Source organism: Mycobacterium sp. E787 (assembly GCF_001668725.1).
Lineage (GTDB): Bacteria > Actinomycetota > Actinomycetes > Mycobacteriales > Mycobacteriaceae > Mycobacterium.
In genome coordinates, this window is sequence record NZ_LZKL01000064.1 from 1 (window position 1) to 57,671 (window position 57,671).

At 69.3% G+C, this 57,671-nt stretch carries 38 protein-coding genes and 2 pseudogenes (1 of these 40 running past the window's edge); 14 read left to right on the forward strand and 26 right to left on the reverse strand.

What is annotated here, in order from left to right; all coding sequences use genetic code 11:
* Positions 1-154: 154 nt before the first annotated feature.
* Positions 155-433, forward strand: a pseudogene (locus tag A5705_RS28140) (RNA polymerase subunit sigma-70); the annotation flags it as partial.
* Here A5705_RS28140 and A5705_RS13465 read toward each other — a convergent pair.
* From A5705_RS13465 to A5705_RS13505, 9 genes are all read right to left on the reverse strand, one after another.
* The gene (locus A5705_RS13465; protein ID WP_067876567.1) at positions 427-930 is read right to left on the reverse strand and encodes a hypothetical protein; all 504 of its coding nucleotides are present in this window, start codon (positions 928-930) and stop codon (positions 427-429) included. The pseudogene A5705_RS28140 and the gene A5705_RS13465 overlap by 7 nt on opposite strands.
* Positions 931-1,070: 140 nt before the next feature.
* A complete protein-coding gene (locus tag A5705_RS13470) occupies positions 1,071-1,544 on the reverse strand; it encodes a hypothetical protein (protein ID WP_067876564.1) in 474 nt (157 codons plus the stop codon).
* A gap of 106 nt (positions 1,545-1,650) precedes the next feature.
* Positions 1,651-1,866: an MbtH family protein gene (locus A5705_RS13475; protein WP_068278092.1), complete on the reverse strand. Its 216-nt coding sequence runs from the start codon at positions 1,864-1,866 to the stop codon at positions 1,651-1,653.
* Positions 1,844-3,142, reverse strand: a complete 1,299-nt coding sequence (gene mbtG / locus A5705_RS13480; protein WP_068278094.1) for an NADPH-dependent L-lysine N(6)-monooxygenase MbtG — start codon at positions 3,140-3,142, stop codon at positions 1,844-1,846. The genes A5705_RS13475 and mbtG overlap by 23 nt, the downstream gene beginning before the upstream one ends.
* Positions 3,139-7,497, reverse strand: a complete 4,359-nt coding sequence (locus A5705_RS13485; RefSeq protein ID WP_197521269.1) for a non-ribosomal peptide synthetase — start codon at positions 7,495-7,497, stop codon at positions 3,139-3,141. The genes mbtG and A5705_RS13485 overlap by 4 nt, the downstream gene beginning before the upstream one ends.
* Positions 7,494-12,668: a non-ribosomal peptide synthetase gene (locus A5705_RS13490; protein ID WP_068278096.1), complete on the reverse strand. Its 5,175-nt coding sequence runs from the start codon at positions 12,666-12,668 to the stop codon at positions 7,494-7,496. Before A5705_RS13490 ends, A5705_RS13485 begins: the two co-directional genes overlap by 4 nt.
* Positions 12,661-15,672, reverse strand: a complete 3,012-nt coding sequence (gene mbtD / locus A5705_RS13495; protein WP_068278097.1) for a mycobactin polyketide synthase MbtD — start codon at positions 15,670-15,672, stop codon at positions 12,661-12,663. Before mbtD ends, A5705_RS13490 begins: the two co-directional genes overlap by 8 nt.
* Positions 15,672-16,991: a polyketide synthase gene (locus A5705_RS13500; RefSeq protein WP_068278103.1), complete on the reverse strand. Its 1,320-nt coding sequence runs from the start codon at positions 16,989-16,991 to the stop codon at positions 15,672-15,674. The genes mbtD and A5705_RS13500 overlap by 1 nt, the downstream gene beginning before the upstream one ends.
* A complete protein-coding gene (locus tag A5705_RS13505) occupies positions 16,981-21,228 on the reverse strand; it encodes a non-ribosomal peptide synthetase (RefSeq protein ID WP_068278105.1) in 4,248 nt (1,415 codons plus the stop codon). Before A5705_RS13505 ends, A5705_RS13500 begins: the two co-directional genes overlap by 11 nt.
* 96 nt (positions 21,229-21,324) lie before the next feature.
* Here A5705_RS13505 and A5705_RS13510 point away from each other — a divergent pair, with 96 nt between their 5' ends.
* Positions 21,325-22,965 carry a (2,3-dihydroxybenzoyl)adenylate synthase gene (locus A5705_RS13510; RefSeq protein WP_068278107.1) on the forward strand — a complete coding sequence of 547 codons (1,641 nt, stop codon included), beginning with the start codon at positions 21,325-21,327 and terminating at the stop codon, positions 22,963-22,965.
* A gap of 10 nt (positions 22,966-22,975) precedes the next feature.
* Here A5705_RS13510 and A5705_RS13515 read toward each other — a convergent pair whose 3' ends face one another.
* The 4 genes from A5705_RS13515 to A5705_RS13530 form a co-directional block, all read right to left on the reverse strand.
* Positions 22,976-24,583: an MFS transporter gene (locus A5705_RS13515; RefSeq protein WP_068278110.1), complete on the reverse strand. Its 1,608-nt coding sequence runs from the start codon at positions 24,581-24,583 to the stop codon at positions 22,976-22,978.
* Positions 24,584-24,691: 108 nt separating this feature from the next.
* Positions 24,692-26,140: an FAD-binding oxidoreductase gene (locus A5705_RS13520; protein ID WP_067876537.1), complete on the reverse strand. Its 1,449-nt coding sequence runs from the start codon at positions 26,138-26,140 to the stop codon at positions 24,692-24,694.
* 120 nt (positions 26,141-26,260) lie between these two features.
* The gene (locus tag A5705_RS13525) at positions 26,261-27,277 is read right to left on the reverse strand and encodes an acyl-ACP desaturase (RefSeq protein ID WP_068278113.1); all 1,017 of its coding nucleotides are present in this window, start codon (positions 27,275-27,277) and stop codon (positions 26,261-26,263) included.
* 165 nt (positions 27,278-27,442) lie between these two features.
* On the reverse strand, positions 27,443-28,795 hold the full coding sequence (locus A5705_RS13530; protein WP_068278115.1) for a salicylate synthase: 1,353 nt from the start codon (positions 28,793-28,795) through the stop codon (positions 27,443-27,445).
* A 360-nt stretch (positions 28,796-29,155) separates the two neighbouring features.
* Between A5705_RS13530 and A5705_RS13535 the strand changes: the two genes are divergently transcribed.
* The 3 genes from A5705_RS13535 (at position 29,156) to A5705_RS13545 (ending at position 34,055) form a co-directional block, all read left to right on the forward strand.
* Positions 29,156-30,391, forward strand: coding sequence for a sodium-dependent bicarbonate transport family permease (locus tag A5705_RS13535; RefSeq protein ID WP_068278117.1), 1,236 nt, complete (start codon positions 29,156-29,158; stop codon positions 30,389-30,391).
* 208 nt (positions 30,392-30,599) lie between these two features.
* On the forward strand, positions 30,600-31,844 hold the full coding sequence (locus A5705_RS13540) for a sodium-dependent bicarbonate transport family permease (RefSeq protein WP_067876521.1): 1,245 nt from the start codon (positions 30,600-30,602) through the stop codon (positions 31,842-31,844).
* 381 nt (positions 31,845-32,225) lie between these two features.
* Complete coding sequence (locus A5705_RS13545; RefSeq protein WP_231982434.1) at positions 32,226-34,055, forward strand: SulP family inorganic anion transporter; 1,830 nt, start codon at positions 32,226-32,228, stop codon at positions 34,053-34,055.
* A gap of 10 nt (positions 34,056-34,065) precedes the next feature.
* Here the strand turns inward: A5705_RS13545 and hemW are convergent, their stop codons facing one another.
* The gene (hemW, locus tag A5705_RS13550; protein ID WP_067876666.1) at positions 34,066-35,238 is read right to left on the reverse strand and encodes a radical SAM family heme chaperone HemW; all 1,173 of its coding nucleotides are present in this window, start codon (positions 35,236-35,238) and stop codon (positions 34,066-34,068) included.
* Between the two features lie 411 nt (positions 35,239-35,649).
* On the opposite strand from hemW, the gene A5705_RS13555 reads away from it, so the two are divergent.
* The 3 genes from A5705_RS13555 to A5705_RS13565 are packed head-to-tail and all read left to right on the forward strand — an operon-like array spanning position 35,650 to position 38,817.
* The gene (locus A5705_RS13555; RefSeq protein ID WP_067876514.1) at positions 35,650-37,317 is read left to right on the forward strand and encodes a nitrite/sulfite reductase; all 1,668 of its coding nucleotides are present in this window, start codon (positions 35,650-35,652) and stop codon (positions 37,315-37,317) included.
* Positions 37,314-38,057: a phosphoadenylyl-sulfate reductase gene (locus A5705_RS13560; protein ID WP_067876510.1), complete on the forward strand. Its 744-nt coding sequence runs from the start codon at positions 37,314-37,316 to the stop codon at positions 38,055-38,057. Before A5705_RS13555 ends, A5705_RS13560 begins: the two co-directional genes overlap by 4 nt.
* A gap of 19 nt (positions 38,058-38,076) precedes the next feature.
* Entirely contained in the window at positions 38,077-38,817 is a 741-nt protein-coding gene (locus A5705_RS13565; RefSeq protein WP_082956465.1) for a sirohydrochlorin chelatase, read from the forward strand.
* 168 nt (positions 38,818-38,985) lie between these two features.
* Here A5705_RS13565 and A5705_RS13570 read toward each other — a convergent pair whose 3' ends face one another.
* Positions 38,986-40,044 carry an alpha/beta fold hydrolase gene (locus A5705_RS13570; protein WP_197521270.1) on the reverse strand — a complete coding sequence of 353 codons (1,059 nt, stop codon included), beginning with the start codon at positions 40,042-40,044 and terminating at the stop codon, positions 38,986-38,988.
* Positions 40,045-40,514: 470 nt separating this feature from the next.
* Between A5705_RS13570 and A5705_RS13575 the strand changes: the two genes are divergently transcribed.
* Positions 40,515-42,449 (forward strand): gamma-glutamyltransferase family protein, encoded by a 1,935-nt coding sequence (locus A5705_RS13575; protein ID WP_231982435.1) that lies wholly within the window; start codon positions 40,515-40,517, stop codon positions 42,447-42,449.
* Position 42,450: 1 nt separating this feature from the next.
* Here the strand turns inward: A5705_RS13575 and A5705_RS13580 are convergent, their stop codons facing one another.
* From A5705_RS13580 to A5705_RS13600, 5 genes are all read right to left on the reverse strand, one after another.
* Positions 42,451-43,539, reverse strand: coding sequence for a sulfate/molybdate ABC transporter ATP-binding protein (locus tag A5705_RS13580; RefSeq protein ID WP_067876498.1), 1,089 nt, complete (start codon positions 43,537-43,539; stop codon positions 42,451-42,453).
* Between the two features lie 20 nt (positions 43,540-43,559).
* Complete coding sequence (cysW, locus tag A5705_RS13585) at positions 43,560-44,372, reverse strand: sulfate ABC transporter permease subunit CysW (RefSeq protein WP_067876496.1); 813 nt, start codon at positions 44,370-44,372, stop codon at positions 43,560-43,562.
* Positions 44,369-45,223 carry a sulfate ABC transporter permease subunit CysT gene (cysT, locus tag A5705_RS13590; RefSeq protein WP_068278123.1) on the reverse strand — a complete coding sequence of 285 codons (855 nt, stop codon included), beginning with the start codon at positions 45,221-45,223 and terminating at the stop codon, positions 44,369-44,371. Before cysT ends, cysW begins: the two co-directional genes overlap by 4 nt.
* Positions 45,220-46,266: an extracellular solute-binding protein gene (locus A5705_RS13595; protein ID WP_082956468.1), complete on the reverse strand. Its 1,047-nt coding sequence runs from the start codon at positions 46,264-46,266 to the stop codon at positions 45,220-45,222. Before A5705_RS13595 ends, cysT begins: the two co-directional genes overlap by 4 nt.
* Positions 46,267-46,555: 289 nt before the next feature.
* Positions 46,556-46,750, reverse strand: a complete 195-nt coding sequence (locus A5705_RS13600) for a hypothetical protein (RefSeq protein ID WP_068278126.1) — start codon at positions 46,748-46,750, stop codon at positions 46,556-46,558.
* A 54-nt stretch (positions 46,751-46,804) separates the two neighbouring features.
* On the opposite strand from A5705_RS13600, the gene A5705_RS13605 reads away from it, so the two are divergent.
* Together A5705_RS13605 and A5705_RS13610 are read left to right on the forward strand one after the other, a co-directional pair.
* Positions 46,805-48,058 (forward strand): FAD-dependent oxidoreductase, encoded by a 1,254-nt coding sequence (locus tag A5705_RS13605; RefSeq protein WP_255381174.1) that lies wholly within the window; start codon positions 46,805-46,807, stop codon positions 48,056-48,058.
* Between the two features lie 59 nt (positions 48,059-48,117).
* Positions 48,118-50,169, forward strand: coding sequence for a glycoside hydrolase family 15 protein (locus tag A5705_RS13610; protein ID WP_067876485.1), 2,052 nt, complete (start codon positions 48,118-48,120; stop codon positions 50,167-50,169).
* Between the two features lie 22 nt (positions 50,170-50,191).
* On the opposite strand, the gene A5705_RS13615 is transcribed toward A5705_RS13610, so the two are convergent.
* The 3 genes and pseudogenes from A5705_RS13615 to lepA all read right to left on the reverse strand — a co-directional run bounded on the left by A5705_RS13615 (position 50,192) and on the right by lepA (position 53,829).
* On the reverse strand, positions 50,192-50,959 hold the full coding sequence (locus A5705_RS13615) for a sensor domain-containing protein (RefSeq protein WP_068278128.1): 768 nt from the start codon (positions 50,957-50,959) through the stop codon (positions 50,192-50,194).
* 144 nt (positions 50,960-51,103) lie between these two features.
* A complete protein-coding gene (locus tag A5705_RS13620) occupies positions 51,104-51,862 on the reverse strand; it encodes a sensor domain-containing protein (RefSeq protein ID WP_068278130.1) in 759 nt (252 codons plus the stop codon).
* Positions 51,862-53,829: pseudogene (lepA, locus tag A5705_RS13625) on the reverse strand (translation elongation factor 4). The gene A5705_RS13620 and the pseudogene lepA overlap by 1 nt, the downstream one beginning before the upstream one ends.
* Positions 53,830-53,864: 35 nt before the next feature.
* Here lepA and A5705_RS13630 point away from each other — a divergent pair.
* A complete protein-coding gene (locus tag A5705_RS13630) occupies positions 53,865-54,467 on the forward strand; it encodes a type II toxin-antitoxin system PemK/MazF family toxin (RefSeq protein WP_067876473.1) in 603 nt (200 codons plus the stop codon).
* Between the two features lie 101 nt (positions 54,468-54,568).
* Here A5705_RS13630 and A5705_RS13635 read toward each other — a convergent pair whose 3' ends face one another.
* Positions 54,569-54,997: a CBS domain-containing protein gene (locus A5705_RS13635; protein WP_068278335.1), complete on the reverse strand. Its 429-nt coding sequence runs from the start codon at positions 54,995-54,997 to the stop codon at positions 54,569-54,571.
* Between the two features lie 172 nt (positions 54,998-55,169).
* Between A5705_RS13635 and A5705_RS13640 the strand changes: the two genes are divergently transcribed.
* The gene (locus A5705_RS13640) at positions 55,170-56,012 is read left to right on the forward strand and encodes a ribonuclease Z (protein WP_068278337.1); all 843 of its coding nucleotides are present in this window, start codon (positions 55,170-55,172) and stop codon (positions 56,010-56,012) included.
* On the opposite strand, the gene A5705_RS13645 is transcribed toward A5705_RS13640, so the two are convergent.
* Positions 55,996-56,721 (reverse strand): hypothetical protein, encoded by a 726-nt coding sequence (locus A5705_RS13645; protein WP_231982437.1) that lies wholly within the window; start codon positions 56,719-56,721, stop codon positions 55,996-55,998. The two genes, A5705_RS13640 and A5705_RS13645, sit on opposite strands and share 17 nt — an antisense overlap.
* Before the next feature lie 86 nt (positions 56,722-56,807).
* On the opposite strand from A5705_RS13645, the gene A5705_RS13650 reads away from it, so the two are divergent.
* Positions 56,808-57,299, forward strand: coding sequence for a MarR family winged helix-turn-helix transcriptional regulator (locus A5705_RS13650; RefSeq protein ID WP_068278341.1), 492 nt, complete (start codon positions 56,808-56,810; stop codon positions 57,297-57,299).
* Here A5705_RS13650 and A5705_RS13655 read toward each other — a convergent pair.
* Positions 57,283-57,671, reverse strand: partial view of a transglutaminase family protein gene (locus A5705_RS13655; protein WP_067876470.1) — the 3' portion only. It continues 451 nt past the right edge of the window; 389 of the gene's 840 nt are visible here — the last part of the coding sequence; its start codon lies beyond the right edge, outside the window — the gene reads right to left on this strand; the stop codon is at positions 57,283-57,285. The two genes, A5705_RS13650 and A5705_RS13655, sit on opposite strands and share 17 nt — an antisense overlap.

Consider the following 57,671-nt stretch of genomic DNA (forward strand, 5'->3'; position numbering starts at 1 on the left):
CGCGGGCGAGCTTGGCCACCGCGGCCGCGCCCTCGGCACGGAACCCGGGGGCGCCCCGGCCGAAGTCGCCGCGCAGCACCACGTCGGGATGCAGCACGGACAGCAGCCGGTCGAAGTCGCCGGCGCGCCCCGCCGCGAAGAAGGCGTCGACGGCCTCGCGCTGCGCGGCGACTTCGGCCGGGGCGCCCCCGGGTTCCGTGCCGAGGGCGCGGCCGCGGTGGCCAAGCTCGCCCGCGGCTACGCGGCGCCCGAACGCGAGGTGCGCGCGGCCACCGTCAACGGCGCCGCCGGGGCGGTCGTGTACGTCGACGGCCGGCCGACGGCCGTCATGGCGTTTCTGGTGCGCGATGGGCGGGTCGCGGCGATCGACGTGCTGGCCGACCCGGAACGGATCGCAAGATTAGACCTGCGCGGGCCGCGGCCCGCTCACTGACCGGCGGCCTGCAGCAACGTCATCGCCGAGGCGCGCGACAGCACCCAGCCGCCCTGGTTGACGAACGTGACGTTCTGGGTGACCGGCGACGTGAGCTTGGGACCCGAGACCGCGACGTCGGCGGTGGCGGACCCGGGCGCGGCCGGCTGGATGTTGGTCACCCCGAACGACAGCGGCAGGTCGCCGTTCTTGGCCGCCTTCTGCAGCTTCTTGTCGGCGACGTGCGCCTCCATCCCGCTGATTCCGCCTTCGACCAGGTTGCTCTTGCTGGCGAAGGAAACGCTGGGGTCGGCCAGGCTGTTCAGCAGGCCGGTCAACTGGTCGGCGCTCGGCATGCTCGCGGCCGGCGCCGGGTCCTGCGGCAACGGAGCGCCGACCGCGATCAGGCGCACCGAGGCTTGCGGGCCCGGCGCCGCCAGCGACGTGATACCTGCGGCCGCTCCCCCGGCGACGGCCAGGGCCGCAGCCCCGGCGGCAAGGATTTTGACGGTTTTCATGGTTCCCCCTTCAACGGGCACGGATCGTGTCAGCGTGCCGCTTGCGATTGTTGTTTCGCGCCACGGCACGGTGACGTTACGGCCACGTTGTGTGGGCACCCTGTGCGCCCCCTTTGTGGGCGCACAGGTTCGCGGCGTCGCTAGTTCGTCGCCGACGCCGCCTGTATCAGGGCGATCGCGGCGTCGTGCTGCAGCATCCAGTTGCCACCCTGGTTGACGAACGCGAGGTGCTTTTCGACCGGCCCGGCGAACTTCGGGCCCGAGATGGCGACGTCGGCCTGGGCCATATTGGGTCCGGCCGGCGCAATGTTCGTCACGGCGAACGTCTCGGGGAAGTTTCCGTTGCGGTACGCCTTTCGCAGGTCGTGGTCGGCCACGTGGCCCTCGTCCGGGGCGATCCCGTTTTGCACCAGGTTGGTTTTGGTCGTGTACGACACGCCGGGGTCGGTGGCCTGATTGCACAGGTTCGACAGCTGCTCAGGGGTCGGCAGGCCGGGCGCGGGCGGCGGATCCTGCGGTAGCGGCGCGGCCGCGGCGGGAGTCACAGGCAGCGCGCCGAAGGCCGCCGCGCTCAGGGCTATCGCGCCGGTGGTCAAGGATTTCAAGCGGTTCATTTCCATGGTCAGGTCCTCCCCCTGGGTCAACTCAGAGTTGCGATTCTGCCCGCGGTGACTGCAGTTCTCGGTCTCGGGCGGGTCACGGTACGGGCACACTAGCTGTTCAGTCGGCCGCCATGGCGTCGCGCAGGCTCTTCGGCCGCATGTCGGCCCAGTGCTCGTCGACGTAGTCCAGGCATGCCGACCGGCTCGCCTCGCCGTACACGACGCGCCAACCGGCCGGGACCTCGGCGAACGCAGGCCACAGGCTGTGCTGCTCCTCGGCATTGACCAGCACGTAGAACGCGCCGGCGTCGTCATCGAAGGGGTTGGTGCTCATCGCTTCTCCTCATCGTTCGATTCTTGCCGGAGCCTGCTGAGAGCCCCGTGGCGCCCAGCACCCGGTCCGACAGCAGGCCGAGGCAGCTCAGGTTGGGGAAACCGGGGCCCTGGGTGAGTCCGGACAGATTGGGCAGGAACAGCTTTGGGGCGACGTCGGTGACGGCCAGGTCGTAGCCGATCGACTCCTGCACGGCGTCGGCGGTGAGCGGCCCGCCCAGTCCGAGCTCGAGCAGGTCGAGGGCGTCTTGGCTGAACAACGACGTGAACCACAGCGGATCGGCGCCGGAGCCGTCGATGACCAGGTCGAAACCGTGCACGGTCTCCAGGTTTTCGCTGCCGCGGTTGCTGGACAGGGTCAAACGGATCTGGCCGTCCCGGCCAACCGCGTGGGCCACGCGGCCGCGCAAGTGGCGGATGCGGTCGTCGGACAGCAGTGCCTCCTGCACGGTGGCCGAGAACACGCCGCGGTCGGTGCGGGCCAGCGCGTCGCGGCGTTCGTCGAGCGTCAGCGCCGTCCAGTCGGTGGGGTCGGAGAACAGCGAATTTTCAAAGAAGCCCTCGCCGCGGGTGAACAGCGTCACCTGCGGTGAAATGACTGTGATGGTCGAAACCCGGTGCCGGAAAAGCTCGTTGAGCATCGACGCGGCCGTCTCGCCACCGCCTACCACGGCCACCCGCTCGGCGCCGATCCGGTCCTCGCCCGCGGCGCGGTCCCAGAACTGGGCGATCGACAGCATCCGCGGATTGCCCGGCAGCAACGACTTTTCGGCCTGCCCGGGTCCGGTGATCATCAATGCGTCGGCGTGCACCCTGGTTTCGTGGGTGTGCAGGGCCCAGCGGTCGCCGGTGACGGTCAGCCGTTCGACCTCGCCGTGCACAACGTTCAGGCCGGCCTGATCGGCGACCCAGCCCAGGTACTCGCTCCACCGGCGATGAGTGGGCGCCGGCCTGCCACGGTCGATCCACTCGGCGAACGACGCGGTGGCGATCAGGTAGGACTGCCAGCTGTAGCGGGTCATCCGCGCGTCGAGCTCGGCGTTGCGGCGCGGCACCAGCGCCGAACGGTAGGGAAACCCGACGTCCTTTTCCGGGCTGGTGCCCAACCGGTGCGCGCCGTCGGTCCAGCCGCCGCTGGCCTGCCAGTTGCCCCCGACGCCGATGCGGTCGACGGCCACGATGTCGGGCACCTCAACACCCATGTCGCGCAGCACCGAAGCCTTGGCCGCGACGGCCACCGCCTTGGCTCCGGCGCCCAGGATCGCGAGCGTGCTCATGTCACCAGCTCCCGGAGGGCATCCGTCCAAAATCGTTGCAGGGTGGTCACATCCGCGTCGTCAAGAATGTCGGGCAGCGTGCGCCACTGCGCCGCCAGGACCCGCCGTTCGCCCATTGTGAGCACGACCGCAAGGATGGTGAGCTCGTGGCGCACCGCGAGGTCGGGCTCCGGCACCGGTGACACGTCGGCGAGTAGGTCGCGGTCGAGGTGCAGCCCGGTGCCGCCGGCGGTGTGGGCGGGGCCGAGGTAGTTCAGCAGCAGCTGAGGCCCCGGGAAGCCGGCGAGCCGCTCGGCGGTGTCGGCTCGCAGGTAGCGCAGCAGGCCGTAGTCGATGCCGTCGCCTTGGATTTCGGCGAGCTGCTCCCCCACGCGCCGCGCCGGATCCACCCGCAGCGGGTAGATCGAGCTGAGCAGCCCGACGGTGTCGCCGGTGTCGATGACACCCGGGCCCGGCTCGTCCAGCACGGCGTCGGCGCGGCCGTGGGTCTCCAGGGCCAGCAGGGGCGGCGGCGTGGCCTGGCCTCGCGCCCGCCGCCAGCGCGTCACCGAGGCTGCGGTGGCGGCGACGAGCAGATCGGCCAGTGGCGCTTGAGATTTCATCAGCCGGCCGCTGGTCTCGGCGTCCAGCAGCGTGGTGCGGACGACCAGGTCGCGGGCCATGTCGCGGCCCGGCCGGATCCGTCGCGAGCCGATGTCTGGATCGTCGCCCTCGAGTTGTGCGCGCCAGAAGCCGACGGTGTCGAGCCGGTGGGCCCGCACGGCGAGCGCCGCGGCCCACCGCCGATAGCTGGTGTGCTCGCGCACCGGCGCGGGTGGGCGGCCGGCAGCCAAAGAGCTTAGCGCGGCATCCAATTCGCCGAGCACCACCCGCCAGGATGCCGGGTCCATCGCCAGGACATGGGCGGCCAGCAGCAGCACGCCCGGGCCCCTCGGCGGCCGCAGCCACAGCGCGGCCAGCAGGGTCCCCCGCTCCGGGTCGAGCCGCTCCACGGCCGCCGCGGCGTGCGCGCCGACCGACGCGCGCGGGTCTTCGACGTTCACCTCGGTGAGGACGTGCCCGCGGGGACCTTCGATCAACGTCATCGCGGCGCGGTCCAGCGTGCTGCGCAGCACCTCGTGGCCGTCGACGATGCTTGCCAGCGCGGCGCGCAGATGTTCGCGCGTGACGGTGTCGGGCAGCCGGATGGCTTCGGTCTGCGCGAGGCGCCGCGGTTCGCCGTACTCGTAGAGCCATCGGGCGTTGGGCAGCAACGGGATCGGGCCACCGTGTTCGTCCGGCGGGGAATGTTGGGCGCCGCCGTCGATCACCGCGGCCAGCTCGCGGATGGTCTCACACTCCATCATCAGCCTGGCCCGCAGCGCGATGCCACGTCGTCGGGCGGCCTGCACTACCGAGATGGCCGCGATGCTGTCCAGGCCCAGTTCCGGGAAGGCGGCGGTGACGTCGATGTCCGTCTTCTCCAGGACGTCGGTGACCGCCGCGGCCAGCGCCACCTCGGTCGGCGTCTCGGCAGGGGTTACCGCATCGGCCACGATACCGGTTGCCGCCAAGGCGTTTTCGTCGATCTTGCCGTGCGGGGTCAGCGGCAACTCGTCGAGGACCACGATGTGATGGGGCACCAGGTAGCGCGGCAGCCGCTCGGCCAGCATCGAACGCAGTTCGGCCGCCGCCGGCGGGTGGGGCCCGCCCGCCACGTACGCCGTCAGCCGCGGGCCGTTGACGTGGTTGCGGGCGGTCACGTGCGCGCCGCGCACCCCGCCGTGGGCGTTGAGCGCCGCGGCGATCTCGCCCGGTTCGACGCGGAAGCCCCGGATCTTGAGTTGAGTGTCACGACGCCCGAGGAACTCCAAGCCGCCGTCAGGCATGCGGCGCACCACGTCTCCGGTGCGGTACATGCGGCCGCCGCCCCCACGCGGCTCGGCGACGAACCGCGCGGCGGTCTCGGCCGCGCGCCCCAGGTAGCCGCGGGTCAGCTGGTCGCCCGCCAGGTACAACTCGCCCGCGACGCCGTCCGGCACCGGACGCAGCCAGGAGTCCAGGACGTAGGCGCGGGTGCTGCGGGTCGGACGCCCGATGGCCGGTCGCGCATGCTGGCCGACGGCGGCGACGACGGCCTCCACGGTGGTCTCGGTGGGCCCGTAGCAGTTGAAGGCGGTCATCGCCGTACGGGCGCACTCGTGTTGGATCGCCCGCCAGGCCGTGCTGCCCAGCGCCTCGCCGCCGAGCGCGAGCACCGCCAACGGCACCCGGCGCAGCAGTCCCGCGTTGTGCAGCTGGGCGAACATCGACGGCGTGGTGTCGATCATGTCCAGACCGAACCGGTCGATCGCGGCGACCAGCGCCTCGGCGTCGCGCTGCCGTTCGTCGTCGACGATGTGCACCGAGTGCCCGTCGAGCAACGCCGCCAACGGTTGCCACGCCGCGTCGAAGGTGAAAGACCAGGCGTGCGCGACGCGCAGCGGCCGCCCGACTCGCGCGGCGGCCGGTCGCAGCACGCGCTGGATGTGGTCGTCGGCGTAGGCCGAAAGCGCCCGGTGGGTGCCGATGACACCCTTGGGCGTGCCGGTGGTTCCCGAGGTGAAGACCGCGTACGCCGCGTGGTCCGCCGGCACCGCGGCGGGCCGATAGCCGCCCGGTGTGGGGCTGTCGGCGACGGCGGTGAACAGGTTCTCGTCGACGACGACCGGTGCCGACGTCTGGCGCAGGATCTCGGCCACCCGCTCCGGCGGCATCGCCGGGTCCAGCGGCACGATCGTGCCGCCGGCCTTGAGGATCGCCAGCATCGCGGCGACGTAGCCCGGGGCCCGCGGCAGCACGATCGCGACCGGGGTCTCGTCGACCACGCCGGCCCGGGTCAGGGCGGCGGCGAGCCGGTCGGCTCGCGCGTCGAGCTCGCGGTAGGTCAGCTGGCCGTCGTGCCAGCTGACCGCTATCGAATCCGGTTGTGCGGCAGCGACTGCCGCGAACCGGGCGTGCACCGCCGGCGCCGTCTCGCGCGCCTCCGTCCGGCTCGGGCCGCGCTCGCCGTCGAGCAGGATGTCGACCTCGCGCAGGGGCCGGTCCCAGTTGTCCATAAGGCGCTGCACGACCGCCAGCAGCCGCGCGCCCAGATCTGCCGGCGTCATCGCGCCCAGCGCACCGTCGAGCGCCTCCACGAGCACGGCGAGCCCACCCGCGCCGACGTGCGCGGCGATGGTCACCGGGAAGTGCGACACGCTCTCCAGCGTTGCCGGGCGGAAAGTCACACCGTTTGCGGCGAATTCGGTGGCGCCCACCACGCCGCCGGGCGGGAAGTTCTCGTACACCAGCAGGGTATCGAACATCTCACCGACACCGGCGAGGGACCGCAATTCGGCGTGCCCCAGATAGCTGTGGTCTCGCAACGCGGCCGAGTCACGTTGCAGGACAACGCATTGCGCTTCGACCGTCGTACGGGGATCCAGCCGCACCCGCAACGGCACGGTGTTGATGAACAGGCCGACCATCGCCTCCACGCCGGACAATTCGCCGGGCCTGCCGGACACCGTCACCCCGAACGTCACGTCGCCGCGGTCGGTGACAGCCGAAAGGATCGCCGCCCAGCCCACTTGGAACAGCGTGTTCAGCGTGACCCCTCGGGCGCGGGCGGCCCGGGCCAGCGCGGCGGTGGCCTCGGGGTTCAGCCGCAGCGTGGTGCGACGCGGGATGCCCGGCGGTGCCGGGCCGCCGGTCAGCGCCGCCGACAGCAGGGTCGGGCCGTCGAGGCCCTTCAGGTGCTGGGCCCAAAGCGCCCGGCCGGCCGCCTGGTCCCGGCCGGCCAGCCAGCCGATGTAGTCGCGATACGGCCGCGGCGGTGGCGGCAACGCGGCGGTGTCGCCGTCGGCCCCGTACAGGGCAAGCAATTCGGAGACGAAAAGCGGCAGCGACCACCCGTCGATCACGATGTGGTGCGCCGCAACAACCAAATGCCAGCTGCTGTAGGGCAATTCGATGAGCAGGAAGCGGATCAGCGGCCCACGGCCCACATCGAAGCGGCGGCCACGCTCTTCGGCCGCCAAGGCCTCGACCTCCGCGGGCGCGGCCCGGACGTGCCGCCAGGGCACCTCGACGGCGCCGGGAATGACCTGCACGGGGTGGCTGAGGTTGCCGTGCACGAAGCTGGCCCGCAGGTTCGGGTGCCGGGCCAGCATCGTCGCGGCGCACTGTCGCAACAGGGCGGCGTCGAGTGGGCCCGCCACGTCGGCGGCCATCGCGATGACATACGGGTCGGCGTCGTGCGCTTCGGTCAAGGCCGTCATCGCGAACAGCCCCTGCTGCAGCGGGGTGAGCGCCATCACGTCCTCGATGGCCCGCCGCTCGTCGGCCCGGGTCACGGCTGACTGCCCCAGGACGAGGTGAGGGCCGCCAACTCGTCGGCGGAGAGCCCCGACGTGCTCATCGGCGCGTGATGCATGTCCGCGGAATCCGTTTCGGTGTCCGACTTGGCGTCGATGGCGGCCGCGAGCCGGTGCACTACGGGATGTTCGAACACCATCCGCGGGGTCAGCGGCATTCCGGCGTCGCGCGCCCGCGCGGCCACGCGCACCGCGAGGATGCTGTCCCCGCCGAGACCGAAGAAGTCGTCGTCGCGCCCGACCTCCGCGGCGTCGAGAACCTCGACGAGGATGGCCGTCAGCGCGCGCTCGGTGGTGGTGGCGGGCGGTTGGGCCGGACCCGCGGCGGGCGCCGTCTGCGGCGGCGCTGCGGGCGTTTCGGTGGCCGCCAAGAGCTCGAGTTGGCCGTCGTCACGCCACACTCCGCGCTCGCCGGTGCGGTGGAGCCTCGAACCCTGCCGGGCGGCAAAGGGATCGGCGACGAAGCGGGTCGCGGTCAGCGAGGGGGTGGCCATGCGGGCGCTGACGGCCGGTCCGCCGCCGTAGTAGACGTCGCCCACCACACCCACCGGGACGGGATTCAGCCACGCGTCCAGCAGGTAGGCCCGCGCCGGGCCGTCGCCCGCTGTGCAGCGCTCCAGGATGCGTTGTCGCTCTTGCGCGCCGGCGATCTCCACCTGGCTGAGCCGTTGTTCCGGGCGGTGGGCGAACGCCTCGACGACGCGGACCAGCCACTCGGCGAACCGGCACGCGGTGCCGCGCTTGTAGAGCTCGGGGCGGAAGATGATGTGGCCGCGGTAGCCCACTTGGGATTCGGGGGAGGTTAAGAAGTTGACCGACATGTCGACGTGTGCGACGTCGAAGATCGGCTCCAGGGCGGTGAAGGTGGTGCCGCCGGCCGGTCCGCCGTCGATGACGTGGTCCTGCGGCAGCCGGTCACGAACGTGCACGACCACGTCGAACAGTGGGTTGCGCGACAGTGACCGGACCGGGCTGACCGCGTCCACCACCCGGTCGAACGGCAGATCCTGGTGCGCGTATGCGGCCAGCGCCATCTCCCGGGTCCGGCCCAGCACCTCGCGCAGCGTCGGGTCGCCACTCAGGTCGTTGCGCAGTACCAGGATGTTGATGAAGAACCCGATCAGCCGGTCGAGCTCGGATTCGTCGCGGCCGGCCACCGGGGTGCCGATCGGGATGTCGTCGCTGCCACCGGCCTTGTGCAGCGTCACCGCGACGGCGGCTTGCAGCAGCATGAATTCGGTGACGCCGACATCGCGGGCCAGGGCGGTCACCTTCGCCCGCGTCGCCGGACCGAGGCCGAACTCCACGGCGTCACCGGCACCGCTGAGCGAGGCCGGGCGCGGGAAGTCCGGGCGCAGACCGGTTTCCGTCGGCAACCCCTTCAGTTGCCGGACCCAGTAGTCGCGCTGCGGACCGGCGATACCAGCCCCGTCGTCCAGCAGCGCCGCCTGCCACCTGCCGTAGTCCGCGTACTGCACCGCAAGCGGTTCCCACGACGGCGACTGCCCGATGCTGCGGGCCCGGTAGGCGGTCAGCAGGTCGGTGAACAGCACCCCGGCCGACCAATGGTCACCCGCGATGTGATGCACCACCAACGACAACGCGGTCTGCCCCGGAATGCGCAGCAGCGCGGCATGGATCGGCAACTCGGACTCGAGATCGAAGACGTAGCGGCGCTCGTGGTCCAGCTCGGCCCGCAGCCAGCGCTCGTCGGGCCCGCCGGCGCGCCGCACCGGCACCTCGGCGGGCGGATGGATGATCTGGTGCGGCACGCCGTCGATTTCGCGATAGGTGGTGCGCAAGATCTCATGCCGCGCCACCACGTCGGTGATGGCCGCCGCCAGCGCATCGGCGTCGCACGGGCCGCGCAACGCCGCGGCGAACGGAATGTTGTTGACGGCGGAGGGCCCGTCGAAGCGGTAGGTGGCCCAGCTGCGCAGCTGCGACGACGACAGCGGCACTGGCCCGTCGTGTCTCGCGGCCACCAGCCGCGGCCGCGCCGAATCGCGATCCAGCGTGTCGAGGTGTCCGGCGATGCCTTCGACCGTGGCGAGTTCGAAGATCTCGCGAACGCCGATGTCGACCCCGAACGTGTTGCGCACCGCCGCAACCAGTTTGGCGGCGAGCAGGGAGTGGCCGCCGAGGTCGAAGAACGAGTCGTCGGCGCCCACCCGGTCGCGGCCGAGCAGCTCGGCGAACAGGTCGGCGACGCGCCGTTGGGTGGGCGTTCGAGGTTCACGGAACGCGACGCCGGAGCCTACCTCGGGATCCGGTAGCGCGGCGCGGTCGATCTTGCCGTGCGCGGTGATCGGAATCTCGTCGAGCACGACGTATGCCGCCGGCACCATGTACTCGGGTAGCGCCGCCGCCACCCGGGCCCGGATGCGGTCGAGGTCCACCCCGGCCCTCCCGTCGTCGCCGGCCGCGGGCGTCACGTAACCGACCAGGCTCTTGCCCAGCCGCGGCAAGTCGCTGACCACCACCACGGCCTGCCCCACCGTGGGATCGACCGAAATCGCCGCGGCCACGTCGCCCAGTTCGATGCGGAAGCCGCGGATCTTGACCTGTTCGTCGGCGCGGCCCACGTACTCGACGTCGCCTTCCGCATTGCGGCGCGCCAGGTCTCCCGTTCGGTACATGCGGGCCCCGGGATTGAACGGGTCTGCGACGAAGCGCTCCGCGGTCAGCCGGGCGCGACGATGATACCCGCGCGCCAGATGCGTTCCACCCAGGTAGATCTCGCCGATGACACCCACCGGCACCGGCTGGAGCGCATCGTCCAGCAGGTGCATCGTGGTGTTGATCTTCGGCCGGCCGATGGGCACGATGCGGGTGCCCTGCGGGCCCTCCACCGGGTAGCGGCTGGCGTTGATCACCGTTTCGGTCGGGCCGTAGAAGTTGTGCAGCAGCGCGTCGAAGGTGGCGTGGAACTTGTCGGCTATCTCGCCGGGCAACGGCTCGCCGCCGATGGGCACCCGCCGCAACGTGCGCCACTGGTTGACGCCCGGCAGCGACAGGAACAGCCCCAGCAGCGACGGCACGAAATGCATTGCGGTGATTCCCTCGTCACGCAACAGGCCGGTGAGGTAACCGATGTCGCTCAGCCCGCCGGGGCGGGGGATCACCAGCCGTGCGCCGCAGGCCAGCGTGCCGAAAATCTCGGCGATCGACACATCGAAGCTTGGCGAGGCGACCTGCAGCAGCCGGTCGGTCTGGTCGACCCCGTACTCGCCCTCGAACCAGACGAAGTACTCCGCGACGGGGCGGTGCGGCACCGCGACTCCTTTGGGCCGCCCGGTGGTTCCCGAGGTGTAGATCACGTAGGCGGTGTTGTCCGGACGCAGCGGCCGGACCCGGTCGGCGTCCGTGGGGTCGTCGCAACGGTAGCCGGCCAGGTCGGTCACCGGCTCGCGCAGCACCAGCGCCGCGTCGCAGTCGTCGAGGATGAATTCGAGCCGGTCCCGCGGGTAGGTGGGGTCGACGGGCACGTACACCGCACCGGCCTTGGCGATGCCCACCGCGGTGACGACCAGGTCCGGTGTCTTGTCGAACAGCACGGCGACCCGGTCCTCGCTACCGATTTCCCGTCCGATCAGCCAGTGCGCCAGCCGATTTGCCGCCTCGTTGACGGTGCGGTAGCTGAGCCGGCGGCCCTCGTGGACCACCGCGACGGCATCGGGGGTCCGCGCGGCCCGCTCGGACACCAGATCGGCGAGGGTCGCGGGCGGGGTGTCGAACGCCTCGCCGCGCGACACCTCACGCAGCCACGCGGCGTCGGCCTCGCCGAGCAGCTCGAGGGCGGCCAACGGCTTGTCCGGTTCGGTCAGGGCGTCATCGAGCAGCACGGCGAAGTGATCCAACATCTGGCGGACCAGCGCGGGTTCCAGAATCTCCAGCAGATGCTCGGCCTCGATGAGCGCACCGGTGCTGTCGAATTCGACCATGCAGCCGAGCGGCAGCTGAGTGAGGTTGCCGCGCAGGTCGTAGCGCTCGCATCCGACGCCGGGCGGCCGGAATCCGCCGACATCCGGCTCGCGAAATCCGAAGCTGACGCGGGTCAGTCGTTCGGCGCCGTGCCGGCGGTCGGGGTTCAGTTCGCGGACCACGCGGTCGAGGTCGACCCGTTGATGCGCGAACGCGCCGGCGGCGACGTCCCGGGTCGACGTCAGAAGCTCGCGGAAGCTCATCGTTGGACGCGGCCGCAGCCGCATCGCCACCGTGTTGCCGAAATACCCGATGGCATCGTCGGTTCCGGCGCCACGGTTGAGCACCGGCGTGGCCACCAGGAAGTCGTCGCAGTGGGTATAGCGGTGTATCAGGGCCCCGAAGGCGGCCAGCAGCACCATGTACGGGGTGCAGCCGGCGTCCCGCGCTGTCGACCTCACCCGTTGGGCGGTGCCATCGGACAGTCGCAGCGTCGCACGGGCGGCGCGCCAGCTGGTCGGCACGTTGGTGCCCGCCGGACCGGGCAGTTCCAGTGGCTCCGGCGGATCGGCCATCACGGCGCGCCAGTAGTCGAGATCGGCGTCGCCGGTGTCCGGTCCGGCCGACGGTGACGGGCGGTGCGGCTCCAGCCGGTCCCCCTGATACGCGCCGGTGAGATCGGCGAAGAACACCCGCCAGGAGGCGTCGTCCCACGCGATGTGGTGGGCCACCAACAGCAGCACGCGTTCGTCGGCTGCCGTTTGTACGACGGTGATTCGCACCGGCGCGTCGGCGGAAAGGTCGAAGGGCGCGCTGAATTCGCGCTGCGCCAGCACTTCCAGCCGGAGCCGGCGGGCCTGCTCCGACAGGCCGGTCAGGTCGTGTTCCGCCCACCCCGGGCGCAGATCGTCGTGCACCGTGGGCCGCGGATCGCCGTCGTCGCCGGCGGTGTAGGTGGTGCGCAGGATGCGGTGACGGCGCGCCACCGCGTTGGCGGCGTCGCGCAGCCGGGCGACGTCGACGTCGCCGGTGATCCGGTAGGAGACGCAGACGTTGAGCAGCGCGCCACTCGGGTCGGCCAGCTGCGCGAACCACATGCGGGCCTGGCCGGCGGAGAGCCGATCGTCGGCGTGCAGATCGGCGTCCTCGTTGCCGCCCGACAGACCGCGTTCGGCGAGCCTGCGCCGAAGCAGCTCGAGGCGGGCCGTGTCGGCGATGTCAGTCACGCGAAATGTCCACCTTCTGTGCCGTTTCGGGCCGCCCGGCGGCCCCGAGTGTGTCGACGAGTTCGTCGCCGGTGATTTCGCCCATCAGCATCGCCAGCGGCACCGTCCGGCCGATCGTCCGTTTGAGTCGCCTGCGCAGGTCCAGTGCCAGCATCGAGTCGACGCCCAGATCGAAGAGCGATTCGGTGAGGTTCACCTCGGCGGGCGGCGCGATTCCGAGCACCGCCGCCAACTGGGTGCGCACCGCATCGACCACCGACACCTCGGCCGAACCGTGCGCGGCGACTTCCGTTGCCCGCGCTGGCTGTGCGGACCGGCCGCCGTCGAGAAACATCTGCAGCCGGGCCGCATCCGCCGCGAACACCAGCGGGTCGTCATGCCAGTCGCGCAGGCTCGCCTCGATCGCGGCGCGCGGCGCCATCGGGCGAAGCCCGGCCCGCTCGATGTCGGCCACCACGGCCGTATCCGCCATGCTGCGGCCCGAGTCGGCGGAGCCCTGCCACAGGCCCCACCGCACCGCGATGCACTGCCTGCCCCCGGCGCGCACCCGGGCGGCCAGCACATCCAGCAGCCGGTTGGCCGCCGCGTAAACAGCGTGTCCCCGCCCGCCCCACACGCCGGACACCGACGAGCACACCAGCATGCGGGCATCGGGCCGAGCCGGCCACAGCTCGACCAGCCGAGCAAGGCCGCCGACCTTGGCGGCGAAGGTGTCGGCGACGGCGGCCTCGGTCAAGCCGGCGAGCGCACCGAACGCGGCAACGCCGGCGGCGTGGACGATCAGCGAGGCACCCGCGGCGCCGTATTCCGCTGCGGCGAAGGCTAATTGGGCCGGATCGCTGATGTCGCACGGCGGCGACACCAGCTCGGTGCCGTACCGGGCCGTCAAGGACTTCAGCACTGCGGGGTCCGCGGGCCGGCGGCTCAGCAGGACGATGCGCCGCGCACCACGCTCGGCGAGGTGGCGGGCGTAGTGCATGCCGATCGCGCCGGCGCCGCCGGTGATCACCACGTCGTCGAGCAGGCACGAGTCGGTCAACCATTGCGATGCGGCGGGCGCGTCGCGGAAGGACCGCTCGAACAGCACGTGCCGGCCGGCGGAAGGGCGCAGCGCCGCCGCACCCAGCCCGGACAGAGCCGCTTCCACGACCGCGACGCCGGTGGCCGGCGCCAGCTCCCCCGGCGGCAGGTCGAGGTGGGTGAAACGCTTTTCGGGGTAATCGAATCCGATGCTGCGGTGCATTGCGGCCAGCGCGGCGGGCACGGGCGACGGCGGCGCGTCCCGAGCGCCGACCCGCTCGGCGCCCGCGGTGACCAGGCAGACGGTGTGGCAACGCGGACCGAGCGCCTGCGCATAGTCGAGCTGACCGGAGCCGATCAGTTTCGTGAGGGTCTCGGCGGCCCGGCCGGCGTCGGCGCCGTCGAAGCGCGGCGCGATCACCACGGCGATCTCGGCGTCGTGCGGTGCGCCGGGTTCGGTCGCGGGGTGCGACGCGAACGCCGCGCGCAGCGCGCGGGCCGGCGGGCCGTCACCGCCGAGGTCGACCACCGCGAGGCGCGCCGGCGGTCCCGGAACCGGTGTGGTGGTCCGCGGCGCGGGATCCCAGTGCTCCAGGGCGACGGTCAGCCCGGGCAACCGAGGCGGTGCCGTCAGCGGCTCCGGATGCGCCCACATCGGAATCGCGCGCATCGGTGCGTTCGGGAAGCCTTGCAGCGCAACATCATCGGCCAGGAGGTCCAGGTGGTCGCCCCAAGGGTAACCGGGATCGGCCACCGCCGCGGTGACGATATTCGCCGAGAGCGCGTCACCCAACGGCTCGTCCCGGTGAGCCGATCCCACCAGCACCGCCGGGTCCTCGCGTGACTCGAAGATCTGACCGATCGAGAACAACAGCGCGGGGTGGGCCGACAACTCGATGAACGCCCCGGCGCCACACCGGATCGCCGATTCGAACGCGCGGTCCAGCCGCACCGTGTTACGCAGGTTGGCATACCAGTAGTCGCGAAGCCGGGTGCCCGGCGCCACCACGTCGCCGGTGGTGCCGCCGATGAATCGCGCTGGGGCCTCGGCGAATTCGGAGTCCGGCAGCCGCGCCGCGAATTCGTCGCGCAGCCGCTCGAGCAGGCTGGTATGGCCCGGAAACCCGGCGGGGATCTCGCGGGCGAACCGACCGTCGGAGCGAACGGCGTCGACGACGGCCAGCACCGCGTCGCGATCGCCGGAGACCGCGACGGTCGAGGCGGAATAGACCACGGACAGCTCCACCCAGCCGTCGGCGGCCGCGATCAGCTCCCCCGCCGCCCGGGCGCCCACTCCCAGCGTCGCCATCGCGTAGCGACCCGGAAGGCGGTCGACCACCTCGGCACGCGCGGCGACGACCCCGACCGCATCCGGCACCGTGATGTTGCCAGCGACGACGGCGGCGGCGACCTCTCCCAGGCTCTGCCCGATGGTGAGGTCGGGTACCACGCCGCACGAACGCCACACGTCGGCCAGCGCGACCGCGTGGACAAATTGCGCTGCCTGGACCTCGACCTCGGAAAAAGTTTGCGAGACACCGTCGGCCGTCAGGTAACGCAGCGGCGATGCGACGCCGGCTTCCTCGAACGCGGCCACGCAGGCATCGCCCGCGGTCCGATAAGCGTCGAGCGTCCGGTAGGCGGCGGCGCCCATGCCCGGCCAGTGACCGCCCTGGCCGGGGAACACGAACGCCCGTCGGGGCGCCGCGCTCAGCGCCGACCTGGCGACCAGCGGATGCTCGCGCCCGACCGCCAGCGCGCGCAAGCCGTCGGCCAGCTCGCGCCGGTCCGCGGCCCGGACCACCGCACGGAACCTGCGGACCCGCCGGGTCCCCCGCAGTTGCCGCGCCACCTGCGCCACGGTAGTTTCCGGGAAGCGGTCGAGGTAGTCGGCGATCGCGCGGGCGTCCGCAGGCACGAGTTCGTCGGCGTGGGCGCTGAGCAAAACCGGGACGCGACCGTCGGGCAGCCGTTTGAGGGGCATCAGGCGGCCCCGCAGCCGGTGTCGGGCATCGAAACGATCACATGGGCGTTGGTGCCGCTCATCCCGAACGCGGACACCGCCGCGGTTCGCCACCCGTTGACGGCCCGCCACGGGGTCAGCTTGTCGGCTAACCGCAAACCGTGTCTCTCCCAGTCGATTTCGCGGCTCGGCTCGTCGACGTGCAGGGTCGGGGGTATCGCCTCGTGCCGGGCCGACAGGATGACCTTGGCCAGACCCAGCGCGCCCGCGGCGGCCTGCGCGTGCCCGATGTTGGACTTGACCGATCCCAGGAGCGGTCCGCGCCCGGCCTGCGCGGCGCCGTAACTGCCCGCCAAGGCCAGCAGTTCGGTCCGGTCACCGAGCCGGGTGCCGGTGCCGTGCCCTTCGACCATTCCGACGTCGACGGGCTCGACCCCGGCCCGGGCGAGGGCGCGCCGGAACAGCCGCAGCTGCGCGTCTCCGCTCGGGGCCGTCAGCCCGTTGCTTCGACCATCGGAGTTCAGGCAGCTGGCACGCAGCTCGGCGAGGATGCGCCGGCCGTCGGCCACCGCGCGGGACCGGCGCTGCAGCACGAACATGGCGGCGCCCTCGCCCCATACGGTTCCGCTGGCGTGCGCGCTGTAGGGCCGGCAGTGGCCGTCATCGGACAGCGCGTGCTGCTTGGAGAACTCGACGAAATAGCCCGGGGTTCCCATCACGCAGACCCCGCCCGTCAGGGCCATGTCGCAGTCGCCGGCGTGAATCGCCTGCGCCGCGGTGTGAAACGCGGTCAGCGCCGAGGAGCACGAGGTGTCCAACGTCAGCGCGGGCCCCGCCAGGTCCAGCGTGTACGCGATGCGCCCCGAGATGACACCCAGCGACGTACCGCTGATCAAATGCCCACTGTGGTGGGAGAATTCGGAAAGCGCGGGACCGTATTCGAGCGCTGAAGCGCCGATGTAGCAGCCCACATCGTGGCCGGCCAGAGCGTCGGGGTTGATCCCGCCGTTCTCCAGGGCGCGCCAGGCCAGTCGCAACGCGACGCGCTGCTGGGGGTCCATCGCGGTGGCTTCGCGAGGCGAGATCCGAAAGAACTCGGGATCGAATGCCGTTGCGCCGGCGAGGAAGCCACCGAGATTGTGGATGGGCTTGAATCCGTCCCGCCGTGACCCGTCGAAAAGCTCGCGCAGCGCCCAGCCGCGGTCGGTGGGAAACGGGCCGAGTCCCTCGCGCTGTTCGGCGAGCAACGCCCAGTATTCGTCGGCGGTTTCCACCCCGCCCGGTGCCTCGAGCGCCAGCCCGACTACCACAACCGGGTCGACGGGATCGCTATCGGACATCGGCGCTCACCATCCGGGCCACCGCGTCCAGGTGATCGTTGAGGTAGAAGTGACCGCCGTCGTAATGCGACAGCGTGAATTGGCCGGACGTGTGAGTCTCCCAGCCGGTCAACATCTCCCGGGTGATGCGATGATCGCGGGCGCCACCCACCGCGTGAATGTCGGCGGCGATGCGCACGTCGGGACCGCAGGCGTAGGTGTTGAGGGCGCGGTAGTCGGCCTGCACCGCCTGCACCAGGAGCTCGACGAATTCTTCGTCCTCCAGCAGGGCGGGTTCGGTGCCACCGAGATCCACCATGTCCGCCAGCACGCCGCTCTCGCCGGTCGGCAGCGGCCCGTGCGCGCCGACCGTCGACGGGGCCTGCCCGGCCGAGGCCCACAGCACGCGGACCGGCACCCCGAGGCGTTCGGCGACGCGGGCGAACTCGAACGCGACCACCGCCCCCATGCAATGCCCGAACAGGCTCAGCGGAGCCGCCGACGCCCAGTCGCCCGCTTCGAAAAGCTCGAGCGCCAACTCCTCGATGCCGCCGTGCGCCGGGTGGTGCCGCCGGTCGGCCCGCTGCGGGTACTGCACCACGAAGGCATCGACACCGTTGGCCGACAGCGCTTTTGCCAGCGGCCGGTACGCCGCGGCGGCACCACCGGCGTGGGGGAACACCACCACCGAGCCGCGCCCGGCCCCGCCGGTGAACCGCTTTACCCAGGACCGGAACTCCCGCGGCGCCGGCGCGGGTCCGACTTCCAGCGCGGACAACACCTCGACGCTCGACATGCCCGCGATCTCCAGGTACACGTCGGCCACCTGTTCGAGCCGGGCGTCGTCGGTCTCCCGACCGACGAGCAAGCGGGCCAGGGTGGCGACGGTCCGGGCGGCGAAGACGTCGGCGACCATCAGGCCCGGCGAATCGAGCCACCGCCGGATACCCGCGACCGCCTGCGTCGCGAGCACGGAATCGCCACCGAGCGCGAAAAAGTCGTCGTGCACGCCCACCGCGTCGGCGTCGCGGTTGAGCAGCCCGGCGACGATGTGGCACAGCGCCCGTTCCAGCTGCGTCCGCGGCGCCTCGCAGGGCGCCCCGGGGGACCGCTCGGCCACCGCCGCGGCGAGCCGGGCGGCGACCGCACGCCGGTCGAGCTTGCCGCCGTCGGTGAAAGCGATGCGCTCAACCGTCGACACATGCGCCGGAATCATTTGGGCGGGAACGAGATCGGCCAGATAGTCGCGAATTCGCCGGGCGGGCACTGCGGGGCCGTCGAGGCAGACCTGCGCGGCCAGCACCTGGGCGCCGCCGGGCGCGGGCACCAGGGCGGCCACGGCGGCGCGCACCCCGGGCACTCGCCGCAGGGCGGCCTCGATCTCGCCGAGTTCCACGCGATACCCGCTGACCTTGATGCGGTGATCGACGCGGCCGACGAACTCCAGGTTGCCGTCCGGCCAGTAGCGGACCAGATCGCCGGTGCGGTACCAGATCCGGCCTTCGTGGGTGACGAAGCGCTGGGCGGTCAGCTCGGGGCGCCCGCGGTAGCCGCGGGCGATGCCGCGGCCGGACACCCAGAGCTCGCCGGCCACCCAGTCGGGGCAGTCGGCGCCGCCCTCACCGACCACCCGGCAGGCGATGTTGGGAAACGGCCGGCCATAGGGCACCGCCGTCCAGTCGTCGGGCAGGTCATCGTCCACCTCGAAAATGGTTGCGTGCACCGCGGTTTCGGTGGCGCCGCCCAGCCCGGCGAACCGCACGCCGGGCGCCAGGGCCCGAAGTCGCCGGGCCAGCCCGGGGCGCACCCAGTCGCCGCCGGTCGGCACCGCCCGCAGCGACGACAGCCTGCCCCCACCGACCTCGACCAGCATCTCCAGCCAGCCGGGTAGGAAGTTCAGCACGGTGACCCGGTGGGTGTCGATCAGCCGGGCCCACGCGTCGGGATCGCGGCGCTGCGCCTCGTCGACCACCACGATCGCCCCACCGGCGCGCAGCGTGGCGAAAACGTCGAGCACCGACATGTCGCATTCCAGGGTGGACAGGGCCAGGCACCGATCGTCGGTACCGATGCCGAAGTGGCGGGTGAGGAATTCGACCGTGTTCATGGCGCCGTCGTGCGTCATCTCGACGCCCTTGGGCTCGCCCGTCGACCCCGAGGTGAACAGGACGTAGGCGAGCCCCGCGGGATCCGTTGGGGCGGGCGCGATCTCGGATGGCGGGTCGCGCAGCACCTCGGCAAGCACCAGCGCCGGCACCGGCAGCGACAGCGGCCGCCCCCCGCACACCAGCGCGAGTCTCACGCCACCGGTTTTCAGGATGCGCTCCGCGCGGTCGGGCGGCTGGTCGACGCCGATCGGCAGATAGACACCACCGGCGGCCAGGATCCCCAGCAGCGCGGGCACCTGTTCGCCCGTCTTCGGGCCCATCACCGCCACGGCGTCGCCGGCACCGATCCCGGCCGCCCGCAGCGCCGCGGCCACCGCGAGCGCCTGATCGCGCAACCGCGCGTAGGTGAGGTCTCCCGAGCCGGCGAAGACGGCGGGCGCGTCGGGTTGCCGCTCGGCCCGGCGGAAGAACCCGTCGTGCAGGGCTTCGCCGCTGGGTTCGGCGGTGCGGGCGTTGGCCGCCTCGCGCGCCGCGCGCTGCGCCTCCGGCAGCGCCGGTGGGCCGGGCGCGTCCCAGGCTTCGTCGGTGGCGGCCAGCCGCAGCAGTTCGTCGATCTGGTGGGCGAACATCGCGTCGATGACACCGGGCGCGAAGACGCCGTCGCGCACGTCCCAGTTCACCAGGACCCCGCCCTCGAACTCGGTGACCTGAGCGTCGATCAGGACCTGGGGCCCCTGGGAGATGATCCACGAGGGCGTGCCGAATTGCGTTGTGACGTCGGCACTGAACAGTTCCCCGAGACCGAGGGCGCTGGTGAAGACCACCGGCGCCAACACCTGGGTGCCGCGATGTCGGCTGAGGTCGCGCAGCACCGACAGCCCTGGGTAGGCCGAATGGGCGGCGGCAGTCCGCATGGCGTCCTGGACGGCGTGCGCCCGCGCCGCCGCGGTGTCTTTTGCGCCGGCCAGGTCGCTGAAATCAACGTCGAGGAGCAGCGAGGAGGTGAAGTCGCCGACCAGAAGGTCGACGTCGGGGTGCAGCGGCCGGCGCCCGAACAGCGGGACGTTCAACAGGAATCGCGCGCCGGACCAGCGGGCCAGCGCGTTGGCGAACGCCGCGGCCAGCGTCATCGCCGGGGTGACGCCGCGGGCCCGGGCACGGCCGAACAGCGCGTCGCGGGTGTCCGGGTCCAGCCAGTGCCAGCGCCGGGTGCTGGTCCGCGAGCCCCGGCCGCCGATCGATGGCGGCGCCGGCGCGTCGGGCAGCCGCGGGATCCGCCGCGCCCACCAGTCCCGGTCGGCGTCGCGGTCCGGTCGCGGCTGCGCGTCCGCCGCGTTGACGGCCTGGCGGTATTCCCGGTAGCTGTAACCCAATTCGGGAAGGTCGCGGCCTAGGTACAGCGCGGCCAGGTCGGCCATCAGGGTGCGATAGCTCATCGCGTCGGCGGCCTGCATGTCCAAATCGACGTGCAGCCGGGAGCGATCGCCGGGCAACAGCGTCAACGTCAGTTCGAACACGGCGCCGTCGAGCTGCTGGTGCGATTTGGCGTCGCGCAGGGCTGCCAGCCGCCGCTCGATGACGTCGGCCCCCTGGTCGAGCGCGCCGCGCAGGTCGACCACTGCGACCGGGAACTCACCGCCGTCGTCGGCGCGGATGCGCTGCGTGCCGTCGGGCAGGAACCGCACCCGCAGCATCGGGTGTCGGCGCGCCAACAGGGTGGCCGCGATGCGCAGGCGGTCCGGGTCGATCGGGCCGCCGTCGAACTCCACATACAGGTGCCCGGCCACCCCGCCGAACGGCTGGTTGTCCTGCCGCCCGACCCACATCGCGTGCTGCATCGGGGCGAGCGGGAAAGCGTCGCCGGCGTCCGCGGCGGCGTCGACGAGTGGGTCCGCAGGCTCGGCGGTGGGCGCCGGCACGGCGGCGGTAACCAGCTCGGACCAGGCCTCGATCGTGGGGGCCGCGGCCAGCGTGGCGAAGTCGACGGCGACGCCGCCCCGGCGCCAGCGACCGGCCAGCGTCATCATCCGGATGGAGTCCAGGCCCTGGCCGATGAGGTTGCCACCTGGGTCGATGGCGTCGGCGCTTACGCCGAGCAGCTGGGCCACCTCCGCCCGGATGTCCTCCGAGCACGCCGGGGCACGCACCACGAAACCCTCCCTTAATTAGCCAAGGCTGCCCTAAGTTGTCTGGTTACCCTATCCTCGATACCTGCGCGCCGCTACCACCCCCCACCCAGGAGTCCGATGGAACCGAACCCACCGCGGCGTCCGGGCCCGAGGGGATTCGTGCCGTTCCCGGCCGACCGCGCCGCGTCCTACCGGACGAAGGGCTATTGGGCGGGACGCCCGCTGGACAGCCTGCTGACCGACGCGGCGCGCCGCTGGCCCCGCCGGCGCGCTGTCGTCGACGCCGCGGCGGATACCGGGTTGAGCTTCGGCGAACTCGACGCGCGGGCCGATCGCGTCGCGGCCGGGCTGGGGCGGCTGGGCATCGCACCGGGCGACCGGGTGCTGCTTCAGCTGCCGAACGGCTGCTCGTTCGCGGTGGCGCTGTTCGGCTTGCTGCGGGCGGGCGCGATCCCGGTGCTGTGTCTGCCCGGCCACCGGGCCACCGAACTGGCCCACTTCGCCGCGGTCAGCGATGCGACCGGCCTCATAATCCCGGACACCGCAAGCGGTTTCGACCACCGGGCGATGGCGCGCGGTCTGATGGCCGAGCACCCCGCGCTTACGCACGTCGTCGTCGACGGCGACCCCGCGGAATTCACCCCGTGGACGCACCTGTGCGACGAAACCGCCGGAAAGCCCCCAGTGCCGCCGCCTGATCCGGAAACACCTGCCCTGCTGCTGGTTTCGGGCGGCACCACCGGCACTCCCAAACTCATCCCCCGCACCCACGACGACTACCTCTTCAACGCGACCGCCAGCGCCGAGGTCTGCGGGCTGGGCGGCGACGACGTCTACCTGGCGGTGCTGCCCGCGGGCCACAACTTCCCGCTGGCCTGCCCCGGCCTGCTCGGCGCCATGTCCGTGGGCGCCGCGACGGTGTTCGGCACCGACCCCAGCCCGGAGGCCGCCTTCGCCGCGATCGAGCGCCACGGCGTCACGGTCACCGCGCTGGTGCCCGCGCTGGCCACGCTGTGGGCGCAGGCCTGCGACTGGGAGCCGGCGACACCGAAATCGTTGCGGCTGTTACAGGTTGGCGGCTCGCGGCTGGAACCGGCGGACGCCCGCCGGGTGCGCGCCGCTCTGACTCCGGGCCTGCAGCAGGTGTTCGGGATGGCGGAAGGCCTGCTGAACTACACCCGCCCCGATGACCCGGCGGAGATCGTCGAGAACACCCAGGGGCGACCGTTGTGCGTCGACGACGAAGTGCGCATCGTGGACGCCGCGGGCGAGCCGGTGCCGCCCGGCGAAGAGGGCGAGCTGCTGGTGCGCGGACCGTACACGCTCAACGGGTATTTCCGCGCGGAGCGCGACAACGAGCGCTGCTTCGATCCCGACGGCTTCTACCGCAGTGGCGACCTCGTCCGCCGCCGACACGACGGCTACCTGGTGGTCACGGGCAGGGTCAAGGATGTCATCTGCCGCGGCGGCGAGACCATCGCGGCGGCCGAACTCGAGGAGCACTTGGCGAGTCATGCCGCGATCCGTTCGGCGGCCGCTGTCGCACTGCCCGATCCCTACCTGGGCGAAAAAGTTTGTGCTGCAGTTGTTTTCACCGGAGAACCGATCACCCTCGCGGAGCTGAACGCCCACCTGGACGAGCGCGGTGTGGCCGCCCACGCCCGGCCCGACGCGCTGGTCGCGATGCCGGCGCTGCCCGTCACGCCGATCGGCAAGATCGACAAGAAAGCGATCGTGCGTCGACTCGCCGGGCGATGACGGCGCGAATTCAGTGCTGCACCCGCACGGCCAAGTAGTAGTCGTGCTGCCGGGTGTTGTCGACGGTGTAGCCGACCGCCTTCGAAGCGGCCTCATGATCGGAACTCAACCAGCGCTCGGTGTGTTGGCGCTCGAACTCGGCCCACGATGCCACAGTGAATCTCTCCAGCAAGATCTGGGGGCTCTTGGCGCTGCGGTACAGCTGCCAACTGTGGCCACCGGTACGCAGGCGTGACCGCCTGACGGCGCTCATCGCCTCGATGAAGCCGTCGAGGTTCTCGGCCGACACGCGATATCGCACGGTCACCAGCACCGGTCCGTCGTGGGGGCTCGGCTCGAACACGAGCATCGGCGACGTCCAGCACGTCGAGATGTCGCGACTCAGCAGCCCGGTTGACGCCCGCAGCGGAAGCACGGCGACGCTGAGGGCCGCGACGCCCAGCAGGATCGCCGAGCAATTCAACGCGACCTCGAGACCCGCCCGTGTGGCGACGACGCCCCAGAAGTACGAGCCGATCGCCATCGACCCCGTGAAAACCAGCAGATATACCGACAACCCGCGGGCCCGGACCCATTGCGGGAGGTGCAGTTGCGCCGCGGCGTTCAAGGTCGACAACGTGATCAGCCACGCCATCCCGGCCAGCACCAACACCGGCATCGCCGCCGCGAACGGCAGCCACGCCACCGCCGCAACCGCGAGACCGTAGACCGCGGCGCACAGCGCCAACAGCACGTTGGCCGAGGCCTTCCGGCGCAGCGGTGTGGCGACCGCGACGGCGAGCGTCGCGCCGAGACCGATGGCCCCCAGCGTCAGCCCGTAGCCGCCGGCTCCCAGGTGCCAGCGGTGGTGAGCGGACACGGGCAACAGCGCCAGCAGCGCCGAGGCGGGAAACAGAAAAAGGGCCGCGCGCAACAGGATCCTGAGAAAAATCGGGCTGTGCACCACATATTGCAATCCGGCGCCGATCGCTTGGCCGATGCGCTCCCGCTCGATCGGCGCGAGTTGCTTGGGGCGTTTCCAGTCACGCAGGACGACGATGATGCCGACGAACGAAATCGCGTTGATCGCAAAGACCGCGGCGGGGCCGGCCAGCGCCACGGCGATGCCGCCGATCGCTGGTCCCACCGCCTGGCCGACGTTCACCGAGACGCTGGACAGGGTGGCGGCGGCCGGTATCTGCTCGCGCGGGACGACCTCCGGCTGAATCGCCTGCCAGGCCGGTGCGGTCAGCGCCGAAGCGCACCCGATGGCCACCGTGAACAGCAACAGCGCCGTCGGGTTGAGGTGTCCGGCGTAGGTGAGCGCCGCCAGGGCCAGCGCCACCACCACCGCGTACGACTGCAGAAAGATCAGCAGCCGCCGCCGGTCGAACAGGTCGGCGAGCACTCCGGCGAACAGTCCCAGCAACAGCGTCGGCCCGAGGCTGGCCGTCTGGACCAGCGACACGATGGCGGCACTGCCGTGCGCCTCGATCAAGAACCATTGGGCCGCCACGCTTTGCATCCACGTCCCGACGTTCGAGACGAACTGCGCGATGAACAGGTTGCGGTACAGGGGATTGCGCAACGGTGTGGGCGCGGGTTGCCCCCCGCCGGCACGCTCCTTGACCTGAGTCACGGTCGAACCGATTGACGACGGCCCGTCGCTTCCGCGGCAACGCCTTGCGCCTCGTGCACGACTGAAAAGTCTAGGACACGCGTTCTCGCCGCAGCATCCGACAGGCGGCTAGAAATTGAGCCCGGAGAACATCACCCGGCCGGGGTCGTACTTCTGCCGCACGGCGCTCAGCCGGGACAGATTCGGACCGAAGTAGCGCGCGGGCGGCTGGTTGGCCTCGATGTAGTTCACGTACCCGCCGACCGAATACGGTTGCACCGCTTGGTGTGCGGTGGTGAGCCAGTTGGCCGCCGCCGAAGGGTCGCCGGTTTCGACGTACCACTGCACCAGCGAGGACTGCCGGCGCCACGGAAACGCCGTGGCCCCCGGCGCCACGGCCGCCAGCGCCCCGTCGAGGGCGTGCATGATCGCCAACATGCGCCCCGCGCCGCGGGGGAAGGCGTCGACCGCGGCGGCGATGCCCTGGGCCGCGGCGGGGGTGAGCGTCGTGAACACGTCGGATCCGCCGACGTACCCGAGCGGCGCCGGGTTGAGGTTCCCGACGGCCAGGTACCGCACCAGGTCCAGGTAATTGAACGTGTGGTTGTCGGTCCCGGTCGGTTGCAGCCCGACGGCGGACGCGATCGCGCTCGCCACGCTGCCGCCCGACCCGGCCGGGCACGTCGCCATGATCCGGCAGTGTGTGCCCATCGCGTCGACGGTGGCGTCGGCCAGTGCCCAGCTGTTCCGGTCGGCGGTGCGCAGCCAGCTCTGCCAACCGAGCAAGACCTGCGCGAACGACTGCGGCGGGAAGTTGATGTTCACCACATCGACGTCACTGGTCGGGAACGTGGCGAAGGTCAGCGAGGTCGTCACGCCGAAGTTGCCGCCACCGCCGCCGCGCAGCGCCCAGAACAAGTCGGGGTTGCTGGCGGCCGACGCGGTGACCGCCTGGCCGCCGGGCAGCACCACCGACGCCGACGTCAACTGGTCGCACAGCAGGCCCGCGTGCCGGGACTGGGCGCCCAGCCCGCCGCCCAGGGCGTGGCCCGCGGCGCCCACCGACGGGCACGTGCCCGTCGGGATGCCCCGGCCGGCCGCGGCGAGAGTCTGGTGCATCGCGTAGAGACTGGTTGCGGGCGTCACCGTGACCTGCCCTGTGGCGGCGTCGTAGTTGATGTCGCCGGGCAGTTGCCGCAGATCGAACACCAGGGCGCCGTTGGCCGTGGACGCGCCGATGTAAGAATGCCCGCCGCTGCGCGGCGCGACCTTGACGTTGTTGGCAGCGGCGAACGCCATCGCCTTCTGCACGTCCGCCGCCGACGTGGGCGTGACGATCGCGGCCGGCGTGGAACCGTTGTAGTTGGTGTTGAAAACCTGCTTGGCCGAGCCGAATTGAGGGCTGCCCGGCAATAGCACCTTGCCGCCCAGGGCGGTGGACAGGCCGTCCCAGCCGGACGCGGCCGGAGCGGCGGTGGCCCGTACCGAGCCGAGTCGGCCCGATCCGAAAACCGCGCCGGCGGCCAACGCGCCCGCGGCGCCGCGCAAGAACGCCTGGCGGGAGATCTCACGCACCAACGTAGGGCTCCCGCGATTGCGTCATGCCCGCATTGTCGACCACGAAAAGCGCGGTGCCGCGCGACCTGTCGCGGGGTGGCTGAAACGTGCCCGAACCGTTACCCGGGTACGGCTCCGCCCTTACCGGCCGCTGAGTGTAAGCGTGCCTTCGGTTTTGAGCACCCTGCTGGCGGTGATCCGTTCGGCCTTGCGGGCCTCGCGCTCGAGGTAGCGCTGCTTGGATTCGTCGAATTTGTCGCTGGCCATTTCGAGTTCCTTGATCAGCACGGCAAGGTCGTCGCGCATCCGGGCGGCCTCGCCGGTGAAGTCCTCGCGTTCGAAGATGCGCCACTTCTTCAGCACCGGCATGACGACCTCGTCGAGATGGATGCGCGGGTCGTAGACGCCGCCGACCGCGATGATCACCGCCTTGCGCCGAAATTCGGGCACCGTGAAGCCGGGCATCTTGAAATTGCGCAGGATGCGGTGCACCGATCGCATCGCCTGGTTGGGCGCGATGTCGAGGCCCGCGGCGCTGACATCGCGGTAGAAGATCATGTGCAGGTTCTCGTCGTGCGACACGCGGGCCATCAACTGTTCCGCGATGCTGTCATCAGCGGCCCTGCCGGTGTTGCGGTGCGCGACCCGGGTCGCCAATTCCTGGAACGACACGTACATGACCGAGTCGAAGAGGCTGTCAGCGAACATGTCGCCCTGGTGGTTCTGACCCGGGCTGAAGCCACGGGTCATTTGCTCCATGCGCAGCTTCTCCAACTCGACCGGGTCCACCGCCCGGGTGACCACCAGGTAGTCGCGCAGCGCCGTGCTGTGCCGGTTCTCCTCGGCGGTCCACCGATTCACCCACTGGCCCCACGGGCCGTCCATGGTGAAGTTCATCGCGATCTCGCGGTGGTACGACGGCAGGTTGTCCTCGGTCAACAGGTTCTGCACCATAGCGACCTGCGCCACGTCGGACAGCCGACTCTGCTCGGGCTCCCAATCCTGGCCGTCCAGCGCGTAGAAGTTCTTGCCGTCCGACCAGGGGATGTAGTCGTGCGGGTTCCATTCCTTGAACAGCGAGAGGTGGCGGTTGAGCAATTGCTCGACCACCGGCTCCAGCTCGCGGAGTAGCTGCAGGTTCGTCAAGCCCTCTGACACGTGGACCTCCCAGTTATCTGTGTCGACGAGTACCTGTTTCAGGCAGTTACATCAAGATGACACGCCGGGAACCGGGCGACTAGGGCCAAAAGTCCCTACGGTTGGCGCCACGACGGGCGCACTTCTTCACACCGGCGTCGATCTCGACGAAAGACCACTCGAGCGCTATTGCCGCGCGATCAGGTAGGGCGCGAGGGTGGACAGCTTTTCGCAGGTCTCCTCGAATTCCCGCTCGGGTTGGGATTCTTCGATGATCCCGGCACCGGCGCGCAACCACGTCGTCCCGTCGCTTTCGTAGGCCGCCCGCAGCGTCAGTGCGGCGTCCAGGCCGCCGTTGGCCAAAAGCATGACGACCGCACCGGAATACAGCCCGCGCGGGCCATCGTCGAGGCGCAGGATGGCCTCGACGGCGGCCGCCTTCGGGATGCCCGACGCCGTGACCGCCGGGAAGAGCGCCTCCAACGCGTCCATCCGGTCGCTCGACGGGTCCAGCCGCGCGCTGACCGTGGAACCGAGATGCTGCACGCTGCCGCGCTCTCGCACCGTCATGAAGTCGGTGACCACCGCGGTGCCCGGTTCGGCGATCTCGACCATCTCCCGCAGCGAGCTGCGCACCGAAATGGCATGCTCGACAATCTCTTTGGAATTCGACTCCAGGTCGTCGCGGGCCTGACGATCGCGCGCCGCACCGCGCCCGAGAGCGCGCGTGCCGGCCAGCGGCTCGGTCACCACGGCGCCGTCACGGTGAACGGCCGCCACAAGTTCGGGGCTGTAGCCGACGGCGCGAATCCCGCCCAGCCGCAACAGAAACGACCGCACCGGGGTGTTGTGCGGCCGGCCCCGCCGATAGGTCGACGGGAAGTCGAGCGCGAAAGGGACTTGGACGCAACGGGACAGGATCACCTTGTGGTAGCGGCCCGTGGCGATCTCGCGAACGGCCGCGGCCACCCGCCCGCGGTATCCGGACGGGTCGGCGGTCACGTCGACCGCGCGGGCGTCGGGCACCCCGGGCAGGCCGTCGGTCAACAATCGGCGTACCGCCTCGAGCTGGGCGGCTTCGGCGCCCTGCACGCGCACCGCCTCTGGGGTCACCACGATGCGGGTCCGAGGCCAAAACACCCGCGCCAACGGGGTTCGCGGAGCCAGTCGCTCCTGGAGCCCGTGGCGGTAGACGCCGAGTTCGAAGGCGATCCAGCCGAAGAGCTGATCGGTTTCGAGCAGCAGCCGGTCGATGGCTTCGCCCAGGGCCGGGCCCGGCCGTCCGGACCACTGTTGCCGCTGGACGACGCCGTCCCGGATCACCCGCAGTTCGTCGCTGTCCAGCTCGATCATCGCCCGCACGCCGCTGGCCAGCACCCATTGCCCGTCGTGCTCGTACAGCAGGTACTCCTCGCCGCGCCGCTCGGGCAGCGCGGCGGCCAGCTCGGCCGCCAGGTCGGCGGGATGGACGTCGGGCGGCAAGGGAATGTGCGGTGACGTGGAGCCGGCGGAACTGGCCTCGACGCTGACCTCGGTCACGGTTAGTAAATGTAGCCTAACCTATCTAGGCGGGCGCAACCCCGCCCCGCCCGCGCGTCGGAGACACCCGCCGTCTGCCACACCCGCCCGGGCAACGCCCCCTACAGCAAATCCCCAGAAAAGTCACAGAGGATTCACGTCAAGCGCCGTTTATGCCCCCGACCAGCGGCGCTGTGACCACCGGCTTTGGGAAATTTAGCTATTGCGATACGGCTGTGTAAAACATCGGCTTTTCACGCTGTGTCCGAGTGGCGGACCCCTACCCGCGGGGTTAAATTTTGCACCGGTTTCGGGAAGTCGTGTTGCCCCGGTGTTGCGAACGGTGCTTCCCCAGTCACTGCTTCAAAAAGAGAGGCACCCATGCTGCAAGAGTTCTGGCACAACTTCACCCACAATCTGTTCAAGCCACTTCTGCTGTTCTTCTACTTCGGGTTCCTGATCCCGATCCTGAAGGTGCGCTTCGAGTTCCCGTACGTGATCTATCAGGGCCTGACGATGTACCTGCTGCTGGCCATCGGCTGGCACGGCGGCGAAGAGCTCGCCAAGATCAACGCCTCCAGCATCGGGGTCATCGTCGGCTTCATGCTGCTGGGCTTCCTGCTCAACTTTGTGATCGGTGCCGTCGCCTACGTGCTGATGGGGTGGTTGACCTCGCTGAGACGGGTCGATCGGGCCACGGTCGCGGGTTATTACGGATCCGACTCGGCCGGCACGTTCGCCACCTGCGTGGCCGTCCTGGCCGCCGTCGGCATCTCGTTCAACCCGTACATGCCGGTGATGCTGGCCGTCATGGAGATTCCCGGCTGCCTGGTCGCGCTCTACTTCGTTGCGCTGCTGCGCCACCGGAACATGGACGCCGCCGGGAACATGCCCGACGAGCCCGGGTACACGCCGCCGGTCAAGGTCGGCATCGGGCCGGGCACGGCGGCAAAGCCGCCGCACGGCCAGAGCCTGGAGGCCGAGCACGACCGGGGCGTCGAGCAGGAGCTGGAGCTGGCGATGGAAAAGTTGGAGCACCCGAACTGGGAGCCCGACCAGACTCCGCCGATCGGCAAGGCCAAGCGGATGCCGATGTTCTCCCGTGAGCTGCTGCAGGAAGTGTTCCTCAACCCCGGGCTCGTTCTTCTGTTCGGCGGCATCATGATCGGCCTCATCAGTGGGCTGCAGGGACAGAAGGTCGTGGCCGACGACGACAAGTTCTTCGTGTTGGCTTTCCAGGGCGTGCTGTGCCTCTTCCTGCTCGAGATGGGCATGACGGCGTCCCGCAAGTTGCGTGACTTGCGGTCGGCCGGTCCCGGCTTCATCGCATTCGGCTTGATCGCGCCGAATATCTTTGCGCCGCTGGGCATCATCGTCGCCCACATCTACGCGTCGGCCACCCACGCCGATTTCAAGCCGGGAACCTACGTGCTGTTCGCGGTGCTGTGTGGCGCGGCGTCGTACATCGCCGTCCCGGCGGTCCAGCGGCTGGCCATCCCCGAGGCCAGTCCCACTTTGCCGCTGGCCGCGTCCCTCGGCTTGACGTTCTCCTACAACGTCACCATCGGAATCCCGCTCTACATCGAGATCAACCGCCTGGTCGCGCACTGGTTCTAGCGCCGGTCCTTTCGTGCCCGATCGCCGTCCTGCGCCTGACGCCGGACGGTGATCGGGCACGAACCAGCGTTGTTAATTGTTCGTAAAGACGGCATGACTCCGTTGACGCAGGCCGCGTGAGTCTTCATATTTCTATTGATGTTCTGGGACGCTCCGCGTCAGTTGCCGCTTCTCGCATCGCCGGACTGAATCGCACGGAGGCGCCACAATGTTGCAGGAGTTCTGGCAGAACTTCACGCACAATCTCTTCAAGCCCCTGCTGCTTTTCTTCTACTTCGGATTCCTGATCCCGATCCTCAAAGTGCGGTTTGAGTTCCCTTACGTGATCTATCAGGGCCTGACCATGTACCTGCTGGTGTCGATCGGCTGGCAGGGGGGCGAAGAACTCGCCAAGATCCAACCGGCCGACATCGACAACATCGCCGGCTTCGCCGTCATGGGCTTCGTCCTGAACTTCGCCATCGGCTGCCTGGCCTACGTGTTGTTGAAGTACATGACCGCTATGCGCCGCGTTGACCGAGCGACGGTCGCGGGGTACTACGGGTCGGATTCGGCGGGAACCTTCGCTACCTGCGTGGCCGTCTTGGCGGGCGCGGGCATGGCCTTCAACGCCTATATGCCGGTTCTGCTGGCCGTCATGGAGATTCCCGGTTGCCTGGTGGCGCTTTACCTGGTGGCGCGGTTGCGTCATCGAGGACTCACCGAATCGGGGTACATGCCCGGCGAGCCCGGCTACGTCGCACCGAGCAAGGTCGCGAGTGGTCCCGGGACCGCTACGCGCCCCCCGCAGGGTCGGAGTCTCGAGAGCGAGGGCGAACGCGGGGTCGAGCAGGAACTCGAATTCTCGATGGAAAAGCTGGAACATCCGAACTGGGAGCCCGATCAAAGCCCGGCCCGCGGGAGGGCCAAGAGGATGCCCATCTTCTCCCGCGAGATCTTAAAGGAAGTGTTCCTCAATCCCGGGCTCATCCTGCTCATCGGCGGCATCGTCATCGGCTTCATCAGCGCGCTGCAGGGACAGAAGGTCGTCCACGACCAGAACGAGCTCTTCGTCGCGGCGTTTCAGGGCGTGCTCTGCCTGTTCCTGCTGGAGATGGGCATGACAGCGTCGCGAAAGTTGCACGACCTCAAGCTCGCCGGGCGCGGCTTCATCCTCTTCGGCCTGCTGGCGCCCAACTTGTTTGCGGCGCTGGGCATTCTGGCCGCCTACACCTACGCGGAGCTGACCCACACCCACTTCCAGCCGGGCACCTACGTGCTGTTCGCGGTGCTGTGCGGTGCGGCGTCCTACATCACGGTGCCGGCGGTGCAGCGGCTGGCGATCCCCGAGGCCAGCCCGACGCTGCCGCTGGCCGCGTCGCTGGGTTTGACGTTCTCGTACAACGTCACCATCGGCATCCCGCTCTACATCGAGTTCAATCGCCTGGTCGCGCACTGGTTCCCGGGCGCCTGACAAACGCGTATCGGGATTCGCCCGACATCGAGATCGTCCGCATGGCCATGCGCCGTCTGCGATCTCGTGAAACGGCGCCGCCCGAGCAACCCGCGCGCCGGGGTAGGAAGTCCGGACAGCCTCCACGCCAACGACTTTCACTTCCGGGCCACCCGGCGCTTCAGCCGGCGGCTTGGCGTACTACCCGCCACAGCACCCATTGGTGCTTGGAAGTTTCCGTTCGCCCGGCCGCGCGTTGTCAATTGCCCGTAAACGCGGCGTCAAATATTCGTAAAGACCTGTTCACTGCCGTTCGCGCGCGCGGGGAAGGGAGGAAACTGCATGAGTTCCACATGAATTCGACTCACACCTGTTCGAGCCGTTGTCGAGAGGGCGCTCACCGTGCTACAGAACACATCCGTTCCGGCAACCGTTCCGGCCGAAAAGCCCCGCAATGGCCTGGCCGGTCTCAAACACTGGCGCTACGACCTTCGCTCGGGTTTTACGGTGGCCATGATCTCGCTGCCGTTCTCGATGGGAATCGCCATTACCTCGGGTGCGCCGCCGATCTGCGGCATCATGTCGGCGATCATTGCCGGCTTCGTCCTGCCGTTCGTGGGCGGCTCGTATGTGACCATCAGCGGCCCGGCCGCGGGACTGGCACCGGCCCTGTTCGCCGGCATGATCGCACTGGGACACGCCCGCCTGGGCCATGGCGGCTCTACGGCGCAGTTGCTCGCCGTGGGATACCCGCTGGTGTTGGTCGCCATCGCCATCGCGGGCGTATTCCAAGTGGTCCTTGCCAAGTTGAAGGTGGCGCGGCTGAGCGCCATCTTCCCGGCCGCGGCCATTCACGGCATGCTGGCCGCGATCGGCCTGATGATCATCGTCAAGCAGATTCCCCTCTTCATGGGCGTGAAGTTCGAGGCTCACGAATTCTGGGCGGTTCTGGGCGAAGTGCCCAGCCATGTCCACACGATGAGTCCCAAGGTCTGCGCCCTCGGGATCGGCTGCCTGGCGGCGCTGTTCGCGCTCGCGGCGGTGCCCTGGCGGCTCCTGAAGATCATGCCGCCCCCGGTCTGGGTGTTCTTGGGCGGCACGTTGGTCAGCACATTGATCCTGAAGGTGGACAAGTCCCACCTGATCAACATCCCCGACTCGCTCGAGCACGGGATCGTCTTCCCCCAATTCGGTGAGGCATTCACCGATGCCGCGGTGTGGCTGCCCCTGGCCTACCTGGTTATCACCCTGCTTTTGATCGACGCGACCGAGTCCCTGGCGACGATCGCGGCCGTGGACAACATCGACCCCTATCGCCGCCGATCCGACCCGGACAAGACCTTGCTGGCCATGGGCATGTCCAACGGCGCCTCCAGCATGCTCGGCGGCTTGACCATCATCCCCGGCATGGTCAAGAGCACGGCGAATGTCATGGCGGGCGGCCGGACCCAGTGGGCCAACTTCTACAACGCCTGCTTCCTGCTGACGTTCGTGCTTGTCGGCCGGTACGTGATCGACTTGGTCCCGATGGCCGTCCTGGGCGCCATCCTGGTATTCATCGGCTACAAGCTGTGTAAGCCCGCGCTCTGGGTCAAGATCGCGCGGATCGGGACGGCGCAGTTCGTCGTATTCGCAACCACATTGCTCGTGACCGTGACGACGGACCTGCTCGTCGGCATCGTCGCCGGCGTCGTCCTGGAGTTGCTGTTGAACCTGTGGTACGTGGGCCTCTGGCACACCCTGAGCAACTCGGAATTCGACAGGCCGAATTTCGTCGCTCGCTTCCTCAGCCTCTTCCGCAATCCGGTGTCCCAGCGGGAAGTCGACGGCGCCACTTACCACCTGTACTTGGATGGCCCGCTGGTGTGTTTCAACCTGTTCCACGTGATTCGGGAGCTGAGGCAGCTTCCGGACGGCACCCGAACGGTCTATCTCCACTTGAGCTCACGGGTGCCGCTTGTCGATCACACGACGGGTGAGTCCCTCCGTTATTACCTGGAAGAATTCAGCGGCCAGGACGAGAGTCCGAGGCTGTTGATCGAGGGGTGGGACCACATGCGGCCCCTCTCCAAACATGAGACGAGCACGCGGATCGCGATCGCCGCCGTCGGGAAAGGGGCCGCCACGGATCGGGCCCAACCTGAATTGAGGATCGCCATAGCCACCGTCGAGAAGGTGGCCTCCGCGGATCGAGCCGAGCACGAATTGCGGGTCGCTCAGACCACCGATTGACGCCCGACGCCTACCCCAGCAGCGTGCGCACCACCCCGTCGGCCAGCAGGCGGCCGCGCGGGGTGAGCACCAGCCGGTCACCGTCGGCGACCAGCAACCCGTCCGCCACCGCGGTCTCGGCGCGTTGACGCTCGTCGGCGCCCAGTCGGTCCAACGGAAGCCCTTGCCGCAAACGGATTTTCAGCAACACCTCCTCGGTGTGCGACGCCTCGCCATCCAGCCGCTCGAAACCCGAGACCGGCAGCGTGCCCGCGGTCAGCGCGTCCGCATAGGCGTTGGGGTGCTTGACGTTCCACCAGCGCGTCGCGCCGACATATCCGTGGGCGCCCGGCCCGGCACCCCACCACTCGCCGCCGTCCCAGTAGCCGAGGTTGTGCCGGCACTCGCCACCGGGCCGGCACCAGTTGGACACCTCGTACCAACCCAGGCCGGCCGCGGACAGCCGGGCATCGACCAATTCGTAGCGGTGCGCCAGCACGTCGTCGTCGGGAGCGGCCAGCTCCCCGCGCCGAACCCGCCGCGCCAGCGCCGTGCCCTCCTCCACCACCAGGGCGTAGGCGGACACATGGTCGACGCCGGTGTCGACGGCGGTGTCGACGGAGCGCAGCAGGTCGTCGTCGGACTCCCCCGGCGTCCCGTAGATCAGATCGAGGCTGACGTGTTCGAAGCCCTCGGCCAACGCCTCGCGGGCCGCGGCCGCCGACCGGTTCGGCGTGTGTATCCGGTCGAGGACGCCGAGCACGGTCGGTGACACCGACTGCATGCCCAGCGACACCCGGGTGTAGCCGGCGGCGCGGGTCGCCGCGAAGAAGTCCGGCCACGCCGACTCGGGATTGGCCTCGGTGGTGATCTCGGCGTCGGGGGCGAGGACGAAGTGGTCGCGCACCATGCCCAGCAGCCGGGCCACCCGCTCACCACCCAGCAGCGACGGCGTCCCTCCCCCGACGAACACCGTGCTCACCGTCGGTCCGTCCAAGCGGGCGGCCGCCAGCCCCAGCTCCGTCCCCAGCGCCTCCAGCCAGGCGTCCGGGTTGACGCCACCCAGTTCGGCCGGGGTGTAGGTGTTGAAGTCGCAATAGCCGCACCGCGTGAAGCAGAACGGGACGTGGACGTACAACCCGAACGGCCGGCCGGGAATCGGCTGCAGGGCGGGCAGCTCGGCGGGGGCCTCGCGAAGTGGCATGCCAAATACTCCCACGGCGGCCGGGGCGAGGCGTGCGGCGTCGACGCCGACAAGCGCATCGGCGCAGGTCATGCGCCACACGGTGCTCAGCGGATTCTCCGCTTTCGCTGACCGAACGTCCAGGTTCGCCGCCTAGTTTGGGTCAGCGTGAGGAAAAATATGACCTGATCGCAACCCCCCTCCCGGGCCATGGCAGAATGGCAGCCGTGACCGCCAACCGCAGCTTGCGCATCGCCCTCGTGGCGCGGCGGCACATTGATCTCAAGCGTGTCTGCAGCTGTTGTTGTTGCTGTCTGCCTTGATGCCGTAGACCCGCCCCACCTGTAACTCAGCTGGCTGCCGGATCTGCGCAGCCGAAATAAATGCGGTGTGCTGCGCGTCCAAGCCTGCGATGTTCGCGAAGGAGATCCGATGACGACAGCACCTCCCGCAAAGTCCCGCAACGAGGGCCAGTGGGCGCTGGGAAATCGCGAGGCCCTCAACCCCAACGAAGAGATGAAGCAGGCCGGAGCCCCGCTCGAGGTCCGGGATCGCATCGAAAACGTCTATGCACAGGGCGGATTCGACAGCATCGACAAGAGCGACCTGCGTGGCCGCTTCCGTTGGTGGGGCCTGTACACCCAGCGCGAACAGGGTTACGACGGGTCGTTCACCGGCGACGAGAACGCCGAGTTGCTCGAGGCCAAGTACTTCATGATGCGCGTGCGCTGCGACGGCGGCGCGCTGTCGACCGCCGCGCTGCGCACGGTCGGCCAGATCTCGACCGAATTCGGCCGCGACACCGCCGACATCTCCGACCGGCAGAACGTGCAGATGCACTGGATCGAGGTGGAGAACGTTCCCGAGATCTGGCGGCGGCTCGACGAGGTCGGGCTGCAGACCGCCGAGGCGTGTGGCGACTGCCCGCGGGTGATCCTGGGCTCACCGGTGGCCGGCGAATCGCTCGACGAGGTGCTCGACCCCACCTGGGCCATCGAGGAGATCGTGCGTCGCTACATCGGCAAGCCGGACTTCGCCGACCTACCGCGCAAGTACAAGACCGCCATCTCGGGCCTGCAGGACGTCGCGCACGAGATCAACGACATCGCCTTCATCGGCGTCAACCACCCCGAGCACGGTCCCGGCCTGGACCTCTGGGTCGGCGGAGGCCTGTCCACCAACCCGATGCTGGCCCAGCGCGTCGGCGCCTGGGTGCCGCTGGACGAGGTGCCCGAGGTGTGGGCCGCGGTGACCTCGATTTTCCGCGACTACGGCTACCGGCGGCTGCGGTCAAAGGCGCGGCTGAAGTTCCTGATCAAGGACTGGGGCGTGGAAAAGTTCCGCGAGGTTCTCGAAACCGAGTACCTCAAGCGGCCGTTGATCGACGGACCGGCCCCCGAGCCGGTCAAGCATCCGATCGATCACGTCGGGGTGCAGCGGCTCAAGAACGGGCTCAACGCCGTCGGTGTCGCGCCGATCGCCGGGCGGGTGTCCGGCACCATCCTGTCGACGGTGGCCGACCTGGCCGAGGCCGCCGGTTCGAACCGGGTCCGGTTCACGCCGTACCAGAAGCTCATCATCCTCGACGTGCCCGACGAGCAGCTCGACGAGCTGATCGCCGGGGTGGAGGCGCTGGGCCTGCAGGCGCGCCCGTCGCAGTGGCGCCGAAACCTCATGGCGTGCACCGGGATCGAGTTCTGTAAGTTGTCCTTCGCCGAAACACGGGGCAGGGCACAGGAACTGGTGCCCGAGCTGGAGCGCCGGCTCGAGGACCTCAACTCGCGGCTGGACGTGCCGATCACGGTCAACATCAACGGCTGCCCCAATTCGTGTGCGCGAATCCAGGTCGCCGACATCGGGTTCAAGGGCCAGATGGTCGACGACGGTCACGGCGGCTCGGTCGAGGGCTTTCAGGTGCATTTGGGCGGAAGCCTCGGCCTGGACAGCGGTTTCGGCCGAAAACTACGTCAGCACAAGGTCACCAGCGACGAGCTGGGCGACTACATCGATCGGGTAGTACGCAACTTCATCAAGCACCGGAGCGACGGCGAACGATTCGCGCAGTGGGTCGTTCGCGCCGAGGAAGGCGACTTGCGATGAGCATAGAAACCACCAGCCCCACCGAGGCCGACCTGCGCGAGCTGGCCGCCCGTGGTGCCGCGGAACTCGAGGGCGCCAGCGCCACCGACCTGCTGCGCTGGACCGACGAGAACTTCGGCGGGGTGAACGGGCCGCGCGCGTGGGCGACATGCAATTACGTGGTGGCGTCCAGCATGCAGGAGGCGGTGCTGATCGACCTGGCCGCCAAGGTGCGGCCGGGTGTGCCGGTGATGTTCCTGGACACCGGCTACCACTTCGTGGAGACCATCGGCACCCGGGACGCGATCGAGTCCGTCTACGACATCCGGGTGGTCAACGTCACGCCGGAGCACACGGTTGCCGAGCAGGACCGGCTGATGGGCAAGGACCTGTTCGCGCGCGACCCCGGCGAGTGCTGCCGGCTGCGGAAGGTCGCCCCCCTGGGCAAGGCGCTGCGCGGCTACTCGGCGTGGGTCACCGGGCTGCGCCGCAGCGACTCACCGACGCGCGCCAACGCCCCGCTGGTCAGCTTCGACGAGGGCTACAAGCTGGTGAAGATCAACCCGCTGGCGGCGTGGACCGACGAAGACATGCAGAACTACATCGACGAGCACGATGTGCTGGTAAATCCCCTTGTCTACGACGGGTATCCGTCGATCGGTTGCGCACCCTGCACGGCCAAGCCGGCCGAGGGCGCCGACCCGCGCAGCGGGCGCTGGCAGGGGCACGCCAAAACGGAATGCGGGTTGCACGCGTCGTGACCACGCTGCGCCGGCGACGATGCAGAGGGAAGCGATGAGGAGCGGCGCGATGACCCTCGTGCTGACCGCGCACGGAAGCCAGGATCCGCGGTCGGCGGCCAACGCGTGGGCCGTCGCCGACGAGCTGAAGCGGCTGCGGCCAGGCCTGGACGTGCGGCCGGCGTTCTGCGAGCTGAACGCGCCGGGCCTGGCCGAGGTGCTGGGCGAGTGCCGCGACGCGGTCGTCACCCCGCTGCTCTTGGCGAACGCCTATCACGCGCGCGTCGACATCCCCCGCCAGATCGCCGGCTCCGGTGCCGATGCGCTGCAAGCCGACGTCCTCGGCGAGGATCCACGGCTGATTTCGCTGCTGCGGCAGCGGGTTACGGCCTGTGGTGTCTCCCGGCTCGATGACCGGGTCGGCGTGCTCGTGGCCGCGATCGGTTCATCCGACCCGCGTGCCAACGCGCGCACTCGGCAGGTGGCACCCCGGCTGCTGGCCGGGACGAGCTGGGCGGGCGCGACAACCGGGTTCGTGACCCGCCCGGAACCGTCGCTGGCCGAGGCTGCCGGCCGGTTGCGCCGCCAGGGCGCGCGGCGGGTGGTCATCGCGCCGTGGTTCCTGGCGCCGGGCAAGCTGCCCGACCGGGTGCGTGATTTCGCGGACGGGGCCGGCATCGAGCTGGCGGAACCCCTGGGCGCGCACCGACTGGTCGCCGAGACGGTGCTGGATCGCTTCGACCGGGCGCTGACGTCTTCGGCCGGCCGGATTGCCGCCTGAGTTTGTTGGGGCGTCGACGTATTCGAGCATGGGTTCGAGTTCGCGTGAGAGATTGCGGCGGTCCTCGGACGCGCTCGACGCTGACATCCCACCGGTTGTAGATCATCCGGGTATATTCTCGAACTTGGCCGAATTGTCTTGTACACCAGTGCAAGTGACAGTGCACGCCTAATTCGGTTGTCGCGCTGAGACCTCGATGTCGTTCAAGAACCTCAACAGAATTTCGTTGATGTCGTCGGGCTTCTCTTCGGGTGGGGTGTGACCGACGCCAGGCATCGTGATGATCTCCCGCATGTTGGGGAAGTTGACGGTCAAAGACTCGAATGCGGGTCCTTGGCGATCGATACCGAATAGAGGCTTCAACGACGGATCGCGTTCGCCGGTGAGAAACAAGGCCGGCAGCTTGACCGTTGCACCGTCGAGGAATGATGTGACTTCCCAGCCGCGATCTATCGCGGCGTACCACTTGTTGGCAGGCCCTATTCCGTTGCGGCTGAACTCATTGACGTAGTAGTCAAGCGCCTGCCGGCTCAGATACGACGGCAAAGTCTGCGGGACAGTGAAGGTGTCGAAGAACTTCTCATCCTTCGTCCACATCGAACGCCACTGCTCATCGTCTGGGCAGCAGCCCGATGTGGAGTAGAAGATGCCTAGCAGAAAACTGCGCAGGTCGCGCATGATTTCCTGTGCGATTTCCGGGCGGCCCAGGTACTCCTGGTAGAAATCGAGACCCTTTTGGTCAAGAGCGGCCCGCATGGTCGCCAGGGGCGGGACAGGGCCGCGCGCCTGGGGCGGCGAGCACATCATCAGCACGCCACGAAACAGGTCCGGTCGCATCAGGACGGCGTTAAAGACCACCGGCGAACCCCAGTCCTGTCCGACCAGCACCGCCGATTTCTCGCCCAACGCGCTCATCAACCCGACCACGTCACCCACAAGATGGGTGATGTCGTAGGCCGCAACGGCGTCGGGCGCTTCTGTTTGACCGTAGCCGCGTTGATCAGGCGCGACGACGCGGTACCCCGACGCCGCCACCGCCCGGATTTGATTCCGCCACAAGTACCAGAGGAATGGATATCCATGAAGCAACAGCACCAAGGGGCCGTGGCCCTCGTCCACATAATGCATGCGGATGCCGTTGACATCGGCAAAGCAGTGATTGAAACTCTGGGGATCGTCCGGTGCTACTGCGGGAGCACCGCGACCCGTCGATGTGTCCTCGCTCACACCGAAATCATCCTCCCTCTGAACGGTCACCGCACCGCTGGCTGAGTCAATCCGCCCGGTCTCATGCCCCGCCCTGCACCGCCGCATACGACAAAGCTCCAGCACAGGGAACCGCAGCCGGCCCACGGATCGAGCCCCGCCCGGGGTGCGCCGTGCCCGGGGCGGGCGTTGCGAGGTGCACCGTGTCGAGTACTGGGCCACCACCGGCCAAATCGACGTCAACAAACTCACCCTGGCCTGCGACGCCGATCACCCCTCGTCGAACACGGCGGTTGGACCACGCGCACACGCAAAGACGGCACCACCGAATGGATCCCACCAACGCACCTCGAGCATGGCCAGCCCAGAACCAACACCTTCCACCACCCCGAAGAACTCCTGGCCGACGGACAGACGACGCAGGCGACGACCCTTGGCCGAGCGCCGAAATGCCGCGCACCCTGCCCGATCGGTCCAGTACACTTCGTGGCTTGAACAGGCCCCCAGTTCACGCGCTGCTGGCCACTCTGGTGCTGTGGCTGGCCGCATGCGGCGGCAGCCACGGGCCCGCGCCTCTCGCGGCGGGTCCGTGCGAGATCGTGCCCAACGGCACGCCTGTTCCCGAGACACCACCGGGCTCAACGTCTTCGGTGCGGAACACCGCGGCCAGCCCCGAGGCCGCGACCGGGTACCGCAGCGACATGACCGTGGTGCGCACGGCCCACTACGCGGTGGCCACCGCCAATCCCCTGTCCACGCGGGCGGCCTGCCGGGTGCTGCGCGACGGCGGGACGGCAGCCGACGCGATGGTGGTGGCCCAGGCGGTGCTGGGTTTGGTCGAACCGCAGTCGTCCGGGCTGGGCGGCGGCGGGTTCGCTGTCTATTACGACGCGGGCACCGGCTCGGTACAGGCCTACGACGGCCGCGAAACCGCACCCGCGGCCGCCACCGAGAACTACCTGCGCTGGATCAGCGACGGCGACCGCGCCGCACCCGTCCCCGACGCGCGCGCCTCCGGCCGATCGATCGGGGTGCCGGGCATTCCGCGGATGCTCGAACTCGTGCACAACGACCACGGGCGCCTGCCCTGGCGCGATCTGTTCAGCCCCGCAATAGCATTGGCCGACAACGGTTTCGACATCAGCCCGCGGCTGGCCGCCGCGATCGCCGACTCCGCGGCGCAACTGCGGGTGGATCCGCAGGCGCGCGCATACTTCCTTAACCCCGACGGCACCCCGAAGGCCGTGGGCACCCGGCTGACGAACCCGGCGTACTCAAAGACGCTGTCCGCCATCGCCTCCGCCGGCGTCCACGCCTTCTATACCGGCGACATCGCCCACGACATGGTCGCCGAAGCCGTCGATACCGCCGGTGGGCGCACCCCCAGCCTGATGACCGCCGCGGACCTGGCCGGCTACGTGGCCAAGAAACGCGACCCGCTGTGCGCGTCGTATCGCGGCCGGCAGGTCTGCGGCATGCCCACCCCGTCGTCGGGCGGCGTCGCGGTGGCGGCCACGCTGGGAATCCTCGAGCATTTCCCGATGGGAAACTACCCGCCCACCAACGTCGACCTCAACGGCGGCCGCCCCAGTGTGCTCGGCGTTCACCTGGTCTCCGAGGCCGAGCGACTGGCCTATGCCGACCGCGACAAGTACGTCGCCGACGCCGATTTCGTCGGGCTGCCCGGCGGCTCCCTCGCCACGCTGATCGACCCGGGGTACCTCGCCGGGCGCGCCGCGCTGATCTCGCTTCAGCGCAGCATGGGAACCGCCAAGCCGGGGGACTTCGGCGCGCCCGGCGGCGTCGCATCCCCCGGCACAGAACACGGCACCAGCCACGTCAGCATCGTCGATTCCTACGGCAACGCCGCCGCGTTCACCACAACCGTCGAGTCGGCGTTCGGCTCGTTCCACCTGGTCGACGGGTTCGTCCTCAACAACCAGCTCACCGACTTCGCCGCCGACCCGCGCGCGCCCGACGGGTCGCCGGTGGCCAACCGCGTCCAGCCCGGCAAACGGCCGCGAAGCTCGATGGCGCCGACGCTGGTGTTCGATCCCGCGCCGGCGGGGCGGGGCGCGCTGTACGCGGTGACAGGCTCACCAGGCGGCTCCACGATCATCCAGTTTGTCGTGAAAACCCTTGTGGCAATGCTGGATTGGGGCCTGAACCCGCAGCAGGCGGTGTCGCTGGTCGATTTCGGCGCGGACAACTCACCGCTTACCAACGTCGGCGGCGAGGATCCCGAGATCAACCGGTCCGACGACGGCGACCACGACCCGCTGGTGGCCGGGCTGCGTGCGCTGGGGCACCGGGTGAGCCTGACCGATCAGTCGAGCGGGCTTTCGGCCATCACGCACGGCCCGACGGGGTGGACCGGCGGCGCCGACCCCCGCCGCGAGGGCGCCGTCATGGGCGACACCGGATGACTCACGCCGACGTCAAGGTGCTCCGGTCGGTGTCGGCGCCCCCGGCGACCCCCGAAGCGGCGATGTCGCTGGGCAGGGGCGGGACGCGGGTGGCTCGCACGTAGACGGTGTCACCGTCCCGCAATGCCAGCGCTTCGGCGTCCCCGCGGGTGATCTGCGCGGTGAAGGCCCCACCGGTGGCCGCGCTGGTCATCTCCACGCGCACCTCGAAACCGAGCGCGACCACCCGGTCGACCTTGGCGCGCACCACCCCGATCGATTCCGCGGTGCCGTCCCCGCCGGCGACGGCCATGTCGGGCTTGCGGCCGACGCGGATGTCGTGCGGACGCACCAACGCGCCGTTGAGTTCGGAGACCGCGCCCAGAAACGACATCACGAACGCGCTCGCCGGCGAGTCGTAGACCTCGGTGGGCGATCCGACCTGCTCGATGCGACCCTTGTTCAGCACCGCGATCCGGTCGGCCACGTCGAGCGCCTCGGCCTGGTCGTGGGTGACCAGCACCGTGGTGACGTGCACCTCGTCGTGCAGGCGCCGCAGCCACGCCCGCAGGTCCTCGCGCACCTTGGCGTCCAGCGCCCCGAACGGCTCGTCGAGCAACAGCACCTGCGGGTCGACGGCCAGCGCCCGGGCCAGCGCCATGCGCTGCCGCTGGCCGCCGGAGAGCTGGTTGGGATAGCGGGTCTGAAAGCCGCTGAGCCCCACCACCTCGAGCAGGTTGTCGACCTTCTCCTTGATCTCCGCCTTGGGGCGCTTGCGGATTCGCAGCCCGTACGCCACGTTGTCCCGAACGGTCAGGTGCTTGAACGCCGCGTAGTGCTGAAACACGAAGCCGATGCCGCGGCGCTGCGGCGGCACCCCGGTGACGTCGCGACCGTTGATCGTGACGGTCCCGCTGTCTGGCTGGTCCAGGCCGGCGATGGCCCGCAGCAGCGTCGACTTGCCCGAACCGCTGGGCCCCAGCAGCGCCGTCAGCGAGCCCTTCGGCACCACGAAGTCCACATGGTCCAGCGCGACGAAGTCGCCGTACGCCTTGTACGCGTCGCGCACGATGATCGCGTCGCCACCGCGCTCGGGCGGGTTGTCGGTCATCACGAGTCTCCTTGTCGCGCTTACCTGGTCGCTCGTGCCCGGCGGACGTCGAGAACCAGCTGGAAGATCAGGACCAGCACGGCCACCCCCATCAGCAGTGTCGACAGCGCGTACGCGCCGTATTCGGCCCCGCGGTTGTACCGGTCCGCGACGAGCAATGTCAGGGTCTGCGATCGGCCCGGCAGGTTGGACGACACGATGATCACCGCACCGAATTCGCCGAGCGTGCGCGCGACGGTCAGCACGATGCCGTAGGTCAGACCCCACCGGATCGACGGCAACGTGATCCGCCAAAACGTCTGCCACCAGCTCGAACCCAGGGTGGCCGCCGCCTCCTCCTGGTCGGTTCCCAGCTCGTGCAGCACCGGCTCCACCTCGCGCACCACGAATGGCAGGGTGACGAAGATGCTGGCCAGCACGATCCCGGGCAGCCCGAAGATGATCTTGAGCCCGAGGTCGCGTTCGACGAATCCGAAGGCGCCGGCGGCCCCCCACAGCAGGATCAGCGCCACGCCCACGATGACGGGTGACACCGCGAACGGCAGATCGATGACGGCCTGCAGCACCCCCTTGCCGCGAAACCGGTTGCGCGCCAGCACCAGTGCGGTCGGAATGCCGAACACCACGTTGAGCGGCACCACGATCGCCACCACCAGCAGCGTCAGGTTCAGCGCCGATATCGCGGCCGGCGTGCTCACCCAGTCGAAGAACTGGCCGACGCCGGGCCGGAACGTCCGCCACAGAATCAACGACACGGGAACGACGAGCAACACGAAGATGTAGGCGAGCGCCACGAATCGGATCAGGTAGCGAACCCTGGGCGAGGACGTCATGCGGCCAGCTCCTGACGCTTGGCCGCACGCCCGCCCACGATCCGCAAGACGAGCAGCACGACGAAAGAAATAGCCAGCAGCACAATCGATATCGCGGCGGCGCCGGTGCGGTCGTCGTTCTCGATCAGCGTCCGTATCCACTGCGAGGACACCTCGGTCTTGCCCGGGACGGCGCCACCGATCAGCACGACCGACCCGAACTCGCCGATCGCGCGCGAGAACGCCAGCCCCGCACCCGATAGCAGGGCGGGCGTGAGGGAGGGCAACACGATCGAGGTGAAGATCTTGGGGCCGTTGGCGCCCAGCGACGCCGCCGCCTCCTCGGTCTCCCGGTCGATCTCCAGCAGCACCGGTTGAACGGCGCGCACCACAAAGGGCAGCGTGACGAAGGCCAGCGCCACCGCCACCCCCCACGCGGTGTGCTGCAGGTGCAGGCCGACCGGGCTGTTGTTGCCGTACAGGGCCAGCATCACCAGGCTGGCCACGATGGTCGGCAGCGCGAACGGCAGGTCGATGATGGCGTCGACGAGCCGCTTGCCGAAGAAGTCGTCGCGCACCAGCACCCATGCGATCAGCAGGCCGAAGATCAGGTTCATCACCGTCACCCCGGCCGAGATGGTCAGCGTCACCCGGAACGACTCCAGCGCGGCGTTGGACGTGACCGTGATCCAGAAGGCGTGCCAGCCGCCCGCCGCGGCCTGCCACGCGATGGCGGCCAGCGGCAGCAGCACGATCACCGAAAGCCACAGCGTCGCAACGCCGACGCGCAGCGACGTGGTTGCGGGTCCGCGGGCACGTTGCGGGCGGGACGGCGCGGGCGCGGCGGGGCCGGGGGTCACCAGGGCCGTCATCCGGTGGCCTGCGTGTAGATCTTGGTGATGCTGCCGGTGTTCTTGTCGAAAAGCTGCGGATCCGTTGTCCCCCAACCGCCGAGGTCCGCGATCGTCCACAGCTTCGCCGGCGCCGGGTACTGGTTGCGGAAGTCGGCGGCGACGGCCGGATCGACCGGGCGGAAGCCCGCCTGCGCCCACAACCGTTGCGCCGCGGCGGTGTACTGGAAGTTCTTGAAGGCGACGGCGGCGTTCAGGTGGGAGCTGGTGGTCACCACCGCCACCGGGTTCTCGATCTTGAAGGTCTGCGGCGGGTTGATGTGCTCGACGGGCTTGCCGGCCCGCTCGGTGGCGATCGCCTCGTTCTCGTAGCTCAGCAGCACGTCGCCGCTGCCCTGGACGAAGACGTCGGTGGCTTCCCGTCCCGATCCGGGCCGCAGCTTGACGTGTTCGCTCACCAGCTTGCGGATGAAGTCGATGCCGGCCTGGCCGTTGGTGCCGCCCTCGCTCTTCACGGCGTAGGGGGCAAGCAAATTCCACTTGGCCGACCCCGAACTCAACGGGCTGGGCGTGATGACCCCGACACCGGGCCGCAACAGGTCGTCCCAGTCTTTGATGTTCTTCGGATTGCCCTTGCGCACCACCAGCGTCACCACCGACCCGAAAGGGATTCCCTTGGTGGCGTCGGTGTTCCAGTCCTTGGAAACCTTGCCGGCCTTGACCAGCCGGGTGATGTCGGGTTCGACCGAGAAGTTGACGAGATCAGCCGGCTTGCCCTCGGCCACGCCCCGTGACTGGTCGCCGGAAGCGCCGTACGACGCGATCACCTGGATGCCCTTGCCCTCGTCGGAGGCGTTGAAGGCGGGAATCACCTTGCTCCAGCCGGGTTCTGGGGCGGAATAGGCGACCAGCGTGATGCTGGTGTGCGCATTGCCCGGCCCGCTGCCCCCCACGACGTCGCTGGGGCCGCCCGCGCAGGCGGCGACGACACCGGCGATCAACGCGAGCGCCCCGGCGCACCGGGCAACCCGCCGGCGCGGGGCGCTGGCGATGTCGTTGAGCATTGGTGGCCTTTCGGTGCGCGGACTTAGCGGTTGGCGTCCCGTTGCGGCGGAAAGGGGTTGAGCAATGCAGGCGAGTTCACGACTCAGGACCAGACCGCACACGGGTTTGGGAGTCAGCGACAACAGTGCGCGAGGACGGCGCATGCGAAAACGCCGGATGCCACGTGCATGTCGCGAAGCCTAACAGGATTCGCTGGGCCCGTCTTCTCAGTGCGTCACCAGCCACGCGACGATCACCAGCACGACGAGCGCGATCAGAATCAAGGTCACGTGTGACCGGGGCATGCGCTTACCCGGAGGCCCCGTCGGCGCGCCGGATGCGCCGCATCAACTTGATGCCGCGTCCGAGCAGGGCGTCGAGCAGGGTCGCCGCGCCGTAGGCCACCCCCAGGACGATGGGCATCACGATCAGGGCCTGCAGCGCGAACGGCAGGCCGGAAAGCCACAGCTCGTTGCCGTCCCACCAGTTCAGGAACGCGCTCATCGGGCTCAGCCTATTCGCACCGGCACGTTCAAACCAATGTGCCAGGATCGGGCGGTGAGTCCCGAGCCTTTCCCGCCAGCCGGATCGGCCGCGGCCGAGGCGACGACCGTCCTGGTCGCCGGTGGCGGACCGGCGGGCATGATCCTCGGCCTGCTCCTGGCGCGGGCCGGCGTAAAAGTCACGGTGATGGAAAAACACGCCGATTTCCTGCGTGATTTCCGCGGCGACACCGTGCACGCGAGCACGTTGCGGCTGCTCGACGAACTCGGTTTGGGCCCGCGGTTCGCCCGGCTTCCGCACCGCCTGGTCGACAGCGTCCGGATGGAGATCCAGAACACACCGGTGAGCCTCGACCTCACCCGGCTGCCGGGCGCCCACCAGCACATCGCCCTGGTGCCGCAGTGGGACTTCCTCGAGATGGTGGCCGCCGCCGCCGAGGCCGAACCGAGCTTCCGGTTGTTGCGCAGCACCGAGGTCACCGGCGTGCTCCGCGACGGCAAGCGGATCGTCGGTGTCACCTACCGCGACCAGACGGGCGAAACCGGGGAAATGCGCGCCGTCTTGACCGTGGCGTGCGACGGCCGCTCGTCGACGGTGCGCGATGCCGTGGGGCTGACACCGCGTAGTTTCGGCGCGCCCATGGACGTGTGGTGGTTCCGGTTGCCGCGCCGGCCCGACGATCCGAGCGGACTGGCCGGCGTGCTGCGCTCCGGGCACGCGACGATAACGATCGACCGCGGCGACTACTACCAGATCGCCTACATCATCCCGAAGGGCACCGACGCCGCGCTGCGAGCCGAGGGCATCAAGGCGCTGCACCGGGCGTTGATCGGCATGGTGCCCTGGCTGGCCGACCGCGTCGACACCTTGACGTCCTTCGACGACGTGAAACTCCTTGATGTGCAGCTCAACCGGCTGCGCCGGTGGTATTCGGACGGGGTGCTGCTGATCGGCGATGCGGCGCATGCCATGTCGCCGGTCGGTGGCGTCGGCATCAACCTGGCGGTGGCCGACGCGGTGGCCGCGGCCCGCATCCTGGCCCACCCATTGCGGCAAGGGCGCGTGTCCACCCGGCAGCTGGCGCGGGTGCAGGCGCGGCGCTGGTTGCCGACGGCGATCCTGCAAGCGGCACAACGCATGATCCACGCCAACGTCATCGCGGTCGCGGTGTCCGGCGGTGCCGCGGCGGCCCCCCGAGCCGTGCGCGTGGTGAGCCGGACGGTGGCCTTGCGGCGGTTCATCGGCTACCTGGTGGCGATCGGCCCGCTGCCCGAGCACGTGCCCCACTACGCCAGGCGCACCGGCTAAAACCCGACATCCGGTGCGAACATTGGACGCCGGGCAGGTTGACAGTCGATGATGTCGGGATGGTTCTGCACGCGCAACCCGCCGACCAGCCGGCCGACGGTGCTTCCCCGGAGGCCCGGCCGGAGGAGTTCGACACGGCGCCCGAAGCGGTGCTGCCCTCGCCGATCGACTTCAATGCGCCCGAGCCGCTCGTGCACAGCGCGTCGCTGCGGAACCCGTTCCCGCCGATCGCCGACTACGCGTTCCTCTCCGACTGGGAGACGACGTGCCTGATCTCCCCCGCCGGGTCGGTGGAATGGCTGTGCGTGCCCCGGCCCGATTCCCCGAGCGTGTTCGGCGCGATCCTGGACCGCAGCGCCGGCCATTTCCGGCTCGGCCCCTACGGCGTCTCGGTGCCGTCGGCGCGCCGCTATCTCCCGGGCAGCCTGATCATGGAGACCACCTGGCAGACCCACACCGGGTGGCTGATCGTGCGTGACGCGCTTGTGATGGGGAAATGGCACGACATCGAGCGGCGGTCGCGGACCCATCGCCGCACCCCCATGGACTGGGACGCCGAGCACATCCTGCTGCGCACCGTGCGCTGCGTCAGCGGCACCGTCGAGCTGATGATGAGCTGCGAGCCGGCGTTCGACTACCACCGCGTCGGCTCCACCTGGGAATACTCGGCCAACGCCTACGGCGAGGCCATCGCGCGCGCCAGCAGGCAACCGGACGCCCACCCCACGCTGCGGCTGACCACGAACCTGCGCATCGGCCTGGAGGGCCGCGAGGCGCGCGCCCGCACCCGGATGAAGGAGGGCGACGACATCTTCGTCGCCCTGAGCTGGACCAAGCACCCGGCGCCGCAGACGTACGAAGAGGCCGCCGACAGGATGTGGCAGACCACCGAGTGCTGGCGGCAGTGGATCAACATCGGCAACTTCCCCGACCACCCGTGGCGGGCATACCTGCAGCGCAGCGCGCTCACCCTGAAAGGGTTGACGTACTCGCCCACCGGCGCGCTGCTGGCGGCCAGCACCACGTCGCTTCCCGAGACGCCGCACGGCGAGCGCAACTGGGACTACCGCTACGCGTGGGTCCGCGACTCCACGTTCGCGCTGTGGGGCCTCTACACCCTGGGACTGGACCGCGAGGCCGACGACTTCTTCGCGTTCATCGCCGACGTCTCCGGCGCCAACAGCAACGAGCGCCACCCGCTGCAGGTGATGTACGGCGTCGGCGGCGAGCGCAGCCTCGTCGAAGACGAGCTGCACCACCTGTCCGGCTATGACCACGCCCGGCCCGTGCGCATCGGCAACGGCGCCTACGACCAGGTCCAGCACGACATCTGGGGCTCGATCCTGGACTCGTTCTACCTGCACGCCAAGTCTCGCGAGCAGATCCCGGAGACCTTGTGGCCGGTGCTGAAGAAGCAGGTGGAAGAGGCGATCAAGCACTGGCGCGAGCCCGACCGCGGGATCTGGGAGGTGCGCGGGGAGCCGCAGCACTTCACGTCGTCGAAGGTGATGTGCTGGGTGGCTCTCGACCGCGGCTCCAAGCTCGCCGAACGGCAGGGCGAGAAGAGCTACGCCCAGCAGTGGCGGGCCATCGCCGAGGAGATCAAGGCCGACATCCTCCAGCACGGGGTGGACTCGCGCGGGGTGTTCACCCAGCGCTACGGCAGCGACGCGCTGGACGCCTCACTGCTGTTGGTGGTGCTGACCCGGTTCCTGCCGCCCGACGACCCGCGCGTGCGCAACACCGTGCTGGCGATCGCCAACGAGCTGACCGAGGAAGGCCTGGTGCTGCGCTACCGGGTCGAGGAGACCGACGACGGCCTGTCCGGCGAAGAGGGCACGTTCACCATCTGCTCGTTCTGGCTGGTGTCCGCGCTGGTCGAGATCGGCGAGGTGGCCCGCGCCAAACGGCTGTGCGAGCGGCTGCTTTCCTACGCCAGCCCGTTGCACCTCTACGCCGAGGAGATCGAGCCGCGCACCGGACGGCACCTGGGCAACTTCCCGCAGGCGTTCACCCACCTGGCTCTGATCAACGCCGTGGTCCACGTGATCCGGGCCGAGGAGGAGGCCGACAGCACCGGGGGCTTCCAGCCCGCCAACGCCCCCATGTAGCAAGGCCATTGGCGAGCCGACGTCAGATCAGCGCACCGATCTTGTCCATCATGGCGCGCGCGATGTCGACAGCGGTGCCGTTGAGGTTGCCCGGATTGGCCGACCCCGATGCGCTTGAGCCGTCGAAGAAGTCGACCTCGACCTCGATGAGGCAGTTGCCGCGGATCCCGATGGCCCGCGCCGCCGGGATGGAATCCGCCTCCGGCTCCGCGCTGCCAGACGTCCAGCCTATCGAAACGGTCGCCGCGAGAACGGAACTCGAGACCTGCACGTTGGTGATCTTGCCCTTGAGCCGAAACACGCCGCCCGGCAACGACGTCACCGCGCCGTCGCATCCCCGCCACTGCCGGGAAAACGACGCGAACAGCGCGCCGGCGTCGGCGGCGGTGGGCAGGCTGACCACGCCCTCCGTCACGCCGGTCACATCCGGGGTCGGGGCGGCGTGCCGCCAGGTCTCGACCGCGACCTCTTTCACATCGGCGGACTGATAGACGCTTTGCTGCAGCATCGACGCGACGCCGCGACAGCCGTCGGGCAAAGCCGTTGCGTCGTCCTGCAATTCCTCGGCGCCGCCGAACCGCGGCGGAAAGCGTGGATCGATGTTCAAGGATCGCTTGACGATCCGCGACAACGCCCGGTCGCCGAGCAGCACGTGACCGACGGTCGCGCCGGTCAGCGGTCGCGGCGTCACATCCGGAGCCGGTATCGCCGCGCCGCCGACGGTGGCGGTACAACCGGCGACGAGCGTCATCGCCGCCAGCGGGACTGCAACAAACGAGCGAATCTTCATGGGGTCATGGGCATTCGTTGACGACGCAACCGTGTTGCGTCCGTGTTCACCCGCAGTTTAGATTCGAGCCGACGCGGTCGCCGTCGCCACGCCGAAACCACAGCGCACCGCCAGCTATGTCTCAGGCTCTTTTCAAGAGCCACGTCAGCTCAGGGCGTTGACCTTGTCCATCATCGCGTGCGCGATGTCGATGGCGCTGGTGTCGACGTTGCCCGATCCCGGGTCGGCAGGGCGCCGCTCGCCGAAGAACACCACCTCGACCTCGACCAGGCAGTTCAGCTGGACCCCGATCGCCCGCGCCTGGGGCGTGGGACGCAGGGGCGGCATGTTCGGCAGTGTCGATGTCGCGGTATTGGTCGCGGCGACAACCGAATTGGCGACGCGGACGTCGCTGATGGCGTTCGTCGTGCTGATCGGGCCGGTTTGTTCCGTCATCGTCGCGCCCGCGCACTGCTGCCACTGCTGCGAGAATTGCGCGAACAGCGCGTTGGCCTGCGCCGCCGAGGGCAGCGTGACCACGCCCTCGATCACGGTGAGCACCTGCGCGGGTTCGCCGTTGTTCCACCACGACTCCGACGCGACGTCTTTCACGTCAGCCTGCTGATAGACGCTCTTCTGCAGCATCGCGGTCACGCCCAGGCAATCGGCCGGCGACACCGTTTCGTCCTTGTGGTAAAGGATTTCGGGGCCGCCGAACTCAGGCGGGTTGCGGGCGACGAAGGGCTGACTGAGCATCCGCGACAGCGTCGCGCCGTCCAGGAGCACCTGCTTGACGATCGCACCGGTGAGCGGTCGGGGTTTGAGATTCGGCGCGGGCTTTGCGGTGCCGCCGACCACTCCACCACAGCCCACCGCCAACGCGGCAATCACCGCCAATGCCGCCGCCACGCCCGTGATCCGCACTATTTCTTGCCTGACGAACTGGATTTGTCCCCGGCCGCGTCGGTGGACAAGGCGGCGACGAAAGCCTCCTGCGGCACCTCGACCCGGCCGATGGTCTTCATGCGCTTCTTGCCTTCCTTCTGCTTTTCCAGAAGCTTGCGTTTACGGGTGATGTCACCGCCGTAGCACTTGGACAACACGTCCTTGCGGATCGCCCGAATGTTCTCGCGCGCAATGATTTTCGACCCGATCGCGGCCTGCACCGGCACCTCGAACTGCTGGCGCGGAATGAGCTCCTTGAGCTTGGTGGCCATCCTGTTTCCGTAGGCGTACGCCGAATCCTTGTGCACGATCGCGCTGAACGCGTCGACCGCCTCGCCCTGCAGCAGGATGTCGACCTTCACCAGGTCGGCCTCCTGCTCGCCGGCCTCCTCGTAATCGAGGCTGGCGTAACCGCGGGTGCGTGACTTCAGCGAATCGAAGAAGTCGAAGATGATCTCGCCCAGCGGCATCGTGTAGCGCAGCTCCACCCGTTCGGGCGACAGGTAATCCATGCCACCCAAGTCGCCGCGCCGAGACTGGCAGAGCTCCATGATGGTGCCGATGAACTCGCTCGGCGCGATGATGGTGGTCTTCACCACCGGCTCGTAGACGGTGCGCACCTTGCCCTCCGGCCAGTCCGACGGGTTGGTCACCACGACCTCGGAGCCGTCTTCCTTCACGACGCGGTAGACGACGTTGGGCGACGTCGAAATCAGGTCCAGGTCGAACTCGCGCTCCAGGCGCTCGCGGGTGATCTCCATGTGCAGCAGGCCCAGAAAGCCGCAGCGGAACCCGAAGCCCAGCGCCACCGACGTCTCCGGCTCGTAGGTCAGCGCGGCGTCGTTGAGCTGCAGCTTGTCGAGGGCATCGCGCAGGTCGGGGTAGTCGGAGCCGTCGACCGGATACAGCCCCGAGTACACCATCGGCTTGGGCTCGCGGTAGCCGGTCAGCGCCTCGGTGGCGCCGTGGCGGGCGGTCGTCACAGTGTCGCCGACCTTGGACTGGCGGACGTCCTTGACGCCGGTGATCAGGTAACCCACCTCCCCGACGCCCAGGCCGTCGCTGGGCTTGGGCTCGGGCGAGACGATGCCGACCTCGAGCAGTTCGTGCGTGGCGCCCGTCGACATCATCGCGATGCGTTCGCGCGGCGTGATCTTGCCGTCCACCACCCTGACGTAGGTGACCACGCCGCGGTAGATGTCGTAGACCGAGTCGAAGATCATGGCGCGGGTGGGCGCGTCGGCGTCGCCCTGCGGCGGCGGCACCTGGCGGACCACCTCGTCGAGCAGCTCGGGCACGCCCTCGCCGGTCTTGCCGGACACGCGCAGCACATCGCCCGGCTCGCAGCCGATAATGTGGGCGATCTCGCCGGCGTAGCGGTCCGGGTCGGCGGCCGGCAGGTCGATCTTGTTGAGCACCGGGATGATCGTCAGGTCGCGGTCCAGCGCCAGGTAGAGGTTGGCCAGCGTCTGGGCCTCGATGCCCTGGGCCGCATCGACGAGCAGGATGGCGCCCTCACAGGCCTCCAGCGCGCGCGACACCTCATAGGTGAAGTCGACGTGGCCCGGGGTGTCGATGAGGTGCAGGACGAATTCTTTTCCGGCGTCCTGGCCGCGGGATACCCGCCAGGGCAGCCGCACGTTCTGCGCCTTGATCGTGATGCCGCGCTCGCGCTCGATGTCCATCCGGTCCAGGTATTGGGCGCGCATCGACCGCTCATCGACGACGCCGGTGAGCTGCAGCATCCGGTCCGCCAGCGTCGACTTGCCATGGTCGATGTGAGCGATGATGCAGAAATTCCGAATCTGCGCCGGCGGCGTGAAGGTCTTGTCGGCGAAACTGCTGATGGAAATCTCCTGGTCTGGGCCTGCTGGTGGCCGCTTGAGCGGCGGCCCGCGAGTATGTCCAGGGTATCTGGGCGGGGTGTGCGGGACCTACTTGGACACAGCCGGACCCGGCCGCCCGCGTCTATGCTGCGAATATGCCGTCCGCCCGAAAGTCTCAGTGGAAGACGTTTCAGCGGTTCGCGGAAAACCTGGTGTTCGACCGGGCCCCGCGGCTGGCCCGGCACGTGCAGAACTCGCAGACGGTGCTGCGCGAGATCCAGCAGGCGGTGAAGATCACCGCGAACGTCATCGCCGCGGCCGCGCCGCAACCCCCCGCGGCGGTCACCGCCGGCCGGCCGGTGACCAGCGCCAGCTTCCCGACCGCCCAGCGGGCGCGCAAGCTGGTCTACGCCCCGAACCTCGACGGTCGGGCCGATCCCGGGGAGATCGTCTGGACGTGGGTGGTCTACGAGGACGATCCCACCCGCGGCAAGGACCGACCGGTCCTGGTCGTGGGTCGGGACCGGCGCGTCCTGCTCGGGCTGATGGTGTCCAGCCAGGAGCGCCACGCCGGTGATCGCGACTGGGTCGGGATCGGCGCGGGCGCTTGGGATTACGAGGGCAGGGAAAGCTGGGTCCGCCTGGACCGGGTGCTCGACGTGCCCGAGGAGGGCATCCGCCGCGAAGGCGCCATCCTGGACCGCGAGATCTTCGACATCGTCGCAGCCCGGCTGCGCGCGGAGTACGCGTGGAGCTAGCCGGCGCTTCGCCGAGCGCGTCACCACGTCGAGAAAAGTGCGAGCGAAACGACGGCTCAGCCCGCCGGGCGGCCTTGCGGGCGTGATGTGGGGGCCGGCAATCAGCCCTGCGTGATGTAGGAGTGCAGCTGCTGCTGCTCGGCCTCGAGTTCTTCCATCCGGGTCTTCACCACGTCACCGATGCTGACGATGCCGATCAGCCTCTTGCCGTCCAGCACCGGCACGTGGCGCACCCGGTTCTTGGTCATCAGCACGCTCAGGGAGTCGACCGTGTCGGACTTTGAGCAGGTGGCGACGGTCGAGGTCATGATCTTCGAGACAGGCCGGGACAGCACGCTGGCGCCGTGCGTGTGCAGTTGGCGCACGACGTCGCGCTCGGAGACGATGCCGACGACCCCCTCGTCGCCCACCACGACCATGGCGCCGATGTTTTGCTCGGCGAGGCCGGCGAGCAACTCCTTGACGGTTGCTTCGGGGTTGATCGTCACCACCGCCGCGCCCTTGTTCCGCAAGACGTCCGCAATCCGCATGAGGGCCTCCAGCCGGTTGTGATCCGCTTCACACCAGGTTACGGCCAATTCGCGCGCCAGGAAAGCCACCGCGAGCACCGGAACCGGGGGCTCCCATACCCCGGCATTCACGGCCCAAACCCGGGTCGGCCAAATGGCACTGCGCAAGGCCGCGGCTTGCGAGGATGGGTCCATGATCGAGATCACTTTGCTGGGAACAGGAAGCCCCATTCCCGACCCCAACCGCGCCGGGCCGTCGACCCTGGTGCGGGCCGGCGGGCAGGTGTTCCTGGTGGATTGCGGGCGTGGGGTGCTGCAGCGCGGGGCGGCGGTCGGCGTGGGCGCCGCGGGCTTGTCGGCGCTGCTGATCACCCACCTGCACAGCGACCACATCGGCGACCTCGGTGACCTGCTCATCACGCGGTGGATCACCACGTTCGCGCCCGATCCGGCGCCCCTGCCGATCATCGGGCCGCCCGGCACCGCCGAGACGGTGGAGGCAACGCTCAAGGCGTTCGGCCATGACATCGGCTACCGCATCGCTCACCACGCCGACCTGAACGAGCCGCCGGCGGTCGAGGTGCACGAATGCACTGACGGTACGGTGTGGGACCGCGACGGGGTGTCGATCCGCGTGGCGCCGACCGACCACCGGCCGGTGGCGCCGACCATCGGCTTCCGCATCGAGACCGACGGCGCCTCGGTGGTGCTCGCGGGAGACACCGTGCCGTGCGCCGGTTTGGACGACCTGGCCCGCGGCGCGGACGCGTTGGTGCACACCGTGATCCGCAAGGACATCGTCGCCAACATCCCGCAGCAGCGCCTGCAGGACATCTGCGATTACCACTCGTCGGTGCAGGAGGCGGCGGCGACGGCTGCGCGCGCCGGCGTGGGCACCCTGGTGTTGACGCACTACGTGCCGGCCCTGGTGCCCGGCCAAGAGGAGCAGTGGCGCGCGCTGGCCGCCGCCGAGTTCGGCGGACGGGTCGAACTCGGCGACGACCTACATCGGGTCGAGGTCACCGCGCGGCAATAGCCGCCTTTCGCCGAATGTCGTTCCGGCGCAGCGGTAGCAGCGCACCGGCCAGCACCAGCCACAGCAACGCCGAGACCCGCGCGATCGGCAGGATCGGCCCCAATTGCGGCCACACCAACACGAACGTCGTCGATTCGGCGAGCGCGGCCGTCGCCAAGCCGACCCAGGCCACCGGTCTCGGCGTCAATCCCAGGATGAGGGTGGGCACCGCCATGCCCGCCACAAGCAGACCCAACGCCACGATGTGACCCACGCCGCCGACCAGAAACACCAGGAAGTAAAGGGCGCGAACCAACGCGGCATCCCCGCTGACGTCCGGCCTTGACAGCGTCCACGCCACCAGCCCGGTCAGGCCCAGACCACCCGCCGCCAGGGTGCCGCCGGTGAGCGCGATCGTGGCACCGGGGGCGGTGACGCCAAGTTGCCGCAACCGGGTGCTGGCCGTCGCCGCGTAGATCGCCAACGGCACCGACGACGCGAACACCGAGGTGGCGATCACCTGCACCGCGACCGGCTGGGCGCGCACATAGGCGACAACCGCCGTCGCCGGCCCGTAGGGCAAAGGCGGCACGCCGCCCAGCGTGACGCCGATCGCAAGGCCGCCGAAAAGCAATCCCAGACAAATCACGGAAAGCAACACCAGCGGCGGTCCCCCCTGCTCGGGGCGGGCGGCGACCGACCGAGTTCCATCTGTCGGTGAATCGTTCATGGCGTGAACGATAGGCCGGGGAATCGGACTTGACAAGACCTGAACGATTCACACGTCGAATCATTCGCGCCCGCTATGATGTGGCGGTGTCATCGACCCCCGACGACCGTCCCGACGGCGTCGCCTTCCTGTTGGCTCAACTAGGTCATCACGCGGCAACGCTGTTCGCCGAGCAGGTGGCCACCATCGAGTTGACCCCTCCGCACGCGGGAATTCTGCGCGCCATCGCTGCCGAGCCGGGACGCAGTCAGCAGGCCCTGAGCGCCCAGTTGGGTATGTTGCCCAGCCGCGTCGTCGTCTACATCGACGAGCTCGAGGACCGCGGCTACATCGAGCGGCGCCGCAATCCCGACGACCGCAGACTGCACGCTCTCTACCTCACGGCGGCCGGAAAAAGGCTGATGCGCAAGCTTTCCGAAATCGCGCGCCAACACGAGCTGCGATTTGCCAACGCGCTCGACAGTGAGCAATACGGCACCCTTCGGGAGCTGCTTGCCACGGTGGCGCGGCAGCAGGGCCTGACACCGCGCGTGCACCCGGGTTATGGCACCGTTCGCCCGGCTAGGCCAACCGGGTGACCTCCACGATCACGTCGAGGTCTGTGGCGCCCTCCCCCGAGTAGATGCCCTTGAGCGGGGCGACATCGGTGTAGTCGCGCCCGGCACCCACGCTGACGTACTGCTCGGTGATCTCCGTGTCGTTGGTGGGGTCGAAGTTCCACCAGCCACCGGTCCAGGCCTGGATCCAGGCGTGGCTGCGCCCGTCGACGGTGTCGCCGACGACGGCGTTGCGTTTGGGGTGCACATAGCCGGACACGTAGCGACCAGGAATTCCCATGCCGCGCAACATCATCAGCGACAGGTGCACGAAGTCCTGGCAGACGCCTTTACCCTCGTTCAGCGCGTCCAGCCCGGACGAATGCACGCCGGTGGTCCCGGGCAGGTAGTCCA

Excerpts from the sequence above, each read along its gene's own strand:
- A5705_RS13465 (WP_067876567.1), bottom strand. The coding sequence starts at position 930 with ATGAAAACCGTCAAAATCCTTGCCGCCGGGGCTGCGGCCCTGGCCGTC.
- A5705_RS13470 (WP_067876564.1), bottom strand. The coding sequence starts at position 1,544 with ATGAACCGCTTGAAATCCTTGACCACCGGCGCGATAGCCCTGAGCGCG.
- A5705_RS13475 (WP_068278092.1), bottom strand. The coding sequence starts at position 1,866 with ATGAGCACCAACCCCTTCGATGACGACGCCGGCGCGTTCTACGTGCTG.
- mbtG (WP_068278094.1), bottom strand. The coding sequence starts at position 3,142 with ATGAGCACGCTCGCGATCCTGGGCGCCGGAGCCAAGGCGGTGGCCGTC.
- mbtD (WP_068278097.1), bottom strand. The coding sequence starts at position 15,672 with ATGCCCCTCAAACGGCTGCCCGACGGTCGCGTCCCGGTTTTGCTCAGC.
- A5705_RS13500 (WP_068278103.1), bottom strand. The coding sequence starts at position 16,991 with ATGTCCGATAGCGATCCCGTCGACCCGGTTGTGGTAGTCGGGCTGGCG.
- A5705_RS13510 (WP_068278107.1), top strand. The coding sequence starts at position 21,325 with ATGGAACCGAACCCACCGCGGCGTCCGGGCCCGAGGGGATTCGTGCCG.
- A5705_RS13535 (WP_068278117.1), top strand. The coding sequence starts at position 29,156 with ATGCTGCAAGAGTTCTGGCACAACTTCACCCACAATCTGTTCAAGCCA.
- A5705_RS13540 (WP_067876521.1), top strand. The coding sequence starts at position 30,600 with ATGTTGCAGGAGTTCTGGCAGAACTTCACGCACAATCTCTTCAAGCCC.
- hemW (WP_067876666.1), bottom strand. The coding sequence starts at position 35,238 with ATGCCACTTCGCGAGGCCCCCGCCGAGCTGCCCGCCCTGCAGCCGATT.
- A5705_RS13555 (WP_067876514.1), top strand. The coding sequence starts at position 35,650 with ATGACGACAGCACCTCCCGCAAAGTCCCGCAACGAGGGCCAGTGGGCG.
- A5705_RS13560 (WP_067876510.1), top strand. The coding sequence starts at position 37,314 with ATGAGCATAGAAACCACCAGCCCCACCGAGGCCGACCTGCGCGAGCTG.
- A5705_RS13565 (WP_082956465.1), top strand. The coding sequence starts at position 38,077 with ATGCAGAGGGAAGCGATGAGGAGCGGCGCGATGACCCTCGTGCTGACC.
- A5705_RS13580 (WP_067876498.1), bottom strand. The coding sequence starts at position 43,539 with ATGACCGACAACCCGCCCGAGCGCGGTGGCGACGCGATCATCGTGCGC.
- cysW (WP_067876496.1), bottom strand. The coding sequence starts at position 44,372 with ATGACGTCCTCGCCCAGGGTTCGCTACCTGATCCGATTCGTGGCGCTC.
- cysT (WP_068278123.1), bottom strand. The coding sequence starts at position 45,223 with ATGACGGCCCTGGTGACCCCCGGCCCCGCCGCGCCCGCGCCGTCCCGC.
- A5705_RS13595 (WP_082956468.1), bottom strand. The coding sequence starts at position 46,266 with ATGCTCAACGACATCGCCAGCGCCCCGCGCCGGCGGGTTGCCCGGTGC.
- A5705_RS13600 (WP_068278126.1), bottom strand. The coding sequence starts at position 46,750 with ATGAGCGCGTTCCTGAACTGGTGGGACGGCAACGAGCTGTGGCTTTCC.
- A5705_RS13610 (WP_067876485.1), top strand. The coding sequence starts at position 48,118 with ATGGTTCTGCACGCGCAACCCGCCGACCAGCCGGCCGACGGTGCTTCC.
- A5705_RS13615 (WP_068278128.1), bottom strand. The coding sequence starts at position 50,959 with ATGAAGATTCGCTCGTTTGTTGCAGTCCCGCTGGCGGCGATGACGCTC.
- A5705_RS13630 (WP_067876473.1), top strand. The coding sequence starts at position 53,865 with ATGCCGTCCGCCCGAAAGTCTCAGTGGAAGACGTTTCAGCGGTTCGCG.
- A5705_RS13635 (WP_068278335.1), bottom strand. The coding sequence starts at position 54,997 with ATGCGGATTGCGGACGTCTTGCGGAACAAGGGCGCGGCGGTGGTGACG.
- A5705_RS13640 (WP_068278337.1), top strand. The coding sequence starts at position 55,170 with ATGATCGAGATCACTTTGCTGGGAACAGGAAGCCCCATTCCCGACCCC.
- A5705_RS13645 (WP_231982437.1), bottom strand. The coding sequence starts at position 56,721 with ATGAACGATTCACCGACAGATGGAACTCGGTCGGTCGCCGCCCGCCCC.